At 41.4% G+C, this 57,671-nt stretch carries 53 protein-coding genes, 3 pseudogenes and 1 riboswitch (2 of these 57 running past the window's edge); of the genes and pseudogenes, 8 read left to right on the top strand and 48 right to left on the bottom strand.

From position 1 onward, the window contains the following. The 4 genes from uvrA to J7I96_RS06910 all read right to left on the bottom strand — a co-directional run. Positions 1-2,034 carry the 5' portion of an excinuclease ABC subunit UvrA gene (uvrA, locus tag J7I96_RS06925; protein ID WP_214922683.1) on the bottom strand. The gene continues 846 nt to the left of window position 1, outside the view, so only the first 2,034 of its 2,880 coding nucleotides appear in the window; it begins with the start codon at positions 2,032-2,034; its stop codon lies beyond the left edge, outside the window. Positions 2,035-2,040: 6 nt separating this feature from the next. Next, a complete protein-coding gene (gene uvrB / locus J7I96_RS06920; protein ID WP_048684098.1) occupies positions 2,041-4,026 on the bottom strand; it encodes an excinuclease ABC subunit UvrB in 1,986 nt (661 codons plus the stop codon). A 219-nt stretch (positions 4,027-4,245) separates the two neighbouring features. After that, positions 4,246-4,476 (bottom strand): CsbA family protein, encoded by a 231-nt coding sequence (locus J7I96_RS06915; protein WP_034309928.1) that lies wholly within the window; start codon positions 4,474-4,476, stop codon positions 4,246-4,248. A gap of 188 nt (positions 4,477-4,664) precedes the next feature. After that, complete coding sequence (locus J7I96_RS06910) at positions 4,665-6,242, bottom strand: catalase (RefSeq protein ID WP_251029110.1); 1,578 nt, start codon at positions 6,240-6,242, stop codon at positions 4,665-4,667. A 295-nt stretch (positions 6,243-6,537) separates the two neighbouring features. Here J7I96_RS06910 and J7I96_RS06905 point away from each other — a divergent pair, with 295 nt between their 5' ends. Further along, positions 6,538-8,727: an MMPL family transporter gene (locus J7I96_RS06905; RefSeq protein ID WP_251029125.1), complete on the top strand. Its 2,190-nt coding sequence runs from the start codon at positions 6,538-6,540 to the stop codon at positions 8,725-8,727. A gap of 464 nt (positions 8,728-9,191) precedes the next feature. Next, on the top strand, positions 9,192-9,725 hold the full coding sequence (locus J7I96_RS06900) for a YceI family protein (protein WP_214922685.1): 534 nt from the start codon (positions 9,192-9,194) through the stop codon (positions 9,723-9,725). Between the two features lie 57 nt (positions 9,726-9,782). Here the strand turns inward: J7I96_RS06900 and J7I96_RS06895 are convergent, their stop codons facing one another. Together J7I96_RS06895 and J7I96_RS06890 are read right to left on the bottom strand one after the other, a co-directional pair. Then, positions 9,783-10,838, bottom strand: coding sequence for a FecCD family ABC transporter permease (locus tag J7I96_RS06895; RefSeq protein WP_214922686.1), 1,056 nt, complete (start codon positions 10,836-10,838; stop codon positions 9,783-9,785). Beyond that, positions 10,835-11,839 (bottom strand): FecCD family ABC transporter permease, encoded by a 1,005-nt coding sequence (locus tag J7I96_RS06890; RefSeq protein WP_214772991.1) that lies wholly within the window; start codon positions 11,837-11,839, stop codon positions 10,835-10,837. The genes J7I96_RS06895 and J7I96_RS06890 overlap by 4 nt, the downstream gene beginning before the upstream one ends. Before the next feature lie 189 nt (positions 11,840-12,028). Between J7I96_RS06890 and J7I96_RS06885 the strand changes: the two genes are divergently transcribed. After that, complete coding sequence (locus J7I96_RS06885) at positions 12,029-13,018, top strand: ABC transporter substrate-binding protein (protein WP_214922687.1); 990 nt, start codon at positions 12,029-12,031, stop codon at positions 13,016-13,018. Positions 13,019-13,084: 66 nt separating this feature from the next. On the opposite strand, the gene J7I96_RS06880 is transcribed toward J7I96_RS06885, so the two are convergent. From J7I96_RS06880 to secA, 9 genes are all read right to left on the bottom strand, one after another. Further along, entirely contained in the window at positions 13,085-14,278 is a 1,194-nt protein-coding gene (locus J7I96_RS06880) for a PDZ domain-containing protein (RefSeq protein ID WP_214922688.1), read from the bottom strand. 192 nt (positions 14,279-14,470) lie between these two features. Beyond that, positions 14,471-15,895, bottom strand: a complete 1,425-nt coding sequence (locus tag J7I96_RS06875; protein WP_214922689.1) for a S41 family peptidase — start codon at positions 15,893-15,895, stop codon at positions 14,471-14,473. A gap of 133 nt (positions 15,896-16,028) precedes the next feature. After that, positions 16,029-17,420: a murein hydrolase activator EnvC family protein gene (locus tag J7I96_RS06870; RefSeq protein WP_214922690.1), complete on the bottom strand. Its 1,392-nt coding sequence runs from the start codon at positions 17,418-17,420 to the stop codon at positions 16,029-16,031. A 94-nt stretch (positions 17,421-17,514) separates the two neighbouring features. Further along, complete coding sequence (gene ftsX, locus J7I96_RS06865) at positions 17,515-18,408, bottom strand: permease-like cell division protein FtsX (RefSeq protein ID WP_214772986.1); 894 nt, start codon at positions 18,406-18,408, stop codon at positions 17,515-17,517. After that, on the bottom strand, positions 18,398-19,084 hold the full coding sequence (gene ftsE, locus J7I96_RS06860; protein ID WP_089361962.1) for a cell division ATP-binding protein FtsE: 687 nt from the start codon (positions 19,082-19,084) through the stop codon (positions 18,398-18,400). The genes ftsX and ftsE overlap by 11 nt, the downstream gene beginning before the upstream one ends. 292 nt (positions 19,085-19,376) lie before the next feature. Beyond that, positions 19,377-19,721, bottom strand: a complete 345-nt coding sequence (gene cccB / locus J7I96_RS06855; protein ID WP_214922691.1) for a cytochrome c551 — start codon at positions 19,719-19,721, stop codon at positions 19,377-19,379. Between the two features lie 49 nt (positions 19,722-19,770). Then, entirely contained in the window at positions 19,771-20,634 is an 864-nt protein-coding gene (locus tag J7I96_RS06850) for a YitT family protein (RefSeq protein ID WP_214922692.1), read from the bottom strand. Between the two features lie 155 nt (positions 20,635-20,789). Then, positions 20,790-21,888 (bottom strand): peptide chain release factor 2 gene (prfB, locus tag J7I96_RS06845; RefSeq protein ID WP_223255851.1). Its coding sequence is split into 2 segments (ribosomal slippage): positions 20,790-21,824 and positions 21,826-21,888, totalling 1,098 coding nucleotides; the frame shifts between segments, so codons are not numbered across the junction. Between the two features lie 151 nt (positions 21,889-22,039). Next, positions 22,040-24,553, bottom strand: coding sequence for a preprotein translocase subunit SecA (gene secA / locus J7I96_RS06840; RefSeq protein ID WP_214922693.1), 2,514 nt, complete (start codon positions 24,551-24,553; stop codon positions 22,040-22,042). A 419-nt stretch (positions 24,554-24,972) separates the two neighbouring features. Here secA and J7I96_RS06835 point away from each other — a divergent pair, with 419 nt between their 5' ends. Continuing rightward, positions 24,973-25,296, top strand: coding sequence for a helix-turn-helix domain-containing protein (locus J7I96_RS06835; RefSeq protein WP_048684020.1), 324 nt, complete (start codon positions 24,973-24,975; stop codon positions 25,294-25,296). 149 nt (positions 25,297-25,445) lie between these two features. On the opposite strand, the gene sinI is transcribed toward J7I96_RS06835, so the two are convergent. From sinI to flaG, 7 genes are all read right to left on the bottom strand, one after another. Beyond that, entirely contained in the window at positions 25,446-25,586 is a 141-nt protein-coding gene (gene sinI / locus J7I96_RS06830; protein WP_311315159.1) for a DNA-binding anti-repressor SinI, read from the bottom strand. Positions 25,587-25,616: 30 nt separating this feature from the next. Continuing rightward, positions 25,617-25,702, bottom strand: a riboswitch (cyclic di-GMP riboswitch). A gap of 163 nt (positions 25,703-25,865) precedes the next feature. After that, the gene (locus tag J7I96_RS06825) at positions 25,866-26,063 is read right to left on the bottom strand and encodes a hypothetical protein (RefSeq protein ID WP_215048055.1); all 198 of its coding nucleotides are present in this window, start codon (positions 26,061-26,063) and stop codon (positions 25,866-25,868) included. A 281-nt stretch (positions 26,064-26,344) separates the two neighbouring features. Continuing rightward, entirely contained in the window at positions 26,345-26,902 is a 558-nt protein-coding gene (hpf, locus tag J7I96_RS06820; RefSeq protein ID WP_048684017.1) for a ribosome hibernation-promoting factor, HPF/YfiA family, read from the bottom strand. A gap of 252 nt (positions 26,903-27,154) precedes the next feature. Further along, on the bottom strand, positions 27,155-27,499 hold the full coding sequence (fliT, locus tag J7I96_RS06815; protein WP_214922694.1) for a flagellar protein FliT: 345 nt from the start codon (positions 27,497-27,499) through the stop codon (positions 27,155-27,157). After that, complete coding sequence (fliS, locus tag J7I96_RS06810) at positions 27,499-27,900, bottom strand: flagellar export chaperone FliS (RefSeq protein ID WP_214922695.1); 402 nt, start codon at positions 27,898-27,900, stop codon at positions 27,499-27,501. Before fliS ends, fliT begins: the two co-directional genes overlap by 1 nt. Positions 27,901-27,924: 24 nt before the next feature. Continuing rightward, positions 27,925-29,436: a flagellar hook-associated protein 2 gene (locus tag J7I96_RS06805; protein ID WP_214922696.1), complete on the bottom strand. Its 1,512-nt coding sequence runs from the start codon at positions 29,434-29,436 to the stop codon at positions 27,925-27,927. 14 nt (positions 29,437-29,450) lie between these two features. After that, entirely contained in the window at positions 29,451-29,810 is a 360-nt protein-coding gene (gene flaG, locus J7I96_RS06800; protein ID WP_214922698.1) for a flagellar protein FlaG, read from the bottom strand. A 175-nt stretch (positions 29,811-29,985) separates the two neighbouring features. On the opposite strand from flaG, the gene J7I96_RS06795 reads away from it, so the two are divergent. Further along, complete coding sequence (locus tag J7I96_RS06795) at positions 29,986-30,828, top strand: DNA endonuclease (protein ID WP_214922700.1); 843 nt, start codon at positions 29,986-29,988, stop codon at positions 30,826-30,828. A gap of 492 nt (positions 30,829-31,320) precedes the next feature. Here the strand turns inward: J7I96_RS06795 and J7I96_RS06790 are convergent, their stop codons facing one another. The 14 genes and pseudogenes from J7I96_RS06790 to J7I96_RS28370 all read right to left on the bottom strand — a co-directional run. Beyond that, the gene (locus tag J7I96_RS06790) at positions 31,321-31,422 is read right to left on the bottom strand and encodes a flagellin (RefSeq protein WP_309599050.1); all 102 of its coding nucleotides are present in this window, start codon (positions 31,420-31,422) and stop codon (positions 31,321-31,323) included. 372 nt (positions 31,423-31,794) lie between these two features. Continuing rightward, positions 31,795-31,962 (bottom strand): annotated as a pseudogene (locus J7I96_RS28985) (flagellin); the annotation flags it as partial. Between the two features lie 618 nt (positions 31,963-32,580). Next, positions 32,581-32,940 (bottom strand): annotated as a pseudogene (locus tag J7I96_RS28980) (flagellin N-terminal helical domain-containing protein); the annotation flags it as partial. 139 nt (positions 32,941-33,079) lie between these two features. Next, the gene (csrA, locus tag J7I96_RS06780) at positions 33,080-33,313 is read right to left on the bottom strand and encodes a carbon storage regulator CsrA (RefSeq protein ID WP_063595761.1); all 234 of its coding nucleotides are present in this window, start codon (positions 33,311-33,313) and stop codon (positions 33,080-33,082) included. After that, a complete protein-coding gene (gene fliW / locus J7I96_RS06775) occupies positions 33,313-33,756 on the bottom strand; it encodes a flagellar assembly protein FliW (RefSeq protein ID WP_214922704.1) in 444 nt (147 codons plus the stop codon). Before fliW ends, csrA begins: the two co-directional genes overlap by 1 nt. Positions 33,757-33,764: 8 nt before the next feature. Continuing rightward, a complete protein-coding gene (locus J7I96_RS06770) occupies positions 33,765-34,343 on the bottom strand; it encodes a DUF6470 family protein (protein WP_214922706.1) in 579 nt (192 codons plus the stop codon). Between the two features lie 44 nt (positions 34,344-34,387). Then, positions 34,388-35,266, bottom strand: coding sequence for a flagellar hook-associated protein FlgL (gene flgL, locus J7I96_RS06765; RefSeq protein ID WP_214922708.1), 879 nt, complete (start codon positions 35,264-35,266; stop codon positions 34,388-34,390). Positions 35,267-35,281: 15 nt separating this feature from the next. Next, positions 35,282-36,841: a flagellar hook-associated protein FlgK gene (flgK, locus tag J7I96_RS06760; protein ID WP_214772972.1), complete on the bottom strand. Its 1,560-nt coding sequence runs from the start codon at positions 36,839-36,841 to the stop codon at positions 35,282-35,284. A 30-nt stretch (positions 36,842-36,871) separates the two neighbouring features. Continuing rightward, entirely contained in the window at positions 36,872-37,360 is a 489-nt protein-coding gene (locus tag J7I96_RS06755) for a flagellar protein FlgN (RefSeq protein WP_214922710.1), read from the bottom strand. 80 nt (positions 37,361-37,440) lie between these two features. Beyond that, positions 37,441-37,704, bottom strand: coding sequence for a flagellar biosynthesis anti-sigma factor FlgM (flgM, locus tag J7I96_RS06750; protein ID WP_063595755.1), 264 nt, complete (start codon positions 37,702-37,704; stop codon positions 37,441-37,443). Between the two features lie 226 nt (positions 37,705-37,930). After that, positions 37,931-38,344 carry a TIGR03826 family flagellar region protein gene (locus tag J7I96_RS06745; RefSeq protein WP_214922712.1) on the bottom strand — a complete coding sequence of 138 codons (414 nt, stop codon included), beginning with the start codon at positions 38,342-38,344 and terminating at the stop codon, positions 37,931-37,933. 99 nt (positions 38,345-38,443) lie between these two features. Then, positions 38,444-39,136, bottom strand: coding sequence for a ComFC family protein (locus J7I96_RS06740; protein WP_214772969.1), 693 nt, complete (start codon positions 39,134-39,136; stop codon positions 38,444-38,446). Beyond that, positions 39,129-39,629 carry a helicase-related protein gene (locus tag J7I96_RS28375; protein ID WP_285289446.1) on the bottom strand — a complete coding sequence of 167 codons (501 nt, stop codon included), beginning with the start codon at positions 39,627-39,629 and terminating at the stop codon, positions 39,129-39,131. Before J7I96_RS28375 ends, J7I96_RS06740 begins: the two co-directional genes overlap by 8 nt. A gap of 87 nt (positions 39,630-39,716) precedes the next feature. Then, a pseudogene (locus J7I96_RS28370) lies at positions 39,717-40,076 on the bottom strand (DEAD/DEAH box helicase); the annotation flags it as partial. Positions 40,077-40,308: 232 nt separating this feature from the next. Here J7I96_RS28370 and J7I96_RS06730 point away from each other — a divergent pair. Further along, positions 40,309-41,154 (top strand): helix-turn-helix domain-containing protein, encoded by an 846-nt coding sequence (locus J7I96_RS06730; protein WP_214922714.1) that lies wholly within the window; start codon positions 40,309-40,311, stop codon positions 41,152-41,154. 461 nt (positions 41,155-41,615) lie between these two features. Here J7I96_RS06730 and J7I96_RS06725 read toward each other — a convergent pair whose 3' ends face one another. Continuing rightward, a complete protein-coding gene (locus tag J7I96_RS06725) occupies positions 41,616-42,371 on the bottom strand; it encodes a hypothetical protein (protein WP_214922716.1) in 756 nt (251 codons plus the stop codon). A 313-nt stretch (positions 42,372-42,684) separates the two neighbouring features. On the opposite strand from J7I96_RS06725, the gene J7I96_RS06720 reads away from it, so the two are divergent. Both J7I96_RS06720 and J7I96_RS06715 read left to right on the top strand, forming a co-directional pair. Continuing rightward, positions 42,685-43,131 carry a hypothetical protein gene (locus J7I96_RS06720; RefSeq protein WP_214922718.1) on the top strand — a complete coding sequence of 149 codons (447 nt, stop codon included), beginning with the start codon at positions 42,685-42,687 and terminating at the stop codon, positions 43,129-43,131. 42 nt (positions 43,132-43,173) lie between these two features. Continuing rightward, positions 43,174-43,422 (top strand): hypothetical protein, encoded by a 249-nt coding sequence (locus J7I96_RS06715; RefSeq protein WP_214922720.1) that lies wholly within the window; start codon positions 43,174-43,176, stop codon positions 43,420-43,422. Positions 43,423-43,504: 82 nt separating this feature from the next. On the opposite strand, the gene J7I96_RS06710 is transcribed toward J7I96_RS06715, so the two are convergent. The 11 genes from J7I96_RS06710 to J7I96_RS06660 all read right to left on the bottom strand — a co-directional run. After that, a complete protein-coding gene (locus J7I96_RS06710) occupies positions 43,505-43,870 on the bottom strand; it encodes a type II toxin-antitoxin system RnlB family antitoxin (protein WP_214922721.1) in 366 nt (121 codons plus the stop codon). A 29-nt stretch (positions 43,871-43,899) separates the two neighbouring features. Continuing rightward, a complete protein-coding gene (locus tag J7I96_RS28590; RefSeq protein ID WP_214922723.1) occupies positions 43,900-45,345 on the bottom strand; it encodes a ribonuclease H1 domain-containing protein in 1,446 nt (481 codons plus the stop codon). Positions 45,346-45,491: 146 nt separating this feature from the next. Continuing rightward, the gene (locus J7I96_RS06700) at positions 45,492-46,637 is read right to left on the bottom strand and encodes a peptidoglycan-binding protein (protein ID WP_214922725.1); all 1,146 of its coding nucleotides are present in this window, start codon (positions 46,635-46,637) and stop codon (positions 45,492-45,494) included. Between the two features lie 91 nt (positions 46,638-46,728). Next, on the bottom strand, positions 46,729-47,190 hold the full coding sequence (locus tag J7I96_RS06695; RefSeq protein WP_214922727.1) for a CBO0543 family protein: 462 nt from the start codon (positions 47,188-47,190) through the stop codon (positions 46,729-46,731). An 89-nt stretch (positions 47,191-47,279) separates the two neighbouring features. Then, positions 47,280-47,525, bottom strand: a complete 246-nt coding sequence (locus tag J7I96_RS06690) for a phage holin (RefSeq protein WP_098175300.1) — start codon at positions 47,523-47,525, stop codon at positions 47,280-47,282. A 1-nt stretch (position 47,526) separates the two neighbouring features. Then, positions 47,527-47,832: a hypothetical protein gene (locus J7I96_RS06685; RefSeq protein ID WP_214922729.1), complete on the bottom strand. Its 306-nt coding sequence runs from the start codon at positions 47,830-47,832 to the stop codon at positions 47,527-47,529. An 83-nt stretch (positions 47,833-47,915) separates the two neighbouring features. Beyond that, positions 47,916-48,347: a hypothetical protein gene (locus J7I96_RS06680; RefSeq protein WP_214922731.1), complete on the bottom strand. Its 432-nt coding sequence runs from the start codon at positions 48,345-48,347 to the stop codon at positions 47,916-47,918. 54 nt (positions 48,348-48,401) lie between these two features. Continuing rightward, positions 48,402-52,250, bottom strand: a complete 3,849-nt coding sequence (locus J7I96_RS28360) for a collagen-like domain-containing protein (RefSeq protein WP_214922733.1) — start codon at positions 52,248-52,250, stop codon at positions 48,402-48,404. A gap of 82 nt (positions 52,251-52,332) precedes the next feature. After that, entirely contained in the window at positions 52,333-54,690 is a 2,358-nt protein-coding gene (locus J7I96_RS06670) for a phage baseplate protein (protein ID WP_214922734.1), read from the bottom strand. Between the two features lie 14 nt (positions 54,691-54,704). Continuing rightward, a complete protein-coding gene (locus J7I96_RS06665) occupies positions 54,705-56,396 on the bottom strand; it encodes a distal tail protein Dit (RefSeq protein ID WP_214922736.1) in 1,692 nt (563 codons plus the stop codon). Positions 56,397-56,439: 43 nt separating this feature from the next. Then, on the bottom strand, positions 56,440-57,671 hold the 3' portion of the coding sequence (locus J7I96_RS06660; RefSeq protein ID WP_214922738.1) for a phage tail tape measure protein. It continues 3,694 nt past the right edge of the window; only the last 1,232 of its 4,926 coding nucleotides appear in the window; the start codon falls outside the window, past its right edge; the stop codon is at positions 56,440-56,442.

Here is a 57,671-nt window from a genome sequence, read left to right as displayed (position 1 = left end):
CTCAACTCCCTTAATCTCGCGGAAATCGCCTGGTCTGGCTTTTGCCCGATTCAGCTTTTGAGCCAAAGATTTATGGAGGATTTCATTCACTAATGTACTTTTCCCTGATCCAGAAACTCCTGTAACGGCTGTGAAGACCCCAAGTGGGAATTTGACATTAACGTTTTTCAGATTATTTTCCTTGGCACCTTTTATCTCAATGACACGGCCATCGTTTTTCCGCCGTTCGGATGGCAATGGAATGAATTTCTTCCCAGCCAAATATTGACCCGTTAAGGATTTGGGATCATTCATGACCTCTTCCGGAGTACCAGCGGCCACTATTTCTCCTCCGTGCGCTCCAGCTCCTGGACCAACATCGATCAAATAATCCGCAGCAATCATCGTATCTTCATCATGCTCTACAACAATCAGGGTGTTCCCGATTTCGCGCATATTCTTCAATGTTTCGATCAATCGATCGTTATCCCTCTGATGCAGCCCTATTGAAGGTTCATCCAAAATATAGAGGACTCCCGTTAAACGGGAACCGATCTGCGTCGCCAATCTTATACGCTGCGCTTCACCGCCGGATAATGTTCCCGCTGCCCTGCTCAACGTCAAATATTCCAAACCTACATTAGCCAGGAAACCGAGCCGCTCACGAATTTCACGTAAAATCAATCTCGCAATTGCCGCTTCCTTTTCAGTCAAATCAAGCTCATTGAAAAATACTAACGCATCTTCCACTGATAAAGCTGTCGTTTCACTTATATGGACCCCTTGAATGAGCACGGAAAGACTCTCTTTCTTCAAACGGTGACCCTTACAGGTTGGACAGTGATGTTCTGACATGTATTTCTGCATTTGCTCACGAATATAGTCTGAACTCGTCTCCTTGAAGCGTCTTTCGATGTTTCTTAAAACTCCTTCAAAAGGAATATATCCTTCTTGCACTCTTCCAAAATCATTTTTATAACGGAAATATATCTTATCTTTACCTGAACCAAGCAAGACCTTATCCATCTTCTCTTCCGGTAAGTCTTTAACGGGCACATCCATATCTATTCCATAATGGTTGGCCACCGCTTCAAGGAGCTGAGGATAATATTGAGAACTCGTCGGCTCCCATGGCGCAATCGCATGTTGCCGGAGGCTTAATTCGTTATTCGGGATGACGAGATCACGGTCCACCTCAAGCCTCGCCCCCAAGCCATCACAATCCGGGCAGGCCCCGAACGGGCTATTGAAGGAAAACATCCTCGGCTCTAACTCTTCAATCGAAAATCCGCAGTATGGACAAGCATGATGTTCACTGAAAAGCAGCTCTTCCTCACCCATTACGTCAATGATGACTTTGCCTTCGCCAAGCTGCAAAGCACTTTCCAATGAATCTGCAAGCCTGGCCATGATCCCCTCTTTAATGACGATCCGGTCAATGATGACTTCAATCGAATGTTTCTTATTTTTTTCGAGAGTGATTTCCTCACTGAGATCATGCATTTCCCCGTCCACACGAATGCGGACATAACCTTGTTTCTTAACATCCTCCAAGACTTTTGCATGTGTCCCTTTTCTGCCTGAGACGAGCGGTGCCAATACTTGAAGCTTGGTTCTCTCAGGGTAATCAAGAATGCGGTCCACCATTTGTTCGATCGTTTGTGAGGTGATTTCAATATTATGGATCGGGCATGTCGGCCTGCCGACCCGTGCAAATAACAGCCTTAAATAATCATAGATCTCCGTAACAGTCCCTACGGTTGAACGAGGATTCCGACTGGTCGTTTTCTGGTCTATGGAAATGGCTGGTGACAAACCTTCGATCGCATCGACATCCGGTTTATCCACTTGGCCTAAGAATTGACGAGCATAAGCGGACAGTGATTCTACATAACGTCTTTGCCCTTCTGCATAAATCGTATCAAAAGCCAAGGAGGACTTTCCTGATCCGGATAATCCGGTCAGCACAACAAGTTTGTCCCTCGGTATCGTGATATCAATATTCTTTAAATTGTTGGCCCTGGCGCCTTTTATCACAATCTTATCCATTGCCATGTTTCGTCACCCTTCCGCTTTTAACTCTAGTAATAAATCACGCAGCTCGGCAGCTCGCTCGAAGTCCAGTGCCTTTGCCGCTTCCTTCATTTCCTTTTCCATGCTTGCCATCACTTTTAAACGCTCTTTTTTAGGGAGCTTCGCAAGGCTTGGTGCAAGATCTTCCTTATACTCTTCGCCTTCTTCGGCTACATGCGTCGCCCTTATGGAGTCACGGATATCCTTTTGAATGGTTTGAGGCATTATTCCATGCTCTTCATTATACTTCTCCTGGATTTCACGGCGCCGCCTCGTTTCATTGATGGCAAGTTCCATCGAATTCGTGATGCGGTCTGCATACATGATGACATGGCCGTTGGCATTACGGGCTGCACGGCCCATCGTTTGAATAAGCGAACGTTCCGAGCGTAGGAACCCTTCCTTATCGGCATCCAGAATGGTCACTAACGACACTTCCGGAATATCCAGGCCTTCCCTTAAAAGGTTGATTCCAACGAGTACATCATATTTGCCCATTCGGAGTTCCCGGATGATTTCTATCCTTTCCAAGGTCTTCACTTCCGAATGAAGATATTGGACCTTGATGCCGATTTCCTTTAAATAATCAGTTAAATCTTCAGACATTTTTTTCGTCAAGGTCGTTATGAGCACACGCTCGTTCTTTTTGACCCGCTCCTGTATTTCACCGATCAGGTCATCTATCTGCCCTTCAATCGGCCGCACTTCTACCGTCGGATCCAGCAATCCGGTAGGACGGATGATTTGCTGAACCATTTCTGGCGTATGTTCGAGTTCATATGGACCCGGAGTTGCCGAAACGAATATGGATTGATGGACCTTTTTTTCAAATTCTTCAAATCTTAGCGGGCGGTTATCTTTTGCAGACGGCAGACGGAAGCCATGGTCGACGAGCACTTGCTTCCGCGCCTGATCTCCATTGAACATTCCGCGGATTTGCGAAAGGGTTACATGTGATTCATCCACGACCAATAGGAAGTCCTCCGGAAAGTAGTCCATTAAAGTGTATGGTGTCGCACCTGAAGGCCGAAGGGTCAAATGGCGGGAATAGTTCTCGATCCCAGAACAAAAGCCCATTTCCCGCATCATTTCCAAATCATAGCGGGTCCGCTGCTCCAAGCGCTGTGCTTCAAGGAGCTTTTCATCTTCCCTTAATTCCTTCAATCTCTCTTCCAGTTCCGTTTCGATATTTTGAATGGCTATCCGCATTTTCTCTTCGCGGGTTACGAAGTGGGAAGCCGGGAAAATGGCGATATGTTCACGTTCACCGGTAATTTCACCGGTCAGGGCATCGACTTCACGGATACGGTCAATCTCATCCCCGAAAAACTCGACCCGTACACAATGCTCATCACGGGAGGCCGGGAAAATTTCGACGACGTCGCCGCGAACGCGGAAGGTCCCCCGTTGGAAAGCAATATCATTCCTCTCATATTGAATATCCACGAGTCTGTGAAGCAAGGCATTCCGGTCTATTTCCATGCCTGTTCGGAGGGAAACGACCATCTCCCGGTACTCTTCAGGAGAACCGAGTCCATATATGCACGAAACACTGGCAATGATGATGACATCTTTCCTTTCGAACAAAGATGATGTTGCCGAGTGGCGCAATTTATCGATTTCGTCATTGATGCTTGCATCTTTTTCAATGAATGTATCCGTGGATGGAACATAAGCCTCTGGCTGGTAGTAATCATAATAGCTAACGAAGTATTCGACGGCATTATTAGGGAAGAACTCTTTGAACTCACTGTAAAGCTGCCCTGCCAACGTTTTATTGTGGGCAATGACAAGAGTCGGTTTATTGATCTTTTGGATCACATTGGAAACGGTGAACGTTTTCCCTGTACCCGTTGCCCCCAATAGCGTCTGCATTTCCTTGCCTTCCTTAATCCCTTCGACCAGCATTTCAATTGCTGCCGGCTGATCTCCTTGAGGAGAGTATTTTGAGACTAACTCAAACTTATCCTTCACCAAGCATGGCCTCCTATTGAAATATTTTTATATGAAAACGGGACATGCCTATATCCCTTCTATTTATTCCGGTTTAATAAAGCATATATACACATTCTACCACAATAGCCTTAAAACAAACCAGCAATAAGCGAACATCCATTCGATTTTTGTTTTAATGAACTTCATGATGTGTTAAGGGGAATGACATGTTTGAGTACAAAAAAAGCACCTTTGATGTCAGGCGCTCTTGGATGTACGTTTCATCATTCTTTTTGATAACCAAAATCCCACTGTCAGGGATAAGGCATCTACGATGATCAATAAGTTTGTATGCGTATAACCTTTATATGCGGAAGCTGTAATCAAGGCAACAGTTAAAACAAGGCCTACGACATTGTTATAGGTGACTCTTGAAAATAGCATGACAAGTAGACAAGGAAGGAAAAGGGCAGAAAGAATTTTAATCATTTTTTCATCTCCTTTATAAGAGAAAAATAGAGTAGTTTCAGTTTAAATGATTATGAAGTTTTTTGCCAATCAATTTCCTGCCTGATTTTCAAGGCATCTTTGGAAGAGCATCCACACATCCATTAATTATGCCCATAAAAAAAAGAGGCAAACCCCTTTATAAGGAAGTTTGCTTCTTTTCAGTCCAATCAATATGGATCCGCTTCATGTCCTTTTCTAACGGCGTCCTCAGGGTTATCCGTCCCACCCAGTGGTTTTGAAGATTCCGTATGTTCAGAGGCTGCGGCCAGTCCCTCTTTCAACCTGCGGCCATACTCTTCATCGGCCTCTTCGGCAAGTGCTATCATTTTTTCCTGAATGCGCTTGTCGGCAGGAGCCAATGCCGCCACTAAATTGGAAATTAAATCGTCTTTTTCCCAATCCTCGAATTCCCGGAACGTTTCCCCGGCCTGTTTCGTATTGTTTTGTCGATCGATTGTCTCACGGACCAGTTTCCCTTCCACCATAGGTGTATACTCTCTGCCCGTTTGATTGGCTTCCTTCAAGCCGCCGACAGTGGATGGTTCGTAGTTGATGTGGGGGCTTTGGCTGCCTCTGCCCACTTCATATTGCATCTGTCCGCCAGTCTGATTCGTGGCAGTTCGTTTCTTAGGAGCATTGATCGGCAGTTGCAAATAATTCGCGCCAACACGGTGACGCTGGGTATCGGAATAAGAGAATGTACGTCCCTGTAACATCTTGTCATCAGAAAAATCCAGTCCATCCACTAGGACACCGGTACCGAATGCAGCCTGTTCGACTTCAGTGAAATAGTCTTCAGGGTTTTTATTCAATACCATTGTACCGACATGCAGCCACGGGAACTCATCTTTCGGCCAGATCTTCGTATCATCCAGCGGATCGAAATCCAACTCAGGATGATCATCATCACTCATGATCTGTACGTTGAGATCCCATTCCGGATAGTCCCCGCGTTCGATCGCTTCATATAGATCCTGTGTGGCATGATTGAAATTCGTAGCTTGAATTTCATTGGCCTCTTGCTGCGTCAGGTTCTTGATCCCTTGTTTCGGTTCCCAATGATACTTGACGAGCACCGCTTTCCCTTCCTCATTCACCCATTTATAAGTATTGACCCCTGATCCTTGCATCATGCGGTAGTTAGCAGGGATGCCCCATGGGGAAAACACAAAGGTAACCATATGGAATGTTTCAGGCGAACTCGAGCAAAAGTCGAATATCCTCCTGCCGTCCTGAATATTCGTGACCGGATCCGGTTTGAAGGCATGAATCAAATCCGGGAATTTCATGGCATCACGGATAAAGAAAATTTTCAGGTTATTGCCTACAAGATCCCAGTTTCCATCTTCCGTATAAAATTTAACGGCAAATCCCCTTGGGTCACGTAACGTTTCCGGGGACGTCCCTCCATGAATAACAGATGAAAATCTCACGAATACCGGGGTTTTTTTACCTTCTTCCTGAAAAACCTTCGCTCTCGTATATTTTGAAATCGGCTCGTCCCCCGCTTTACCGGTCGGAACGAAATAACCATGCGCACCTGCACCGCGGGCATGCACAACCCGTTCAGGGATACGCTCCCTATCGAAATGGCTGATCTTTTCCAGGAAATCATAGTTCTCAAGTGTACTAGGACCTCTGTTCCCTACCGTTCTTAGACTCTGGTTATTCGTTACCGGGTGCCCCTGCCTGTTCGTTAATGTTTCATTCGTTTCATCATTTGTTTTTTTGGATTTATCAGACAAAAAATATCCCTCCTTTGTTAATAAAAGCCACAATACTACTATACTTTCCCTCATTTCCTATATTTAACTCTTCAATCTTCATAATTTAATTGAAATTGGGTAAATAAGTACTTTTCCCCTATATATCGATGAGCCTATTTTCATGCCATTAACGACTTGAAGCATTTAGTAGTTGGAGTAAGCATACCCATTTTTGTATAAGTCAACATCACACCACTATAATGAAATGAGGATAAAAAATTTAAAAAGCGGGGTGCTTTCATTGGGCGAATCAATAATAGGAAGACTTGGCAGGATGATGTCCGGAAAAACCAGTCGTTGGGTTGTCATTGCCGCATGGATAATTGCAGCAATCGCATTAACCTTCACATTGCCTGCCGTTAATGATCGAACAGCAAATAATGCCTCAGACTTGCCAGAAGATTCACCTTCTGTCATGGCTGATGAACTTATTAAAGAAGAGTTTCCTAATTCCTCTGGAATACCTGCCCTGCTTACATGGCATCGGGAAGGTGGACTGACGGAGGCCGACTTGGCTGAAATTCAGTACCTTTCCAAGGAACTGGCAGATAATCCATTGACACAGCAATCTTTCTTACCGCCGCTTCATGAAATTCCGTTGGCTGCTCTTAAAGGATCGGTTTCAGAAGATGGAACGACTTTCGTACAGCCGCTTTTCTTTAAAGAAAAGACCGAGACTGAAATCCTCGAAAAAAATCTTGAAAGCATTAATGAAGCAGTAACGGAACGCATTGGAACGGATCCATTCAAGGTCCCGACCGATTCAGATGAATTATCCCTTCGAGTGACAGGCCCTGTAGGAATATCAGTCGATGCAACGGGTTTATTTTCAGGTGCTGATTTCAAATTGCTTTTAGCGACAGTAATACTTGTACTTGTCGTATTGTTACTCATTTACCGGTCCCCCCTTTTAGCCATAATTCCTTTAATCGGAGTAGGCTTCGCCTATATTGTCACAAGCCCGATCCTTGGCTTCATGGCAGATCATGGTTGGATTACAGTCGATTCACAGGCCATTTCAATCATGACCGTTTTATTATTCGGTGCCGGAACGGACTATTGTCTATTTTTAATTTCTCACTACAGAAGTGAATTAAGGAATCATGAAAGCAAACGGAAAGCCATGATCGCCGCATTTAAAGATTCATCAGGCGCCATTGCGATGAGCGGACTAACGATCGTCATCTCCCTGTTAACATTGCTTGTAGCCAAATACGGAGCCTATCACCGTTTCGCTGTACCATTCAGCTTGTCGATTTTAATCATGATGCTGGCAGCTTTAACACTTGTACCTGCATTGCTTTCTGTTTTCGGAAGGGCTTCCTTCTTCCCAATCGTCCCGCGTACACCTGAAATGGAAGAAGCACGGGCCAAGAAAAAGGGGAAATCTGTCAAAAAGCACAAAGAAGGCCGCATTGGTAACTGGATTGGTCATATCGTCACAACCAAGCCATGGACCGTCATTCTTACATGCCTGATCATCTTCAGTGTTTTAGCTGGATATTCTTCACAAATAAAATATTCATATGATATTCTCTCTTCCTTCCCTGAAGATATGAACTCCCGTGAAGGTTATTCTGTCATTTCCGACTCGTACTCACCGGGCGAACTGGCACCGGCGACAGTGGTTATCGATACGGATGGTGAAGATATTGATTTAGCACCGGCATTAAAAGGAATGGATATTGTTGAAACTGTTGCCGATCCAATTTCAAGTAAATCGAATAAAGATCTGCAATCCTATGAGGTCACATTCAACATCAATCCATATGATATCGAGGCCATAGATACCATTCCGGAAATCCGCACAATGGCGGAGCAAGAATTGAAGGACGCCAATATATCTTCCGTTGATGAAAAGGTTTGGGTTGGCGGGCAGACTGCGACTCAATTCGATAAAAGGGATACCGTCAAATCCGATGAATTCATGATCATCCCGATCATCATCGTTCTGATTTCCTTGCTCCTTTTAGCCTACTTACGATCCGTGACAGCCATGGTGTATTTAATGGGGACAGTCATTCTCTCATTCTTTGCAGCTATGGGGTTAGGTTGGATCATCCTGCATTATTTCATGGGTGTCGATGCGATAGAGGGGACAATTCCGCTTTATTCTTTCGTATTCTTGGTCGCACTTGGAGAAGATTATAACATTTTCATGGTTTCAAGCATTTGGCGTAAGAAAGAAACGATGCCAATCAAGCAGGCCATCAGAAAAGGTGTTGCCGAAACTAGCGGTGTCATCACCTCCGCCGGAATAATCTTGGCAGCCACTTTTTCCGTTCTAGCCACACTTCCGATTCAAGTATTGGTCCAATTCGGGCTCATCACCGCCCTTGGTGTGTTAATGGACACATTCATTGTGCGCCCGTTCCTTGTTCCTGCAATCACCTCCCTCCTAGGCCGCCGTGCCTTTTGGCCAGGTAAAGTGACCAATCAAGAAGAGAAAGAACAGGCCAATTAATAAAGATGTCCGCTTACTCTTCTTCATAAAAAGACCCTGTGCCCCATATATGCACAGGCTTTAAGTTTGTAGTCAAAAGGGTTTTACCTAAAATTTCAAAACAAAGTTGATTGGAACGGAAGGTGCGAGACTCCTGCGGGAAAAGCGCGTCGAGGGGAGACCCCGCAGGCGCAAGGCGCCGAGGAGGCTCCCGGACCGCCCGCGGAAAGCGAGTGCCTGGAGTGGAAATCGACGTTCGAGGTTTTATAAACCTTCATAAAAACTGAGACAAACTTGATTTTCATCGAGTTTGTCTACAGTCTGAAAACCCTGTGCCCCATAAATGCACAGGGTTTTTCATGTTTTCAAAATTAAGGAAAACTTTCAGTTGACACTATTGCTTTCACCTCTTATAATTACATTAAGTTAAGATATCTCAAATTAAAGATATATAAATTCAAGATTAATAATCAGGAGGAATAAACATGACAAAAACAAATTGGATAGTCGACCCGACTCACAGCGCTATAGAATTTTCCGTAAAACATATGATGATCGCTAAAGTAAAAGGAAGTTTTAATAAGTTCGAGGCAAGCATTCTAGCAAACCCATCGGATCTAACGACTGCAGAGATCGATTTTACCGTTGATGTGGCAAGTATCGACACACGCAATGCAGACAGGGACAATCACTTGCGTTCCGCTGACTTCTTTGATGTAGAAAAAAACCCTACATTAACATTCAAATCAACGAAAATCGTGAAAACGGATGAAGATGAATACGATGTAACTGGAAATGTGACTCTTAACGGAGTCACACAAGAAGAAACTTTCAGCATCACCTTTGAAGGCCAAGGGAAAGATCCATGGGGAAATGAAAAAGCAGGCTTCAGCGGAAAAGGGAAAGTCAAACGCAGTGATTATGGTCTAACCTATAACGCGGCATTAGAAACAGGCGGCGTACTGATTGGCGATCAAATCACGCTTACCATCGAAATCGAAGCAGCTAAAGAAGCTTAAAGAAATAAAGAAGCAGCCATCCCTAGGATGGCTGCTTCTTTTTTGCATGTACCGGAATTACGAATTCCTCGTTTTATATAGTAAATAAATGAAGTACGGTGCCCCGATGCTCGCTGTGAAGACACCAGCCGGTATTTCCAAAGGGGAAAATAAGGTCCGTCCAATCAAATCCGCCACCATAACCAAGATGCCGCCAAGTAATGCCGAAGTCGGCAGTAACACTCCAAAACTAGAACCAACCAGCCTTCTGGCCATGTGCGGTGCCATTAATCCCACAAATCCTATTCCCCCAGCAAAAGCTGTGGAACCGCCAATCAAGGCCGTACTGATCATCAATAATGTAAACCGCTGTTTTTGGATATGTCCCCCAAGCCCCGTTGCCAGGTCATCTCCTAGCTCCTGTAAATTAATATTCCTGGCATACAGGAAGGCAATTAACAGGAATAGAATCGTCCATGGTGCCAGTACAGCGATATTATTCCAAGTGGAGGTCGACACTGATCCGGTGATCCAAAGGTTTGCCTGGCTCGCTTGATAGACGGGGCCAAGAATCATCATCATCGTAGTGAGCGCCTTCATTAAAGCCATCACCCCAATCCCGATCAACACAAGCCTGATCGGGGGAACCCCATTTTTCCAGGCTAATGAATAAACGAGTAAGGCCACGACTGTCGCCCCAATGAATGCAGCTAAAGGCAGCCAATTGATGCTCACCGTTAATGAATGGTTCTTATCGCTGAAAATGGCCAAGAATCCAACGACCGCTACAGTCGCTCCTCCCGTAATCCCCAAGATATCAGGCGAAGCAAGTGGGTTTCGAATCATCCCTTGAAGGATACCCCCAGCTACAGCAAGGCCCATCCCTACTAACAGGGCAACAATTATTCTAGGCAGGCGGAACGATTGGATGATAAGCCGATCGCTCTCCGTCCCCCCTCCGATAAAGACCTGGATGACACTTAGCGGATTTATATTCATTTCACCCACTCCAGTACTGATCACAAACACTAGTGAAGTGACTAAAAATAATATGAAAATCACGATCATGGCTTTTTTATCCATCAAAAATGATATTTTTTCATTAAACAAACGAAAGCTCTTATATGACTTCATCTACCGCTGAACCCCTTTCTAGCTATATAAATAAAGAATGGGGTTCCGATTATGGCTGTCATGACTCCAACCGGAACTTCTCTAGGCATCAGGATATACCTGGATATGACATCGGCTGCAATCAAAAGCACCGCCCCGAAAAGTCCAGAGAAGGGAATCAGCCAGCGATGATCGATGCCAACTATTGAACGGGTAAGATGCGGAACGACGATTCCTATAAAGCCAATCGGACCCGCAACCGCCACTGATCCGCCAGAGAGCAGGATGATTGCCAGCCCCAGGACCAGTTTAAGGAATACTATATTCAGTCCAAGACCTTTTGCAACATCTTCACCCATGGATAACACATTCATTTTACCGGACATGATCAAGGCAAGGCCCCAGCCTACGACAAGATAAGGCAGGACGGCAACTAAATTGTCCAGGCTTCTACCGGAAACGGATCCGGCAAGCCAGAATAGGACTTGCTCTAAAAGAGCCTCATTAGAAACAAGAAGACCTTGTGTAAGCGAAGCTACCATCGCCGTCATGGCTGCACCTGCCAATGTCAGCTTCATCGGTGTCAAACCGCCGCGTCCCATGCTTCCAATCATAAATATGCTTATCGCAGCTATGGCGGCCCCTAGGAATGACAGCCATGTGAATACTTGAAGATTGCTTATCCCAAAAACGGTGACACCAGTGACCACCGCCAACCCCGCCCCGGCGTTGACCCCGAATATATCTGGGGAGGCAAGGGGGTTTTTAGTTAGCGTTTGCATCAAAACCCCCGAGATGGCCAAACTTGCACCGATTGCCGAAGCGATCAGGGCACGCGGAAGTCTGACTGATTGAATGACAATGTGCTCATTCGTTCCATTGAAATCGGTAAAAGCATCGATGGCCATTTTCCATGTTGTATCCGTATAACCGTATACAATGCTTGAGCACAGTAAAAATAGCAGCAAAAGAATGGTAATGAACAGCCCCATCCATTTCTGCCATGAATTTTTTAATAACATATCCAGTTACCTTTCCAATCACGTTTGTATATCGTATTTAATTTAATTGTACTGGCGTTAACAGGATTATGTCAACGAATTTGAGAATCATTTTCAATTATATATTGACAGAAAAGTATATTCATTTTATGATGATGCTGTTAAGTGCGAATGATTATCATTTGCTGACAAATTGGGAGGGGTACATAGATGTTTAGATTTAAGTCTTTATTAACGATTTTTACAATATTTGCAGTCTTCCTTTTAGCAGCTTGCGGGAATTCGGATGAAAAGGCCGATGGAAATAAAGCTGAAGGCAAGAAAGAGGAGAAAAGCTACAAAATCGAGCATGCCATGGGCACTGCCGAGTTGAAAGAAACACCTAAAAGGGTTGTCGTTTTAACAAATGAAGGTACTGAAGCATTGATCGCTTTAGGAATTAAACCTGTTGGTGCCGTTCAGTCATGGCTTGGTGACCCTTGGTACGACCATATTAAAGATGATATGGATGGGGTTGAAGTTGTTGGTGTAGAACATGAAGTTAACTTAGAGAAAATCGCATCACTGAAGCCTGACTTGATTATCGGAAGCAAGATACGCCAAGAAGCTATTTATGATAAATTAAATGCAATCGCCCCTACGGTTTTCTCGGAAACGCTAAGAGGAGATTGGAAAGAAAACTTTAAACTATATGCAAAAGCCTTGAACCTTGAAGAAAAAGGTAACGATGTAATTGCGGAATTCGATAAAAAAACTGAAGATCTTAAAGCTAAATTGGGTGATAAAGTCAATCAAGAAGTTTCCATTGTCCGTTTCATGGCTGGAACTACTCGTATTTATTACACAGATTCATTCTCTGGAGTGATTTTCGATCAATTAGGATTTAAACGTGCAGAACAACAGAAGGAACTTTTCACTGCAGATAATAAATTAGGAAACCTTGCCATTGAGGTTGGAAAAGAAGTCATCCCTAAAATGGATGGAGATATTCTCTTCTACTTCACTTACGCTCCTGAAGGCGACAAACAAGCCCTAAGCACAGCAAAAGAATGGACGAATGATCCACTTTGGAAAAACCTTGATGCAGTCAAAAACGGAAATGCCCATGAGGTTAGCGACGCAACATGGAATACAGCTGGCGGAGTAATTGCAGCTAATAAAATGCTGGAAGATATAGAAAAAATCATGCTTGAAAAGTAATAACACGTTTCTATTGAAAAAGGCCTTTCTCGATATAATTCGAGAAAGGCCTTTTATTTTATGTCATTAACCCACTTGTCCGCTTTCCTTTAATTGATCGTCTACGAACAAGAGGCCCAGTTCGTAATGCTCCCCGTCGAATAGAGCTCTTTGCACAAAACGAATCTGTTCATTATTATCGATGACCTCGAGCTTGCAATGTGCCCGGTTTATTTGTAGTGCCCTGTATAGCTCTTCTTCTTCCCTGACGACGACGCCATTTATTTTCGAAATGACCTCACCTTTTTGCAACCCCATCTTATCTGCCGGAGATTGAGGGATAACGCCTAAGATCTGGACACCCAGCTTACTTTTCGAAAAATAAAAAGGAAGCTTTTGATCCATTGCCTTTTGGGAATGATGCAGAAATTCACGGCCAAGGATTGCCAAAACGACCGTTATGATTGCCAATGGAGGGTACCAGTAACCAGCTGCCGCCAATACCGTAATCACAATTCCCAATGCACCTACCTTTTTGCCTTGCGCATTAATGGCCAGTTCCGGGAGCGTCCCATGAACTTTTTGCTTAAAGCCGATTAAAATGGGCAGTACGATCGGCGACAGGGACATGTCCCCGATTGTAAAAACCGGATACCATTCGAAAGGCGCTTGAAGTTGTCCTCCAGGAATCATAACGAACATGGGAATTAGCCAGACTCGCTGTGAAACATACACACCTATCGGCTGCCCCCTCTTGGATACCTCCAAGTGAGGAGAGACCTTTTTACTTCCATTAGCAACAATCAAAAACCCTTCAGCAATCAGTAATAACCCCATTAAAATAACAAGTGTCGGATAAACGGACCGATCCAGTTGATTAAGGGCATCCTGTAATAACGTCAGCTCGATATCTCTATCATATAAAAAGAACAGGATAAAGAATGTGAGTCCCATTGTATAAACGGGAGAGACAAACCTCTTTTTCATGGATAGCATCGCCAATACCGTAACCACTGCCATGATCGACATTGCCGCCAAAGGAATGGCGAGTCCGGTAGCCAGCGTGAGGAAGGAAACGATCAATCCCCCTATCAATCCTTGAGGCAGCATGGAACGAAGCTCCATGGAAAAACTGTAGATCTTCGTATTAAAATCATGGCGTTCCCGTTTAACGCGAAGATAGCCGATGAATAAGCAATAGGCAATCGAAACATAAAGCAAAGGGTGAAGGAAAAGTTTTCCCAGTCCCATAAAGCATGCAATCAGCCAATCCGTTGTCAATTTCTTTCCACCATCCTCAAAAGTAATCAAAATTTTGTCAAGTTTCGTTCTGGTCAGTTACCTTTTATTCTATCAAAAATCTAGCTTCCATGCCTATTAAGATGCAGAAAAAGTAGGTTTATCTCAAGTTAGCAGGCAAGGAACGATTAAATGCACAAGAGGCACCGCTCCAAGGGGAACGATGCCATCGAGTTACTTCACTAAATAATTCAAAGCCGTGCGTAACTGGATATCATTATCTTCATCCTGGATCTTTTCCAGAATGGCTGATTCAAGATGCGCTGCGGTTTTAGCATCCAGCTTACCGGTCACTTCCAGGCCGAATTGTTTTTGGAATGCCTTTACTGCGATTTCTGTACTCCAATCATAATATCCATCCTCACGACCCGGTTCAAATCCGAGTCCTTTCAGAATGCTTTGGGCATACTGGATTTGTTCATCATTCATATCCCGCTCCAACACCTTCTCAATCGCCAGCTGATGGGCATCAAAATACTCCGGTTGTTTGACTTTAATCGTCGGTTCGATCCCTTTTTTGTGGATCCAGTTCCCTGATGGAGTCAGCCACTTATATAACGTAAGTTTAATCTTACTGCCATCACCCATTGGTACAGCTTGCTGTACTGTGCCTTTCCCGAAAGTCTTCTCGCCAACCAATGGATAGCCTCCCGCCTCTTGCATGGCGCCAGCCAGGATTTCCGAGGCCGAGGCGCTGCCTTTATCCGTCAAGACGGCAATGGGATAACTTTTCGCTTTCTTAAGGCTTGTGAAAAACGATTGTGTTTCCCCCGTTCTTTCTGCAATTTGCAAATAGGGCTTGTCTTTGGTGATGAACTCGCCAAGAATCGTTTCCACACTGGAAAGAAGGCCGCCTGGATTGCCTCGTACATCTATGACCAAGCCCTTGATTCCCTTCTTTTCCAGCTTCTTCATCTGCTTTTTGAAATCACTTGCAGTATTTTCCGAGAATGTGGTCAACTCGATATAACCGATTTGTTCTCCGCCGACTTCCTTAATTGATGAAAATACGGTATCCAATGGAATTTCGGCACGCACCATATTGAATTCAAGTGGATTATCAATCCCTGCCCGCTTTATTTCCATTTTGACGGGTGACCCTTTTTCGCCGCGGATTTTCAGGCGTGTTTCATACAGATCCAACCCTTCTACACTTTCACCATTCACCTTGAGGATTTGATCTTTCGGCTTTAATCCAGCTTTTTCAGCAGGCGAGTCTTTGTAAGGAGAAACAATTATGACCTTACCATCTTCCATTCCGATTTCAGTCCCGATCCCTTCAAAAGAAGAGTCCAGGGTTTCATTGAATTGCTTAGCGGTCTCCTTGTCCATATATACGGAATAAGGATCTTTCAGCGCTGACAGCATGCCTTGGATGGCACCCTCCACCAGGTTGGAGCCGTCCACCTGTTCTACATACTGACTTACGATCAAGCCGTATGCTTGTTCCACTTTTGCCCATTCCTTATCCTTCAATATTTCTTGGCTTTCATCCTTTGCTTCATTCTTGGCCGGAAGGCTTGTCCAATATATGCCCCCCACTGCTCCAATGGCAAGTGACATGATGATTACTAGAGGAAGTACCCATTTTTTGACCATATTTATCCCCATTTCTGACCTGATATGTATTTCACTATATGAGCGTAATGGAAAGAATATGCTTATAGAAAACCACATAAAAAAACAGACCATGAATTTATCCTGGTCTGTTTTTCATTTGATATATTGGGTATTAATTAGGTATATAGTTTAATGGATTAACAGCATTTGACTTGCTATAATTCCATGGTCCTTTATGTAGCTCAAAGTGTAAATGCTGACCGAAGGAATGGCCTGTGTTACCCATGATGCCCACTTGTTGACCTTTGGCAACTACAGCACCTTCGCCTACTTGTCTGGAACTTAAGTGTGCATACACAGTAGTCCATTGCTGACCGCTGATCGAGTGGGTAACGAAGACGACGTTACCGTATGTACTTGAGAAGTAAGAACGGCTTACGACCCCGTCGGCTGCCGCTACAACCGGAACCGTTCCACTAGCTGCTATATCGATGCCGGCATGCTGTTTATTCCAGCGTTCACCCATTGTTGAAGATACATATCCTGCACTAGGTCTAGTGAAAGTACCCGATGATACGGCTGGCGCTTGACTTACATTAGACGAAGCGGGTGAAGATGATGATGAACTGTTGCTTTTTGCACTATATCCTGAAGAAGTGGATTGTTTTTTTGTTTCGGATGCCTGTGATGCCTGTGATGCTGCTTGTGCAGCCGCTTGTGCAGCTTCTTGCTCTGCACGTTTTTTCGCTTCGGCTGCCGCTTTTTTACGAGCTGCTTCCAATTCGGCAAGACGCTGATGTTCCAAGCTGATGGCTGATTTGATGGCTTTTTCTTGAGCAGCAAGATTCGCTTTTTCTTCCTCTAGACCCATCTTCTCATGTTCATGCTTTTCAGTTTGTTGCTTTAATTTTTTAACCAATGCATCCTTTTCTTGCTTCTGCTGTTTTTGTTGCTTTTGAATTTCCAATAGTTCAGCTTTTGCCACTTCTAAACTGGCAAGCTTCGTTTCAACGGCCTTTTGCTTTTCTTCGAGATCTTTTTTATCCAGCTCATGCTGCTTTAAAATATCGCGGTCGGCTTCAGCGATTGTCGCTACAGCTCCGACACGGTCAACTAAATCCCCAAAACTGGATGATCCGAATAATACTTCAAGGTAGTTCACGTCCCCGCCAGTCTCCTGGAAAGAAAGAGCCCTTTCCTTCAATACTTCATTACGTTTCGCGATCCGCTCTTTTAATACTTTAATCTCTTCTTTCAATGCCTCGATTTCTTTTTTCGTTTGTGTAATTTCAGCATTTTTAGCATCGATTTTTTTGGCGGACTCTGCGATTTTCGCTTCAATGGCAGCGATTTGGTCTTCTGCTGTCATTTGCTTATCCTGCAGGCTATCGATTTTCTTTTCCGTGTCGGAAATATTCGATTCAACACCTGAACGTTTTTCCTGGATGGATTCCTTCTGTTTCTCTAAATCCGAAATAGACTCAGCATAAACCGAAGGTGCCGCCAGAATGCTTCCCAACCCGATCATGATGGAGGCATTCATGGCAATGATATTCTTTTTCACGTTTCATTTCCCCTTTCAACCCGTTACGTCCTTGCCTTGTAACGTCTCTCTATTTATGTCTGGCTACTTTTGGCTTTCGAGTAAAGATACAATTTTATACTTTCAAGAACTTCCTGACGGACATCAAGCTGCCCCATATTCCGATAACCGCACCAATTACGATGAGGATGGCCGATACTTGATATATAAACGGATTTGCAGGTAAGAAATCTATGAATTTGAACGTAATCTGCGGTGCTGCATACTTATAAAGATTATAGTAGAGTACTGCAATCAGACCTATCGGAATGATGGAGCCGAGGACTCCCAACCAAAGTCCTTCCAAGAAGAATGGCCAACGGATGAATGTATTCGTCGCTCCTACCAATCTCATGATCTCAATTTCTTTTCTTCTGGCTACAATGGTAATTTTAATCGTATTCGAAATCAGGAACATTGCAGTAAATAGTAAGCCTACAATAAGAACGACCCCTATGTTTCTAGCAATATTAACAAAGCTGAATAGTTTCTCGACGTAGCCTTGTCCATATTTAACACTTTGGATATATTCCATACCTTCGATTTTTTTTGCCACCTTGATGACATCTTGCGGAGATTTCGTTTTGATAACATAAACGTCCCTTAATGGGTTATCCTGTTCAAATGGTTTAAAAGCCTCACCATTATCTCCTAAATCATCTATTAAATTAGTAAGCTCTTCATCCTTAGGAGAGAAAATCACTGATTCGATGCCGTTTATCTCCGTAATTTGCTTACCGATAGCTTTTATATCGTCATCATTCGCCGCATTATCAATATGTGCACGAACTTCGACATCTTTCTCCACATTTCCCGCGATATGATTTAAATTCATCATGAGCACTAAAAAGACGCCAACCAAAGTTAGAGTGACCGTTACTGCACTGACTGAAGCAAACGTCATCCAACCATTACGGCCAATATTTTTAAAACTTTCACGGAAGTGACGGAGCAATGTTCTAAATTTCATATCCGTAATCACCTCGATGTTCATCGCGAACTATTTTTCCACTTTCAATGGCAATGACACGTCGTTTAATATTGTTGACGATGTCCCTATTATGTGTGGCCATGACCAGTGTAGTTCCGCGTTTATTAATTTCTTCGAATATGTTCATGATTTCCCATGATGTTTCGGGATCAAGATTACCTGTAGGCTCGTCGGCTATGACTACTTTGGGATCGTTGACGATCGAACGGGCTATTGCAACCCTTTGCTGTTCCCCACCAGACAACTCGGAAGGAAGCATTCTCGCTTTATGTTTAATGCCAACCAGATCAAGGACTTCCATGACTCTCTTTTTGATTTCTTCTGGTTCCTTTTCAATAACTTCCATGGCAAAAGCAACATTTTCATATGCAGTGAATGTTTGAAGGAGTTTAAAATCTTGGAATACCATACCGATATTACGGCGGAATAGAGGAACTTTCGAATTGCGGATACTTGGCAGGCTTATGCCATTGACCAAGATATTACCGCTTGTAGGCTTTTCTTCCCTATACATCATTTTGATGAAGGTCGATTTTCCGGCACCGCTCGGACCCACTACATAAACGAATTCGCCTGGCTTTATTTTCACATTGATTCCATTAATGGCAATTACGCCATTTGGATATGTCTTCTTCACATCTATCATTTCTATCATTCTAAAACCACCTAATTTGCTTGGATTATCACTATGTATCTACAGCTTTTCGACAATTTTCACTGAAATCTGACAGGAATCTCTCTTACTTGAGCACAGAAACATTATAACATCATATTTTGTCAAATTAAGCATAAAAAATATTACAGTTTCATTTCAGTTAGACATATATCAACATCTATGTAATAATTCCAGGATTCGATTGCTTGATAAGGGGTTGATCATGAGGTGTTTCGAGGATTTTATGGAGGCTAAATGAAACGTCCCGCTAAGCAGAACGTTTCATTAAACATTATTTATGATCAGCAAGCCATTCAGCGACCATGCTCGCTTCCTTGCCCTTGATTATACCTTTTGGCATTCCGCCGCCTTGACCATTCGCAATGACTTTTTCAATGTCTTCCTTTGATAGCTTGGAGCCTACCTTCGTCAAGTTCGGTCCCACGCCGCCTTCAAGATTCACTGCATGGCAGCTTGAACATTTGTTTTCATAAATTTTTGCGGCATCACCGGCACCTGCCGTAGTCGTTTCGCCATTTTCACTTGCCGTCTCTTTATCTGATGCATCATCGTTCCCACCGCATGCAGCCAAGGCCAAAGAAGTACCCAGTACTAAGGCTAACCACTTCATTTTCATTGAACTTACCCCCTCTGATTTATACCAGCACAAGAACATTATACCAATTTCAGTCCAGTTTAAAACCCTCCCCAAGTACCTCCGATGCGTCCATTACAATTACGAACGCTTTAGGGTCAACGAGTTTCACCAATTGTTTCAATTTGGTGAATTCCGACTGGTCTATTACGCACATCAAAATTGGACGAGTATCATCCGTATAGCCGCCATACCCGGATATGCCTGTTACTCCCCTGTCCAGCTCATGTAAGATAGCATCCCTTACTTGCATTTCTTTATTCGTGATGATCAGTGACATCTTCGAACGGTTCAATCCAATCTGGACAAGGTCGATCGTCTTACTTGTCACATATAGTCCAATCAATGCATAAAGGCCTTTTTCAATATCAAAAACGATGGCAGCACTTAAAACGATGATTCCATCAATGATAGCCACACAGGTCCCCAATGACAGATGGGTATACTTATGGAAAATCTGTGCCGCCAAATCGGTCCCGCCAGTGGAACCCTTGCCGCGAAAGACGATCCCCAGCCCAAGCCCGACCATCATCCCCCCACAAATCGAACCAAGCAATGCATCATTCGTCCATGCCTCCCAATCCTTTGTCAGAAATACCACTAAAGGCAGAAACAAGGTTCCAATCAGGCTTTTGGCCCCGAAATGCCTTCCGAGGATAATAAGCCCCGCAATGAACAAAGGGATATTAAAACCCCAAAGAACATAAGCCGGCTCCCAACCGAGAGTTGAATCGAGAATCGTGCTAATCCCGCTGACCCCTCCGGATGCGACCTGGTTAGGCAGTAAAAACACATTAAAACCAATGGCAATTATGGCCGAACCGACAATCACCAATCCATACTCCGTTAACTTTTGAATGAAAGGGTGCCTCTGCTCCCTGTATCTTCTCTTCATTTTGCATAAGTCTCCTCGAACCATCATTATTATCTAGTATTGGCCGAACGAGGAAGAGCATCCCTTTTCAATCCTGTAAATGTCAGCCAGAAGATTCGTTAAAAAGGAAATCATAAAAAAAGCCGGACCGGGGAAACCGGTCCGACTGGCTGATCTTATAATTTTGAACGCAAGTACGCATCAATGAACATATCGATATCCCCATCCATGACAGCTCCCAAGTTTCCGGTCTCCGCACTAGTACGGTGATCTTTAACCATGGAATACGGATGGAAAACATAAGAACGAATTTGGCTTCCCCAGCCAATTTCCTTTTGCTCCCCGCGGATTTCATCCAATTCCGCTTGTTGCTGTTCAATTTCACGTTGATACAATTTGGCTTTCAGCATATTCATGGCCTGGGCCTTGTTTTTGATTTGAGATCTCTCGTTTTGGCACGTTACCACGGTGTTCGTAGGTAAATGGGTGATCCGAACCGCCGAGTCCGTTGTATTGATATGCTGACCACCTGCACCACTTGCCCGGTACGTATCGATTTTCAAATCTTCCGTACGTACTTCTATATTGATCGTCTCATCGAATTCCGGCATGACTTCACATGAAACGAATGAAGTGTGGCGTCGTCCTGAGGAATCGAAAGGAGAAATACGGACAAGACGGTGTACCCCTTTTTCCGCTTTCAAATAGCCATAGGCGTTATGGCCTTTGAAAATTAAAGTGACACTCTTGATCCCAGCTTCATCACCTGGAAGGTAATCAAGGGTTTCCACTTTAAAGCCTCTTTTTTCACCCCATCTTGTATACATGCGCAACAGCATGGAACCCCAATCCTGGGACTCCGTACCGCCTGCACCGGGATGCAGTTCAAGAATGGCATTTTTCGAGTCATATTCTTCACTTAATAAAAGTTGAAGTTCAAAGTCATTCATCTTTTGTGCAAGAACCGTGATTTCTTCTTCCAGCTCCGCTAAAAGTTCTTGATCATTCTCCTCTTTCACTAATTCATATGTCAAATCCAGATTTTCATATGATTCATTCAGGTCGGACAATTGATTGACTTGTTCTTTCAAAGCATTCGTTTCATTGATGACAGTTTGTGCTTTTTGCTGATCATTCCAAAAATCGGGATGTGTCATCTCATTTTCTAGCTGTGCGATTCGTGCCTCTTTTTCATCTAAGTCAAAGAGACCCCCTAAAGTCCGTTAATCGTTGCGCTGTCCGTTCAAGTTCATTTCTTATTTCTGCTAATTCCATTTCTCTTCACCTCATTAAGTATGTTAAAAAAAATCCCTGAAGAGGGATTCCCTTCATTACAATAAACCTCTTCAAACTATATGCAAACTAAACATGAAAAGAGGCGGCTAGCCTTGGACTTAACCGTCTCATCTTCATTATACACCTAACTTTAACCCAAATTGCCATGGCAATTCTTATATTTTTTACCGCTGCCGCATGGGCATAACGCGTTTCTTCCAACGTCTTCCTTTTTACGGGCAGGGGCTTTTTTCACTTTTCCCCCGTCTTCTTCCTTCGGATTGACCGCTTGTCCTTTTATGACTTCCTTGCGTTCCAAATTGTTGCGGATTTCAGCCTTCATGATGTATTTCGCGACTTCATCTTCCATTGAAGCAATCATCGCTTCAAACATGGCAAAACCTTCAGATTGATATTCACGAAGCGGATCGATTTGGCCATAAGCACGAAGGTGGATCCCTTGGCGCAGTTGCTCCATTGCATCAATATGGTCCATCCACTTACTATCGACTGCACGAAGAACGATTACTTTTTCGAATTCACGCATTTGTTCTTCAGATAGCTCTTCTTCTTTTTGGTCATAGCCTTCTTTCACTTTCGCTAAAATGAACTCAACCAATTCCGATTCGTTTTTCCCTTCCAAATCAGCTACAGTGATTGAACCTTCATTGAATAGGTTACCATTCAGGTAATCGACAAGGCCTTGTACATTCCAGCCTTCCTCATCGCCCATTGGTGCAAACGCGACAACATTTCGCTGGATGGATGCCGTGATCATCGTTTCGACGATTTCACGTAAGTTTTCACTTTCCATGACATCGAAACGCTGTTTATAGATAATTTCCCGTTGTTGACGGAGAACATCATCATACTGCAGTAATTGCTTACGTGAATCGAAGTTATTGCCTTCGACCCGTTTCTGTGCGGATTCAACGGCCCTTGTCACCATTTTACTTTGAATTGGCTGGGAATCATCCATACCTAGGCGTGCCATCATGTTTTTCATGTTATCCGAACCGAAGCGGCGCATCAATTCATCTTCCATTGATAAATAGAATTGAGTGACCCCTGGATCTCCCTGACGGCCGGACCGGCCACGCAGCTGGTTATCTATACGCCTGCTTTCATGACGTTCCGTGCCGATGACAGCAAGGCCCCCAAGCTCCTTGACACCTTCGCCAAGCTTGATATCCGTACCGCGCCCTGCCATGTTCGTAGCGATCGTAACTGAGCCTTGATTACCTGCATTCGCAATGATTTCCGCTTCACGCTCATGGTTCTTGGCATTCAAAACATCGTGAGGGATGCCTTTTTTGGATAAATAGGCAGATATGACCTCAGATGTTTCGATGGCAACCGTACCGACAAGCACAGGCTGACCCTTTGTATAACGTTCGGCGATGTCTTCCACAACAGCCTTGAATTTCCCATCAGTTGTCGCATATATAAGATCTGCCCTGTCATCCCTGATGATATTCCTGTTTGTCGGGATCGCAATGACATTCATATTATAAATATTGCGGAATTCCTCTTCTTCCGTTTTGGCTGTACCGGTCATACCTGAAAGTTTTTCATACATCCTGAAATAGTTCTGGAAAGTAATCGTCGCAAGAGTCATGCTTTCATTTTGAATTTCAAGTCCTTCTTTCGCTTCGATCGCCTGGTGGAGACCTTCACTGTAACGGCGGCCTTTCATCAAACGGCCAGTGAATTGGTCAACGATGACTATCTCGCCTTCCTGGACGACATAATCCACATCCAAATGCATGGAAACATGAGCCTTTAACGCCTGATTGATATGATGATTCAAAGTAACGTGACTAATATCGAATAAATTATCGATATTAAACGCTTTTTCAGCTCGATTCATCCCATCTTCCGTCAGCTGAACACCTTTTGTCTTTTCATCATATGTGTAGTCCGTATCTTTCTTTAAGGTTCTTACAAACGCATTGGCCTGGATATAAAGCTGTGCCGATTTCTGTGCCGAACCGGAAATGATCAATGGCGTTCTCGCCTCATCAATCAAAATCGAATCGACCTCATCGATGACAGCGAAGTGCAGCGGACGCTGTACCATTTGTTCTTTATATAACACCATATTGTCACGAAGATAATCAAAACCTAACTCATTATTCGTACTGTACGTAATGTCAGCATTATACGCTGCCTGCTTTTCTTCTTTAGAATGACTGTTCAAATTCAACCCGACGGTCAAACCGAGGAAATCATACAATACACCCATTTCGGTGGCATCACGGTGTGCCAAGTATTCATTGACGGTAACGACATGTACACCTTTACCGGTAAGCGCGTTTAAATAAACCGGCATCGTGGATGTTAAGGTTTTACCTTCCCCTGTTTTCATCTCGGAGATATTTCCATCATGAAGGGATGCCCCACCCATGATTTGAACTCGGTAAGGATATAAGCCCAGAGCGCGCTTTGCCCCTTCACGTGCAACCGCAAAAGCCTCGACAAGCAAATCATCAACGGTTTCCCCATTTTGATAACGCTCTTTAAATTCACCCGTTTTGGCACGCAACTGTTCATCCGATAACGCCGCCGTCTCATCAGCCAGCGCTTCGACCTGATCGGCGATTTTTTCTAAACGTTTGATTTCTCGCTTATTCGGATCAAAAACTTTATTTAATATATTAAGCATTCAATAACGCTCCTCTATTATGGTAATGATCGTTCAATGACAAAATTCATATAAGTAAGAAGAAACACACCTTCTATTATTACTAATGCACGCTTAATTTTACCACTTCTATCATAGAGGTACAACTTCATGTCACTTCCCTGGTATAGACCTGAATGCAATTCTTGCGAAAAACAATGGATAAATGAGGAGTAAAACTGTTAAAATAGGAGGAAGTATAAAAAATTTGTTGCAAACTCCCCACTATTCCATATGCAAATGTGAATTATCCATAACCTTCCATCACTAGATGCTGTGTCCTCTCTAGAGATAGCATGTCAAGGTAATCCAACCTTACAGTCGTCATGTTTTGAATGATTAGGTGGGCTGCCGAAACTTATTAGCGGAAGATAAATAGAACATGTTTCGAGGTGGTATTGATGATTGGTGAACGTGTAAAAAAACTGCGAGAAGAAAAGAAAATGTCGATGACTGAACTTGCCGATAAAGCAGGTGTTGCAAAGTCTTATTTAAGTTCGCTCGAGCGGAACTTACAAACGAATCCTTCTATTCAATTTCTTGAAAAAATCTCCTCCGTACTTAACATCCCTGTTGATGCCCTGCTTTACGATGCACCAAATAAGGAAACCTTGGACAATGACTGGATGAAAATCGTTGAGGAAGCCATGAATTCGGGTGTCTCAAAACAACAATTCAGGGAATTCATCGAGTTTAATAAATGGAGAAAAGATAAAGAAGAGTAGAGTGGCAGTGCACTAGTTTACCTACATATTCCTGAAGAATACTGTTTGAATAAGCTAGACTCACAAGAATCTCAAGGAATAATAAACCCTATAAACAGCTAATGAATCGAACCACTGTTTATAGGGATGTTCCCGAATTTGTTCGGAACCTATTTTCCATCGTTCTCCTCAAATGTTGCCTCAAGGCTTTCCCGTTTCAAAAAAGCGATGATTTCCTCTTTTTTGAAACCCAAGCTTCTTGCTTCAGAAATCAAATTCACCCATTCTTGATCCATTTCCACATTAGCCACCTCTTCTACCTCCTAAAATACTCTTGTATTTCAGGCAGACCAGCCATCATAGTCACAAGGACCTTAGACCTGTGCCTTTGCGCCCTCATTTTTCAATGAGTTTGCCTTTGTCGTGGTATTTATTACCAAATACATTACCTATAATCATATTATAACGGATACGCACTCCATATATTGCTATTTTATGTCGGTAATCCACATAAATGCAAAAACTTTCATCCGACAAAATGTTACAATATTAAGAAAATTTGAAATTCAGGTGATCTTTCATAGACTAATTCATTTTCGTTTTTTTGTATAATAGTAAATATTACTGTTCTTAAAATTTCTTTGGGGTGTATTGATTCTCTCGATTGTAAGTGCATCGTGGGCTTTTTGCGCAGTTAAATCCTCACCGCAGGTCGGGCAATGCCACTTTCCATATTCCGCACTGCTAAAAGAAGCCCTATGGCATGTATGGCAATTCTTTCGATACAAATAATCCCCCCTCTGCACCCTGATCAAATTGTTTTCTACAAATAACTAATTGTTCTTTTTAAAGAACTTACAATTCGAGTATAGTGCAAAAGATAGGGGTATTTAAATAGGTAAAATTAACTATTTTATCTTAATGAAGAACAAATATTGTTCTTTTAAGTGAACTTTGTGTTTTTTAGAGAACAAAAAAACAATCATTTTTACGTTTCCAACGGATTCTATCAACATGCAAAAAAGCACAACCCAGAGGCTGGGCTGTGCTTTTGATCTTAGAATAATAATTAACTAGGTTCAATCAATCCATAGCGTCCATCTTTTCGGCGGTACACTACGTTTGTTGTATTAGTATCCGCATTCGTATAAACAAAGAAACTGTGGCCAAGCATATTCATTTGTAAAATCGCTTCTTCACTGTCCATTGGCTTTAAATCAAAACGTTTATTGCGGACCACTTCAATATCATTATCGTCTTCGAATTCATCCACCACTTCGTCAGCTTCCGTATTGAAGGCGAATGCATCGGGTGTAGTCGATAGATTGTTTCGGAACTTGCGATTGACCTTCGTTTTATGTTTACGAATTTGGCGTTCAAGCTTATCATTGATCAAGTCAATGGCAGCATACATATCCGCATTTTCCTCTTCAGCGCGAAGAACCAAATTCTGCATGGGAATCGTCACTTCGACCTTTGATGTATTATTGTTCACTTTTAAATTGACTAACACATTTGCATCTGGTGTATTGTTAAAATATCGTTCTAACTTGCCAATTTTCTTTTCGACGTATTCTCGAATTGCTGGAGTTACCTCAATGTTTTCACCGCGTACGTTGTAATTCATAAAGTGAGTCCTCCTTAAATTAAGACTATACCGTTAGATTCTACAATACCCCTCCGGTTCCTTTTAGAAACACATCATGAAATATGTCGAAATAATGAAACAATTGTCGGAAGGTTTGGAAAGGGTTGATGTCTGCCCTAGCTTCATTATATCAAATGCTATGCTAGAAAGAAAAAATTAAGCCTATTTTATTTACAGAAAATTTAAAAACATTTAACATAAAAACCGTTTGGAATCCAAACGGTAAGGAAATCAATTTCTTTTATCATAGAACATGCCATCCACTGATAGACTTTCATACGGATTCGTGTACTTATTGGATGATTTTTTCTTCTTATTTATATCCTGGATATCCCGCTGTATCTCCTGCTTTTGGAGCTTCAGCAAGTGATCGACCTGTTGGTTGAGCAACAGAACTGCACGTCCCAGCTGCTGCTCTTCACCAGTAAAAGGCGGTGTGATTTGAGAAAGGAGTCCATCCCGCTGATCAATCAGCTTTGTAACCCTTTCTATTTTAACATCACGCTCTGTTATCGAGCGATCTTCCAGTACGGCAAGTAATTCAGCTGTCAATTCATGAAAGGTTCTAATCACCATTATACATGACCGCTTTGGGTGAATTGTTTTTTCCGGTTGATCTGAATTACTTCCTTCCACGTATTCCGGAATTCCGTAACAAGTCCTTCCACTTCCACTAAGGCAGAAAGATCATTTTTCATATTCGCTTCGATCAGACGCCGGTTCATGAAATCATACAGACTCATCATATCTTTGGATACATCCGCATCCATATTCAGCGTCACCATCAATTCACGGATAATGTTTTGCGCCTTGATGATGTTCGTATTCCTCGCTTCGATATTTCCTGCTTCAATGGCTTTCTTCCCAAGCATGATGAACTTCAAACAGCCATTATAAAGCATTAATGTCAGCTCTCCCGGTGATGCTGTATTGACTGAATTTTGCTGATACGATTGATATGGATTATTCATTGCCATATTTAACTTCCTTTCCGACATACCTTAACTAAAATAAGAAGCTAACGATGCACTTTGACTGTTTGCCTTTTGAATCGCTTTTTCCATCGCCGTGAACTGGTTGTAATAGCGAGATTCCAATTTCGTTAACTTGGCTTCAAATGTTGAAATCTTCTTATCCAGCCCATCAACCATTTTTCCGATTGTAAAATTGTTATTAACATATCCGGCCTTCCCGGCTTTTTCAGTAATAACCTTCATGGATGATTCTATATCATCCCTTAACCGGCGTGCGAGTCCTTTCTCGCTCTTTTCCGCCCCATTGGCCATGAACATATCATAAATCGCATTGGGATCCTCACTAATGGCTGCCCGGAGCTTGTCCTCATCAATCGTTAATTTACCGCCTTCCAAATAATTCTTGGTGGTGGTGATTCCCAAACTGCTGAGATTGTTTTTTCCAGTGATTCCATCCACCGATGTGTATAGGGAGGACCTCATCGTGGTCAGGAGACTTTTTAATGTCGAATCGCTTTTTAATGTTCCACTCTTCGCCTTCTCTTCCCACAGCTTCACTTCATCCTCTGTCATTGCCTTCTTTTGCTCCGTGGTAAGCGGGGTAAATGAGCGATATTTCGCTTCCCCCGTTTTATCTTGAACCTTTTTAATGATTTCATTGTATTTATTCACAAACTGAGTGATCGTATCCAGGATGGCATCGACATCAGCTGTTGATGAGAATGTGACGGTATCCGCCGTTTTTTGCTTCACCGTTATTTCCGCTCCATTAATCTGAAACGTATTCGAAGGCCGGGAAATGTCCAGGCCATTATAAGTAATCGATGCATTTTCCCCTATCGTGCCGCCAGCCCCTTCATTGTTACTGCTCATTTTAAGCACATTGAAGAAATCTCCGGTACCCCCTAACTCAATTTCAGGCCGATCTTTTACATCACCTGTGTTTTTAGCAGTGATGGAAAATTTCTGTGACGTTTCATCGAAAAACAGAGTCACTCCCGAGTTAGCATTAATTTTATTTATGACACTCTCTAACGTATCGTCCGCATTAAGGGTAAGCGTGTACGGTTTTTCCACTGTTGCTCCATCTTTTACTTCCGTATCAAAACCGCCATCCTTATTGATGGCCAGGATCGTAATATCCTGCGGTGTCGTGATTCCTAATTCCGCTAATTTCTTTTTGGGGTCGGTAACAGCTGTTTTTTCCGTACTTGTCATGGTTGCTGCCTTGGCAAGTCCATTCACTTTTATATTCCCGGAAAAATCACTGGTCGAATTCACATTTTTCACCGAGACAGCATCTGGATTCGATAGCGTCACCTTCTTTTTAATGAAGGAAGACTGCTTTCCGATTCCATCACGAATGAGCGTGTCCAATTCTGATAAAGCTGTATTCATCGAACGGTAATCATCACGCTGCCACTCGGAATACTGCTTTTTCTGTGTCAGTTTATCCAACGGCACCCGTTCCGCCTGCATCATGCTCTTAACTAATTCATCAATGTCCATCCCGCTTGCTAAACCACTGATTCGTACCAAAATTGATCACCCGCTTATATTTTTTCATCCACCATTATGCCGACAAATTCCGTCATTGCCGCATAGAAGTCCAATAACTTCTTCGGGGGAATTTCCCTGATCGTCTCATCCGTTACATCATCCACTACCTTGACATAGTACTCATTCAGCTTCTCATGATATTCAAAACGTACGGCCGTATGTGTCGGATTCAGGAAGGTGTTCAAACTATCAACCGCTTCCCGCACCTTTTCTTTTGAAGGCTGATTGGATTCCACACTTTGTTCAGAATAGGCAACTGTATTGATTTCTCTTTGATAGTAAGAACTAATTCCCTCTGAGATGGCTGTTCTAAGTTGTGAGGAAAGAATATTCGTGGACAAACTCTCCAGCATTTAAAAAGCCCCCAATATGATCTCTTTACTTTTTATATCGGTTCTGAAATGGAACTTTACAGTGTATTGCAAAGGATTTATCATATATAGAGAACAAACATTCGCTATTGTAGGGGATAACATTATAAAATGGGATTAAGAAGATACGCTTACACTCTTATATAAGGAGGTTTTCATGATCGATCTTACTGATATCCAGAAAAATATATTATATGCCAGCATTATAAGTGACGGTGAAATAACGAAAATTTATAAAAATAGCAGGAGAAAGAACAATAGCTATCGGGAACACTACGGCACATCTCAGGAAGCTTATCGAAAATGGAAAATTTCATTTTTTGATGGATTATTATATATCACTCCCGCAAGTCAATGTGTCCGTTCCGCTTCTTTAGAATTATTTACGGATTTATTCCCACACTTTTACAGTAATGATGGCACTAAACATCTCCCTTTCACATTACTGAAAAATTGCACTTTACCACATTTCCTAACTATTCTATACATGGATGATGGCTCTTTAAGCATCTCATATAGGGTAAATCATAATAAAAAAATTATATACCTCACACCGCATATATACCTTTACCTTCAATGCTATCCTAAAGACGAATTAGAGAAACTAAAGGAACATAGATTTACCACATATCATTTATCCTTAAAGCTTAGTGCTCGTAAGGATGGATATGGATATATTCTAAAAACTACTTCTGTTAAAGAAACTTTTCGTTTCCTCGAACTAATCGAACCTGTAGCAAAAACTTGTTCATCTATGTTATATAAAACCTCTTGGGAATTCCGAAATCAAAAAGAAATACTCAGATGGAAATCTAAGTATCCTGATTACACGATTCTTACCAGCAGTTCAGATCGCTCTAAACCCTATTCTCCAGATGAAATTAAATTACTAAGACAACTTAAAGAAAATGGTTATACCACAAATGAAATTGCAAAAATGCTAAAAAGAAGTTATTGGTCCGTTACTCACAAATGGCAAGAAATTAAAAAACTAACCTAACGCTATCTCGTGATAGTATTTCGGAGCTAGATAATAATGTTTATCTGATAGAGTCCTTATATTTTTCTATAAAAAAGAGACCCTAGCAAAACTAGAGTCTCTTTCAAGTAATCTAAAATTAACGAAGAAGTTGTAAAACACCTTGTGGTTGTTGGTTCGCTTGCTTTGCGACTATGTCTTTCGAGCATAGAACAGACTATATCTTCACCCTTATCTTATAAGGGGCTGGGCACTTCGAATGGCTACCGCCACCCTACGGATTTCATTGCCATAGCTTTCGCCTTAGACTGTATATCCTAGTCGTTGAACCTTCTCCAGAGTTTCCTCAAAGGAGCTTGGCTGCTGATTATCCATTATGTCATCTCCATCATTTTCAGACCATCACGCTTACCGTTTCCAGTTACGTTGTGGTTGATGCAGCTTTAGGAAGTTCCAGCAATTCACCCAGTTATACTCTAGTTCGTTACCAAACTAGACGCCCTTCTAAATCCATTATCTCAAGAGTTGTAAAACTCCCTGAGGCATTTGATTCGATTGAGCCAACATTGCTTGTGCTGCTTGAGAAAGAATAGAGTTCTTAGTTTGGTTCATCATTTCTTTCGCCATCGTGCGAACATTTACTTTCATAAATGACTAGACTATATCTTCACCCTCAACATGATTTGTTAGGGGTCGGGCACTTCGGATACACAATGCTGATGACCATTGTTTCACCTATGGATTTCATCATCATAGCTCTCGCCTTAGATGGTCTATCCTAGTCGTTGAACCTTCTCCATTCTTTCGAAACAGGAGCTTGGCTGCTGATTGCCCAATCTTTTCTTTTTTCAAACCATCACGCTTGTCGTTTCCAACTACGTTGTGGCAAGAAAAGCTATAAGGAGTTTCCAGCAATTCACCCGATTATGATCTCTAGCCGTTACCAGCTAGGACGACTGTGCATGTTGCTGTTTTTTAAGCAGCTAAAGCATAATCTACGTCACGGATACGAGATTCCGCAGCAGTTAGGTTTTCTGAAGATGTACCCAAGTTATTGATTGTGTGCTCTAGACGATTTTGATGCGCACCTAGTTTAGCACGTTCAGCTGATACTGATTCTAAAGCATCATTTATCTTTGTAATAGCATTGTTGGCAGATTTTTGCGAAGACACATCAATGCCACCAATATTTATTGTTAAATCCTTCGTTGTAGCTGCATCTAGGTCTAAAACAGTATTACCCTTAGCATCCTTAAATGTTTTGTTATCGGTCGAAGAAGCAACAATATTTCCATCTCTATCTTTTAAGGTTTTAGCAGCGTTATCCACTGTGTAATCACCAGCTTGAAGGGTTGTACTAATTGATGCCTCACCATCTGCTTTCGTTCCTCCTGCGGAAATAGTCACTCTACCACTATCTACAACTTGCTCAAAAACGATAGTATCATTTTTTTCTCCTGTATTTGCTGTAAATGTCTTTCCGTCAGTACCTTTTGCAACTACATTTCCATCAACGTCCAATAATTCATAATTTGCACCATTTTTGGATACCTCATATGTACCATCTGTGAAATCAACCGTTCCATTCTTAGTTACAGTTGCAGATTGGGAGACCCTAGCATCCCCAACTACTCCAAGTTGAGACCCTCTCATATCATTAATACCTAAGTCAATATTTTGATTTGAATTCGCACCAATTTGGAATTTACCGTTAAATGAGCCATCTAATAAATTCTTTGTATTAAATTCAGTTGTTTCACCAATGCGCGTAATTTCCTTAGCTAATTGGTCTACCTCTTTTTGAATCTCACCACGGTCGCTTACAGTATTTGTATCGTTTCCAGCTTGAACAGCAAGTTCACGCATACGTTGAAGAATGTCATGAGTTTCATTAAGAGCACCCTCAGCCGTTTGAATTAAAGAAATACCATCTTGAGCGTTACGAGAAGCTTGATCTAGTCCACGAATCTGTCCACGCATTTTTTCAGAAATTGCAAGACCTGCTGCGTCATCCCCAGCACGGTTGATGCGCATGCCTGAAGCTAATTTCTCCATTGACTTCCCTTGAGCATTTGTAGCACTACCTAACTGACGGTGCGTGTTAAGAGCTGTGATATTGTGATTGATGATCATTTTTTGTTTCCTCCTTGAGTTTTAAGTTCCCACGTCCATGTGGTTGTTTACGATGGGCAGTGAATAAGTCGGCCGCCTACTTCACTGCCCTTCGTTGTATACTTAATATCGACCTGCATGGAAACATATTTAGCGGATTTTACGATTTTTTCTTGAAATACTCATTTATGCCTTCCAGAAAATTGGTTTCTGTTTTGGAGGCTTTTCTATTTTCCTGCTGAATGGACAGATAGATTTCCTTCCTATGGATGTCGACGTTTTTCGGGGCATTGATGCCGAGTTTGATCTGATCCCCTTCAATGGACAGGATCGTAATTTCGATATCATCGCCAATCATGATCGCTTCATTCGGTTTTCTTGTCAATACGAGCATCATTCCCCCCCCTGTTCTGCTGGAGGTTCAAACAGTCTGTGCTTTGTACGGTATTCACTAGCGTTCATGATAAATTGCTTTCCTACTTTTTTTGGCCCATTTATGATGATGGGAGCCTGGAGATTCGCCGTCGTTTCATTGAAAGGTTCCTGAATCGTCAAGATGACGAAAGTAATGACTTCCCGTTCCGTTTCTATTTGTAACGAAGATAACACCTCATCCGTAAGCTTCACTTCGTAATCATGAAACACTTCAAAAGGATCTGTCACGATGAAGGCAAGTTCTTTTGTTTCTATCGATTGCAGAACGAAAAAGGGTGTGTCATCCAAAGCTAACAAGCAAAACTTTTTTTCTTCTAAAAATCCCGGTATCCCGCTTTCAAATACATAAATCTCTTTCTCTGCCAATTCGATTTCGCCATGAAATTTTGTTTGTAGAATCATCTATGTTTTCACTTCCCTATCTCATCCGGATATAAATTGATGAAATCTATATCCAGCGCATTTTTTTGTAGAATTTCGACATCCGCACTGCCTGGTGTGTATGTATGGGTCGGCCTATTGATTTGAGCATCAATGATCGGTTTTTGGGCGGTTGCTTCAATCTTCACTTGGGCCGGCTGGTAGTCAAGCTTCACACTGAAATGAGAGGGAATCCAGCCGAGATTGAATCGCTTCTCCGGCCCTTTGCTGTTTGTCTTGGCCTGATCAGCGAGTGGGTTACCGCCTTTTTCAATATGCCTCAACTCCGTCCCCTGCTGGGCACGTCTTGCCATACCAGCCAGCCAATCCTGATATCCCTGCTGCGCAAATTCATCGACTCTTACTGAGAGGCTTTTCAAATCCATGTCTTCCCTTGCTTGTGACTGATCGATCGTCAGCTTGCCCGGAGTTGTTTGAATCTCCATGATTGCATGCGGCTGTTCGATTGATTGGACCGCTGCCTTCTGTTCGATTTGCTGTACAGGCTGCTCTATATTCAATCCAATTTTCATTGGGGTGGTTTGCAATCTAATTTGTGGAATTTGCATCATCAACACTCCTTATAGAAAAAAGCTATCCATTTAAGAATAGCTTAACGAAGAAAATCCAATAAACTCGGCTGCATGATTTTTGCGCCGATACTTAATGCCGCACTATGGACACTTTCCTGGGTCGTCAAATCCATGATCGCCTTTTCGATATCGACATCCTCATTTTTCGAAAGGATTTCAGTGGCAAAAACCTCCTGCTGCTTGAGACGGTCCGTCATCAGCTCAATCCGATTTTGCCTTGCGCCAACCTGTGCCTGCATGCCTAAAAACGTATTTATCGTTGCGTCAAGTCCTTCCAGTGTGCCGCTCACGTCACCGCCGTTTTCCAGTGCTTCGATTGTTTTGTCGATGCTTCCGCCGGCAGCAAGTGCATCCCCAAAAATCTTGGAACCGTCCGTATTGATTTTAAGGGAAATCCCGGAAAACACTTCAAGGCTTATGTCGCCTGTGCCATACACCGTATTTCCATTCCCATCTTTAACGGAAGATGGCCTCACATTCGTATCCTGACCGTTGAAAATATATTTCCCGCCTATTTGTGTGTCACCAAGAGTTATGAGATGTTCTTTTAATTGCTTGATTTCTTCTGTAATGGTTTTCAGTTGTTCCCCTTCATACGTGCCATTGCTGCCTTGAATGGTTAATTCCCGAATCCGCTGCATGGCGGAAACACTTTCCGAAATGGCATCATCCGTGCTGTCAATCCAATTGGTCGCCTCGGCAATGTTACTTTGATACTGCCCTATTTGATTGAGGTTTGTCCTGTACCCCATGCCCATCATGGCCGCAACTGGGTTATCGGATGGCTTGGAGAACTTCTTTTGAGAGGAAACCTGTTCTTGCAGCTTGGACATCTTTTCGTAACTGCTGCTTAAATTGCTCAGCATATTATTGGTTAGCATCGATTGCGTTACCCGCATATTCGTCTCCTCCTATCATCGGCCTACTGTACCCATTCCGTTTATGATTTTGTCGAGCATTTCATCCATCATCGTCATCATTCTTGCAGATGCGTTGTATGCCTGCTGGAATTTGATCATGTCGGTCATTTCTTCATCAAGGGATACGGAACTGACCGACTCCCTATTTTGATTGACTGAAGCAGCAAGGACGACAGAGTTGGAAAGGTTCTTTTGGGCGCTTTGGGAATCCACACCAAGCTTTCCGATGATACCCGAATAATAGGTGTCGAAGCTTCCCGTCAATTCATCGGAGTTTTGGTCTTTAGTCGAGTACTCACTGAACGCTTTCTTTTTAAGGTCAGCCAGGAGTTTGGCATTTTCATTATCCCCGGATGCCCCTCCGCTTTTACCGCCTGCGGCAATTTTTGTGGGATCCTTCACGATTTCACCATTCACCTTGATGCTTTGGGCGGCACTCTTACCAGTTTCAAGTTCAAAGAAGTTCAAAGTTGAAGTGTTGCCATCACCTAAGGAATACCCTTGTTTATGGATCGCATTGAACTCATTCACGAAAGCCGCCGTCATATTATCGAGCTTTTTCAGCATATCAGGATAAGCGCCGCCGGTCGTGCCATCAGCCTTCTTATAGCCGAAGCTTTTGATCAAGCCGGACAGTTCCCCCGAGAAATTGTAATCCGTCAGTGTTTTCGAACCGAACTTCAATCCGTCCACCATACCTGTCGTTTTATCATGGCTAACTTCAACTTTCGAAGTTCCCACCATCCCGGTTTGGTTAACACTGACTAGATTGATGGGCGGCACAAAAGACGAACCGTCCTCTTGCATCAACTCGATATTGTATAGACCTGTGGCCACATCGCTGGCTCTGCCGTAATCCGTCGGAATGACGTTATTCACTTTAATGCTGACAAGCTGTGAAAGATTGTCCACGAGCACATCACGTTTATCATAAAGGTCATTGGGGATATAGCCATGCGGCTCCACTTTGCTGATCTGTTGGTTAAGCTGATCAATACTGCTGATGAGCGTATTGATTTCGTTCGCTTTGACGTTTATCTGATTGCCGATATCCGTTTGAACGTTCGTTAGCGAGTTATAGTAGTAGTTTAGGGTATCCGCGACCATGACGCCCGTCGAGGCAACGACTTCACGCGCCCCGGAGTTTTCCGTATTCGCCGTCAGCCCCTGCAGCGAATTCCAGAACTTCTCCATCGTGGCGGCCAATCCGCTGTCGGTCGGTTCGTTCATGACGCCTTCCATTTTCGTAAGGGATTCGCTCATGGCCCCGTAATAACCGATTTTATTACTTTGTGTCCTGTATTGTGCGTCCAGGAAACTGTCGCGGATCCGTTGAACCGTTTCAGCTGCCACCCCTGTCCCGATTTGGCCGGCAACGCGCGGGCTATTCAAACCGACAGTAGGAAAGCCCGACGTCTGGATCAGATTGACCCGCTGCCTTGAATATCCTAATGTATTGGCATTGGCCACATTATTTCCTGTTGTATACAAGGCCCCTTGAGAGGTGGATAACCCGCGTTTGGCGGTCTCAAGACCCATAAAGGTTGAAATCATTTGCTCGCACCTCCATCTTTTTTCTGCTTTTTATGCTTTGGAATCAAACATTCCCATGCCGATTTTCGTCGTTTTCCCAACCGAATCCCCATAATTCAGGTTCTGGTGCTGAGGTCTCAGCATATCCAAAGAGACATTGATGAATTGAAGGGACTGATAGATCAATTGTTGATTTAAACCGTTCCGCTCCTTCAGCTTTGCCACTTCATCGATCAATGCCGCCTTTAGCATTTGAAGGACTTCCGTTTCTTCTGGTCCTGTCAGTTCCGTCACGGTATGGATGGAGGCAGGCTGTCCCGCCGTTCCATTGGCTCCAAGAAATTCCTCGACTGCCCTTTCTCTTTCCTTATCCGCCTGACTGATCGCTTTAATATGCTTTTGTTCCGAAATCAGCAGGGCACTAATCGCCTCGGTATCATTCGCTTTCAAAATGGCCGTTTTTCTTATCGCCAATTGATTGAAGCTTTTATGAAGCTTGATCAATTTTTCAAGCGATCCGATGATGTTCCGTGCAGTCATTTCGCTGCCTCCTCCGCTCATAAATGAAGGACGGAAACTGGCTCCGTCCACTTCATTCAAGCTTCTTTTTCATGGAATATTCATTTCCGGTAAAAATCGATGAGACCCTTAGCCGTTGCTTGTGCATTCAATTTATAATTTCCTTTTTCAACCTGGATTTTCAGTTCATCCACTTTTGCTTGTCTTGCAGCAAGAATCGGAGATGATTGCTGCATTTCTTTTGCCGCTGAAGAAATTTCAACTTTATCCGAGGATTTCACCTTGGATTCTTTGATATTCCCCGTTTTATTGGCTTGAAGATTATAAGGGTTAACACCTGTCATACCGACGTTATTGATTTTCATATTCCAGATCCTCTCCTTCGGTCGATTTTATAAATCCCATTATGTTTCGATTCCTTAACACATGAAAATGGCTCTGGACTGTGTTATTCTCCCTATCGTTATTATCGACAAGGAACGGATTTCTTTAATTGTTTGCTGTAATCTTTCCTTCGACACCCATTGTCGAATATTGTTCTCAATATCGAATATTTTAACAAAAACGACATCATGTTACCATGATTTATCTTTATTGATCATCCTTCATGTAGTACGTATTTTTTTTATCATTTCCTTGAATTTCAGTCAGGCGCTTTTCCTCATTTTCAAACGCCTGCAAATCCGTACGCAGTGAATCGCTGCATTTGCCGCATAGCCGTCCGCTATTGATGTTGGCGCCACACTTTTCACATGGAATTCCGAGATTGGGAAACTGCGAAATTCTCAGCTTTCCTGTTCTCACAAATTTAATAATTAACGTTTCTTCAACGCCGGTTTCCTTAACCACCTGCATCATGGACGCCGTTCTATTTATTTTCTTGCGAATATAAGCATACACTTTATCATATTGGGCTTCTTCTTCTTTATAACAGGCATCACACACATCACGGAATTTCGTCATAACGAATAACGAATTACAGCTTGGACAGTTGAATACTTCCATTGAGGCCCCTCCTTCACCATCACAGCGATTATTCTTCAGTACTGTATATATCGAATAATCCCGGCGATACTTTAGGAAGTTTTATTAAAATAAGCTTTTTCACCTAGCCAGGGTGATCGATGATACTTCTTTGGCCCCAGCCATTATCAATGCCTTTGCTGCATGCCTGAGAGTTGTGCCTGTCGTGTAAATGTCATCGATGATCAAAATGGATTTATGCTCCAGCAAATCTGATTGCATGACCTGAAAAACCTGCGGTAATGACATTCTCTCTTGACGTGATTTTTTTGATTGTTTTTCGGTATGGATTCTTGTCAAGATCTCAACCGTCTGAAGTCCAACTAGATCTGCCAAAGCCTGTCCCTGGTTGAATCCCCGCTCCTTAAGCCGTTCATGACTAAGCGGGATGACCGTTACCAGGTCAAATTCCATGTCCTTTAACCTTTCTTTCAAAAAAGGGACGAAAACCTCAGCTAATGCATAATCACCCCGGTACTTATATTTAGCAATCATGTCTTTTAAGTATTCATTATAGTGAAATAGCGATATGTTCTTCGTCAAATAGCCGCTCCATTCGCTATTTCTTTCCCATCTTGAACAATCGAGACAGAGGTCACCGGTCATATGATCCCTTCCCAGCTCCCTTGAGCACATTGAACATGTTTCTCCTGTTATCTTATTAAGTTTCCCCTCACATCCTTCACAGATTACCCTTGCCTCGGCCTGCTTAAGCAGGCTCCTCCATGTCAAAGCTTGCTTCATTCCTTCATCACAAACTAGACATCTATTCATCCAGCAGCCCCCTTTTCATGGCATTTTTATTCATCATTTGTATATGGTGGACCGCCTTGGCCATCGATTCACTTTTACCGTAATGAAAAAAGGTGACTGTCCCGGAAGGGTTCGCAAAGCTTCTCCCTACCCTGCCGGCTATCTGAACGAGAGCACTATCAGAAAACACTTCATGTTCAGCACCGATCACGGCCACTTCCAGCCGCTCGATTGTAACGCCCCGTTCAAGGATGGTCGTGGTCAGTAATCCCGGAACGAGTCCATTCCTTAAGGCCATTACTTTTTCCTTTCGATCAGGGTGCCTGGAGTGGACAATCGATAATTCAGGAGACAGCCTTTGAAACAGCGGAAGGACTTGCTCCATCACTCTGATGCTTGGAAAAAACAATAGGAAGGGGATATTCTGGTTAAGTCGTTCACTTACCCATGCGTTGATTTTGGAGGGAATCCTTTGTTGAAGAAATAGTTTTTGCCAATTGCCGCTCCACTTCATTTCAGGGACGGGGATAGGCTGGCGATGATAACGGGCCGGGATTATGAAGGCTTTCAATTTGCCGCTTCGGTATAGCCGCTGCATGCTCTTCGAAGGTGTGGCGCTCAAGTAGATGGTTGCCGCGGATACCTTTTTCGATTTATTAACCGCATAATGCAGCGAATCATCCATTGAGTAGGGAAACGCATCGACTTCATCAACGATGATGACATCGAAAGCTTCAATAAAACGGAAAAGCTGATGGGTCGTGGAAACGGTCAGTGGCGAAAAACCATGCCGATCTTCACTGCCGGCATGGAGGGTCGTGACTTCAATGGCAGGAAAAGCTTTTTTTAACCTTGGGGAGAGTTCGAGAACGACATCGGTACGCGGTGTTGCCAAACAAATCCTTTTCCCGGCAAGCAAGGCTGCCTCAATTGCTGGAAATAACACTTCCGTCTTCCCTGCCCCGCAGGTAGCCCGTTCTGAATACTAAAAAAATGCAAACCAAAAAAAAAGAAGAGCACAACGTGTTCAGAAAGTGCTGGTAACACTTTCTAAACCATTCGCCTAACTAGACTAGGCAAACTCCTGCTGTACCCTTCATTTGCATTTTATTACAGATGCAGAAGGTTAGCAATGGTTTGTCTTGATTCAAGCGAACCGTTGCTTTTCCTATTTAAAAGGGAGCAGATTTAGTATGAAGAAACGTATTGATGTAATAGCTAATGAAGAAGCATATAACAATTTATCATCGTTCACGGATATTGAAGAATTAAATAAAACGGTACGAGTATTCAGAGACATTATTCGTGTGGATATTAAGCGTTCTGATGTACAAACCAGACTTATTGCATTGTTGGAGCTTTTGAAGCGTCACAGCTGCAAGCAAATCGGTGTGAGCTATATGTGTAAGAATACAATTGCAAATAAGCTTGAAGTATCTTATAAAACTGTTCAACGTTTAATGAAGAAACTTGAAGACCTTGGCATGATCCGCCAGGTGCCTATGAAGAGAAAAAAGGATATGATGCAAACAGCCAATGCCATCATTATTCAACCTGTGAAAGATGAAATGACCGGCAAGCCCCCTGTGAATAAGACCAAGAAGTGTCCTGCCATTAAAACAACTACTGTTTTCTTAAAACAAAATATTAAAAACAATAAACGTAAAGCCGTGGCTCAATTCTCTCATGTGGATAATTCTCTAGAAAACTCTTTAAAACAAGCAAATTTTGTTGCTCATTGGGTTCCTGATGTATTCAGTAACCTAGTAGGTTCATTCTACGAAAATGCTGAAACTATACAGGAATTCTGGAAGGTTATTAAACAATGTAATAGAGTGGTTGATTATTCTACTAACAAAAGAGCATTCACTAGGGGACAAGAAATAGCGATCGGTACCAAAGCGTTCAAGGAATTTGCTATGAAGGTTAAGAGTGGAGTTAACATGCATAAAGGACAGTTTGCTTACTTTAATGGAATTGTGAACAAGCTTATGACTAACCTTTACTTTGATCCTGGATTTATTGACAACCTTAACTGATTTCAGAAAAGTTTTTTACTTGCCATGGATATTCTTTAGCTATAAATCAACTTTCTTTTTCTCCCTAGATTAGTTGTAAAGATACAGAGCATAAGTATTGTATTTTTTTAGGTCTAGCAAAATGTGTGAATAAGTATCAATCTTAAATCACGCTCTTTTGTATTGTCTTTTTTATTGGTAAAAATCCCATGAGCTAGACACTAAATGTAAGCAAAGCTTTTTTTAAAAATTTTCTTGTTGTATTATTATAAATTAATATTTTATTCGAAGACGATGTAACAGTTGTGACGAATAAATAAAAAAGGCGAACTTTTCAGTTCACCTTTTCAATCTATTTTTTCTTCTTTAATTTTCTACTAACTGTTTTTACGATCTTCACAATAATAAATACCACTACAATAAGAATAATGATATCAATTATACCATTTACTATATTAATACTGTGCAATATCTTCCACTCCTTAAAATGCGTATTTATTAAATGTACCAGTTTTAGTAGCAACTTGTACATACGCATCAGTATGTGTGTAAACGACTGCTACTCCAGTATATTTAACTGTTTTATCCATATTCCATGTAGTTTGTGTTTTTGTAGTACTAGTAGTTCCACCATTGTAGACCAAACCGAAACGGGTTCCGCCTCCTCCTATGGCCCCATAAGCAGAATTAGTAACTCCAAGTTTGATGCTATTAACTTTTGACCCGCCCGAAGTAATTACTGCTTTAGTTTTCCCTCTGTAACTATTATTCACTAATCCTATTTTAACATAAACTGTTCCTGTGAATTTAACTGTAACACCATATGCTGTTTTAGTTTTACTAAAAGACTCACTATTTGAATTACCAAATCTCAGAGACATAGCTTGGATACCATTGTTTGTTTCAGTATCATCAACTGACGCGGTACTTGGAGCATATACCCTTACAAATTCAGTATCCTCTTCAGAAAACGGTTCTTGTATCTCATATGTAGAATTAATTTGTGCAAATCTCTCTCTAATTTGTTCCTCTGATAAATTTTTGTTAACTTCATGTTGAATTTCAGATTGTTCAATTGGTTCAAATGATGTACCTTCTTCGACTTTAGTATCATCAGATCCATCGATAATCTCAGCTTTTTCTTCAGCAAAAACTTTAGAAGTTAATTGTGAGGATACTCCAATTACTAAGAGCAGAGACAAAAGTAAAGCACCAAATCTTTTAATATTTTTATACATATAAATCCCCCTATAGTTAAATTATTACACAATAGGAAATATTACCATTATATTTACTGAATTGAAAGGTTTTTTTACCAAAATATTTTCTTGAAAAAACAATTCAAAAATACAATATTATCTTTAAAGACTTACAAGAGTTCTTGTCTGATATCCTCCATAAAAGCATTAATAATTTAACAACACCTAAAGCAACATCACAACAAATTTCCAACTGGATAAATATGAGAAACTACCCTACAATTTATAAGTGTTTTAATTAGCTAAATTATTAGGTGTGAAGGTCGATGATTTATATGAGGAGGATGACGAATTGAGAAAAATTATATTTCCTATTGTCCTAGCTATATCTTTATTGGGTGGATGCAGTCATGGAAAAGTCACCAGTATTGGGAAAGACAGTAGGTACGATAAACTGGAAGTGATAATTGCAGAAATTAAAAAAGAAGAAGAAGAGACTAAAAGAAAAGAAATCATTAAAGCACAGAAATTAAAAGAAGAAGAACAAGAACGAATAATTGCGGAAAGGAAAGCAAAAGAAGAGGCTGAAAGAAAAGAACGTGAGAGAATTGCAGAAAAGAACCGACAGGCCCAATTAGCAGCAGCTCAACAAAAACAAACTAAATCAAATGATTTGAATGGTGATGGTTTTATTGATCAATATGAATGGTCGAAAATGAGCAGTGGAGAACAAAAACAGTGGACCAAAGATCTTACAGAATGCGTAGACTCAGGTAAGGATGATTGTGAAAGGGAATAATATTACTTGATTTAACTAAATAAACTGAAAAGAGCAAAATGAATGAACATAAATATCAAGGTTTACTTACATTCAAAAGGAACGAGGTTCTTACAAAGTGGCAGCATCTCTGTTCCTAATTTAGATTTTAAAAAGGATCCAGATTGGACAGCTGCTATTGCGGCATACAAGTGGATTGAGGAAATTAAAATTAACTTCGCTGCTAGTGAGGATTTCCGGATAGATCAGGTGATTTATAACGAAGATATTGATATTACGGATTTAGTTAAGAAGGTTAAGCCTATAATTTAATCGCTCCTTCATCTTGAAGGAACAAATAAAAAAAGCCCCTCTTAATTATCCAGAAGGGCTTTATTATAGTTAATCTTTAATTTTATATCCCTACGCCTCTACTTATGAGTTTTTTCTGTATACTCGTAAGAATTGAATTATTTATTATCTCAGGAAAATCTCCAAGCGATTTGGCAACAATTTCCCTAATCTCATCTTGTTTACCTATACAAGCGGTATGAGCAGATGACCAATCAAGATCTCCATTCATCGCTAACACTTCTATAAATCGATCACTAACATTACCTGCATGAAATAATGTATCAATAAGAACTTTACCATGCATATTAATATTATTTACTTTTTGGTTTAATTCTTTTTTTATCTCATGGAGGGATTCGTGAGTTTGAATTATAATGCAAGCATCGTACTTATGCTGGTTTAGCTCAATTACATTAAATTTGCTCATGATATCCTCCTCCCTTACTAAATTATATCCTAATTTGTTATAAAATAACCATCAATTAATTTTAAAGTATCTGTAATCATAAGCTTCCAATGGTTTTTATCTAATATTCTGGTGGTATCATTATTAGGGTTTTCATAATAATCCCAATGGAATAGTGTATTTCTGTGTTTATTGTAATAATCATAAACACTGTTAATATATCTGATCTTATTTGGAGAACCTATATTTACATTATATTTTTCATCTAACTTATATGTTCGTGAAGTTTTATCTTTTTTGACAAATACATTAAAAGATCTATCGCAAACGATATTATGTTTCCTTAATATTAATTTCAGGAAACCTTCTAAAGCTCTTAAGGCAGGAAAAGATAAATGAGTGTGATCGTACATATCTCCTTCTAAATGGAGATTATAAATTGACTGTTTAAGCGAATTGTTAAGTTTAGGAGAGAATTCCATTCGTTTATTTGGCAAATAGGTAATAAACTCAGTCTCAACAAATTCTTTATTAACTTCTATATTATAAAATGGATTAAAAACATCGAAAATTTGATCACTTTCTACTAACTCTAATACATACGCTGAAAGTACATTAAATAATCTCTCTTGTTTTCCTTGGATCATTAGTTTTCGTTTACTTGTGTAGTATACTACTACTAATCTCTCTTTTTCAAATACTATTTGCCAGTTAACAGTGTCGGCTATTTCTGTCTTTTTAATAGCTATATTCTCAAAATCTTCTTTTAACAAATCTAAAATAATCTCTAAATTATCCATTTTTATTGGTTCAACAACTATATAATTATCACCAACACGTGGTTTCTCACCTATACCTAGTGCTTGTTTAGCCAATTTATCTACTGTCTCATTATTTGGGTCCCCCGAATGACCTTTAACCCACTGAAAACTTATTTTTATTTCATCTTTATACTTTGACATGAATTCAAGATAATTAATCGCAACATATGACTTGGCTTTCCAATCTCCAATATACCACTTTGCAATACCTTCATAATCATGAAAAATTTCAATATCCCTATAGCCTAACTCTTTTACTTTTTTTACTGCCATCATTGTGCCTAGCAATTCACCCGCAACATTACGTGAAACCAACGCCTGCTGATCGTCCCTATACCCGAAATCTTCAATTTTTTCTCCATTTGGCAATATTAACAGCATTCCATAGGAATATCTTTTCAGGTCATCACTATAACTACCGTCCACATAAGCTAAAACTTTATCATTTTCATTTTCGCTAATTCTTATAGGTTTTTTTGTATTACTTTCCTCATATGTTTTTTCTGCTTTTTCTGCCTTTTCTACTTCTAAAAATCTCTGTGCCTCTTCTAGAGACTGAAACGATTTATAAACTGCACCGCTATAACCATCTACTGCTTCTTTACAAGCATTCCATGTATCAAAAATACCTGTCACTTTACCTTTACGAACCGCATAAACTTTCTTCTTTGCCACAAAATCACACACCTTTCAACTAAAAACAATATACCATTTTATCTATTTATTGTTAATTACTTTTAAATCAGGAGAAATAGCTTATTGTGTTGACTATTTACTATTTGGTATAATTCTCATCTTGATTATGAAAAAGAATCCTGATTTTACCTAAACAATGCTTCAAAAGTAGACTTGCCTGACATGCCATCCACAATCAAGCCATTCGCTTTTTGAAATGCTCTAATTTTTTTTTCGGTCCCCTTACCAAAAATGCCATTCACGTCAACAGTGTCATAACCATGTATGTACATCATGGCTTGAAAAATATATGTGATATTTCCTTTTGCCCCTTTATTGAGAGCTACGATTGCCCCCTTTGTCTTTGGCCCCCATTTACCATCCACAACAAGCTTTTTATTGAACTGTTTATTAAGTTCTGTTTGTAGGGCTTTGATAAGCGCTGTTTTAGTTTTAGGACCTTTAATCCCATCCACATCAAGACCGGCTTTATACCGGCTATTTAATGTTTTTTGAATGGATCTGATTGTTTCATCTCCACTGTTCAAAGTTTCGTCATCCTCTTCTATATCTGGTTGAACAATAACATCTTTAGCATTTCCAAAATTGATTTTCTGACCAATTTTTAATTTAGTTGGATCTATACCAGGATTCGCTTTAATTAAATCTTTAACTTGAACACCGCCTGTTCCATCCTTATGTGCAATGCTCCATAAAGTATCGCCTTCTTGGATTGTATAAACATTAGGAGCCGGTGCTGGTTTGGCTGGAGTTTTTGAACCTTTCCAATCAAAAGCATCTCTGTAGTTATATTGACAACATGCTTTCCAACTATAACCTGGCATTTCATTATGGGCCTTATCATATTTCCCAATCCCATCTTTAACAAGTGCAGCGTGAAGTTCTGCGATACTTGCAAGAGTAGCTTCATCCATAGTGTCATACCGATAATCACCAGCAACACAGATTCCAAGCGAGAACTGATTGCTATTCCCCACATGGTAGGTCCACCGGTTAATGTCATTTGCATATACAATCCTTGCCCTCTTACCATTCGGTGTATTAATTAGATTCTTAGGCTCTATAACAAACGCATAGCCACATCCAGGCCAACCGAGTGTATTTACATGGTAAGCTGCAAAGCTTGCAGCATCAGATCCACCCAAATCTTTCTTTGTTAAGGAATGGTGCCAAACTCGGTGGGTAATTGCTTTTGTGCGTTTTGAATAAGTGCCTTTGGATATTAATTTACCCCTTTTATCAACCAATTGAGGAAGTTTAGTAAAATTCATTTTCCATCGTCTCCTTTAAATTTTAAATGGTATTCTTATTTTCGGATCAACAAAAAAACGCCCCTATAAGGCGTTTTGTGTTCCATTTTCATTAATGCATCTGTTTGTTAAATGAAAAATATTTCAAAACTAATTTGTAATAACCATAAATCGTTAAATAGGATATCCCATAACTTACTGCTGTCCAATATATATTCCAACCATTTAGGTAATCTAATTTACCTAGTATTACTAATAATAGTTCAATGAAACTTGTACCTAAGGTAAAGACTAAAAAAGTAATTAGGAAAGGCATTTTTTTATAATAGATTACACATATATATAAACAGCTCAGTATTGGAAAGAGCCCTATATCATAAGGAAGCGAGGGGAACGATAATTCTACAAAATCCTCATTCATCTTCCAAAAATAATTAAATCCAATTTTGTTTATTAAAAAAGCTATGGCAGCGCCAACCGGGTAAATAATAATGAAAATCCTTGTCTGATTTCTAACTAAATAAACTCCTAGGATCCATGGGAAAATAAAACCAACGATTGTATGAAAAAACATATCCCACCCCTCCCTTATTAAATCTAATACAATATCTTTCCCCAAAAATCACAATAAACATACCTAAAAATAACCACCCGATGGGCAGCTTATTTTAATCCATTTTTTTTCAAGACTTCTTCTTGTTTTTGAGCTTTCTTAGTCACTAAATATTGATTCTTATATACTCCATATAAAGCAAACCCAAGAGGGACAGCAGCAGTAAGGAAGTTAATAAATGAGTTGATTGTATTTTCATTGAACCATTCAACCTGATAACCTAGCGATTGAAAAAATAAAAGCAGTGCCCCGAGAGCACCGCCAATCATTGCTACATATTGTTTTGTTTTATCCATTTCAAAATTCCCCTTTGTTTTCGATTTTATCAATTCGTTTATGAGCTTGTTTCACACTCTCTTCATTTCGAATTACTCTTTCTGATAATGCAGTCCAACGTTGATCACTTGCTTTAAAATCAATCCTAATTGAATCTACTGATAGACCAATGTTATCTAACTTTGTTTTGATGATTGCTGATTCTGTAGCATCAGTTTTAACGTCCTTATCTCTATTTCTGTTAAATGTGAAAAATCCTATAATTAGCCCACCGACAGTGCAAATGAGGCCAATTACTGAGATTAAAACCCCGATTCCTATTTCCAAGGATATCTCTCCTTGCCGATTTTATTTTTTGTATAAAAAAAGACCCTTTATTGGTCCTTTGCATAACTTACTTATCCTTCTATTTACTGTTCTTCTAGATCTTCCTCATCTACCCTAAAGGCTTCACATAGGTAATCAAAAGCATCAGCTTCTTTGCCACCAATTTCCTCGTCATAATTAGATAAGATTTCCTTAACCGTTTTAATCATTTCCCTGTTTCCTTCACCTTCAATAAATATTTCTTCCTCCAATAATTCTTGCTGTTCTTTTCTAAATTTAAATACATCATTAACATCAAAATTACCTTGTTCATTCCTTTTAGGGTTTCCTTCTTCATCTACACCAGTATATTCTTTAAGTAATTCAACCTCATTTTCACCTAACTCTTTAACCTTCTCGTTTAAAATCCTTACCAATTTAGATCTATGACGAGATTGTTTACCTCTTAAATTCATTCCATATAATAATTCCACACTTGATTGAAGATACATATTCTTGATTAATACTTGTTTCATTTGTTGTTTCCTCCTAGGAAATATTTAATTTTAATTGGCCTAAAAACTTCTTGTTCAAGCTGATGATTTCAATTGTGCAATTTCATTTTTCAATAAAGCGATCTCTTCCTTATGTTCACGAACAATAGGGATAAGCAAAGTCCAAAGACGGTCATACATAAGACCCTCTACTTCACGGGTTCCGTCTTCCTTGAATTCGCCGTATGAAGCATATTCCGGAAGCCCTACCGCTATTACATCTTCGGCAATAAGCCCCGGAACCCTCGATAGTGCAGGAATATCAACCTCGTCCCAATCCACTACTTCCCCTGCCTGTTCGGATGTCAGTGTATCTGCATAGGCTTCTGTAGCTGATTTGTCATACCACGTTTTAGGGTTAAGGTTCAATATCTTGTACGGATCTACCGCCGATTCCTCAATTTCAAGCTTATACTTGGTGGCAGAAGTTGCGCGTCCCAGCACTCCGTTACTTGTTACGTACATATTAGCAGCATAGGAATAAGTACGGTTATACACGTCCACCGACTGAATGAATGGGCTTGTAGCATCCGAACTTACATGTAATTCCGAACCCCCGACGGTGTTTTTTAAAGACAACCTACCTTCAGCTTCATAGCTTCCGCCACTCCCTTGAATCCTGAATAGGGTACCAGTGGCGTATATGTTACCTGTCGTACCGATTGTAGCCCGTCGAACTCCGTTATTAACGAATTGTATCGGTCCTGTAGCGTTCGAAAGGTCGTCAGGCGAACTTACTATTTTCCAGTTGTTAGTAGCGTCTACCCATTCTATACCTTCGCCACCGCCTGAGTCTGCTATCGTAAGATGGCTTACGTTTGATATGTTATGGTTATTCATATCTAAACCATCGTTAACGTGCATAGTGATTGAGCCTTGGCCTTTTCCGTCATACCAAGACGTATACATAGGGTCTATATAGGTATTGTACATAGTGGTGCCGTCTAGCTTTTGTCTTTCTAGGTTTACCCATCCACCGAAGAAAGAGTAGCCCTTCCATGCTTGCTTAGTGTGCGTTGAGTTAACCGTTAAAAACCCGTTCTCTAGCTTTGCTGTAACAGGTATGTTTGATTCTGATTCGTCGAACGTAGTCCCATTACTTGTTATAGAGCCGGAAAACGTACCTGTAGCGCCGTCTAGCGCCCCTTTTAACGTTACGTTTCCGCGGGAGTCTACTATGAATTTCCCCCCTGCTAAGTTCATAGTTACCCCTGTAATATCCCCAGCTGTAACAGTGCCGATATTGGCAGATAAGGCAGAAAGTGAACCAATATTAGCTTTAACTGTTTGTACAACATCAGCAGTTATTTTCCCACCGTCAATCAGTGTTGTTCCTGTCTTAACCCAGCCATTAACTAGCAATCCATTTTCAAAACCGTATTTCTCACCGTCTGTAGCTGGCCGTACTTTAACGGAATCGAATTGAATTGTCTTAGCAGCAACCGTTCTAAATCCGGCCCAGCCACCCATAGGAAAGATCGTATACCCGGTATAACCAGCAGGGGAAGATCCATACGGGAGTTTAACAATTTCGGTAATTGTGTACCATTTATTAAGCACAGGTGAAGCAACGTAATTCTTGAAATCTATTTTCGTATCACTATCGGCAGTAGCTTCCATTCTCAAAAGAACACCCGCACCGTCAATAGTTCCTGAAGTTAACTTAAAGGTAGTTTCTACATATACGTACTGACTGTAAGCTACATTTGTTACCAGCTTATTCATGTAGACTTCAGCCCCAGCACCGACAACCCACTGGACAGCATTTCCAGAGGAATTATCAGAAGCTACCTTTGTAGGTGCTACCCCAGCTTGTCCCGAATAGCCCGTAGGTAAAGTTCCGGTCCAATCTAGGAAGTTACTATTTTTACCGAATAAAATAGCTTCATCAGCTTCCGGACCTCTAGCACCTGTATCCCCTTTAGGCCCCTGGCTTCCAGTTTGTCCAGCTGGTCCCTGTGGTCCTGTAGGTCCCGCACTTCCTTGTGGTCCTGTAGGTCCAGTAGCCCCAGTAGCCCCAGTATTTCCGGTAGGTCCCTGTGGCCCCGTAGAACCAGTAGGCCCCTGCGGTCCTTGAATCAATGCCCATGTATAATCTGCTACATTTGTGGACTCTGTTTGTGTTGTCTTGTTGTACGCTATACCTATATACGTTTTTCCGGTAGGGCTATCTGAAATCGTACCGCCCGTACTTGAAGTACCGTACTTTATCCAGGTATACGTAGGCTGTCCATTAGGTCCGATTGGTCCGGGGATACCTTGATTTCCTTGTGGGCCTTGTGGTCCAGTGCTTCCTGTTTCACCCTTTGTATCCAAGATATGCGGGGAATATTCGGAAGCCAGTAGTCCAGGTTCTATCTTAACCTTTGATGCCCACATTTTACCGTTACGAGAAAGCCATACTCTAGCATGACACTTAACTGTATTAGCTGGTGCAACAATGCCTTCAAGTGTAAGTCTTTGCCATTTGTCTAAAATGGAAAGGGATGACGGTTTCCCGAAGGAACCAGTTCTGCTATTGTTAGAATCAAAGAATAGGATTTCAAGTGTCGGTGGACTAGAATCAATTCCGTGACCAGTGGGAATATACACTTCAGCACTTGCAGAGTAAGGCTTTCCTACTTCTGCGGGTGGGGTAATGGTTGGGGTAGCCGAACGCCATCCGTCACCTGTTAGCCCTGTGATATCATGCTTGATAGTTACGATTCCATCATTTAGAAAGGTGGTGTCCCGTGTAACACCTGCGGATAGGGTAAAGTAGTCTGAATTATTCACAAAGCCCGTATTCCGCAGCATATTCCAAGTGAAAGAATTACCCTCTATCAAACTCCAAGAATAATCCGCGTAATTGCTGGACTCTGTGGCTGTAGTTTTGTTGTAAGCTATACCCATCCACTTCTTACCTGTAGGTGAATCACTCATACCGGATGTGCTTGAATCTGCATATTTAATCCAGGTATATAACTGAACCCCGTCCGCACCTTTAGGGCCTTGGACTCCTTGGCTTCCTTGCGGTCCAGTAGCACCTGTATCACCTTTATCCCCTTTAATGAGAACCCATGTGTACTTAGCCGGGTCTGTAGAATCAGCAGCCGTATTGTCTGTGTACGTACCAATGTAGGTTTTTCCTGTAGCTACCGTAGTAGAAAACCCTGCTGTTCCCGTAGAGTTGGTAGCATAAGCAGTATGGAAATAAGGCGTTAATCCATCAGCACCTTTAGGGCCTTGAATGCCCTGGCTGCCATCAGCCCCTTTTATTAACGTCCATTTATACTTAGTTGGGTCTGTAGAATCTGTAGCGATCGTATCTACATAAATACCAATATAAGTTTTCCCTGCAGAATCACTTACTGAAAAGCCAGTACTTCCTGTAGGACTCGTAGAATAGGCAATATGAGTATAAGAAGAAACACCATTAGCACCAGTAGCCCCTTTAATTCCCTGGTCTCCTTTTTCACCTTGGATTCCCTGTAAACCAGTAGGCCCCTGCTCGCCTTTTACTTTTATCCATGTATATTTATTAAAATCGGTGCTATCAGTCTGTAAAAAGTCCACATACGTTCCCATATAGTCTTTCCCATTTGGGTCTTGCGAAAATCCCGTTCCGTTTGCATCGTCCGCATACGCAATGTGTAAATAGGTGGTAGATCCGTCTTGCCCTGGCTGTCCGGGGGTTCCTTGGTCTCCTTTTAATCCTTGCACTTCCACCCATACGCCATTTACGTATTGTTGAACAGGTGGATAAGCGCCATCTATACCGCTATAAATCCAAAAATCTCCTTCTGTCGCGCCGGTCGGTACGGTTGACTCACGAAAAATTGTATTTTTTAAAGAAACGTCAAGTGCATTTCTAGTAAATGAAGCGTCTACCGTTCCTACTATCATAAAAAACATCCTTTCTATAAATTAAAAAAGTCCTAAGCTCCAAAAGGGCTTAAGACTTTTCTTAGTAATATACCTGGTTTAACTATTCCGCTCTGATCGTTTCTTTTGCTCTATATAAAACATTGTTTCTCCGACTCCAGTCTTCTACTTCGTGGGAAAAGGCAAAACCTTGTAAAATCCACTTCGTACCGTCTTGATCATAATAATAATTAACCGTTTCGGCTTCGTGGTGGTCGTCTTCTGCCGTTATTGTGCCTTCTGTAAAGCTATAGTTTATTTTATAAACTAATGAACGACTGCGGACATCTACACAATATAAAGTAGGCATATCCCCGTTAGAAATATTTCCGTTTGACCCTCCATAGGTCACATACAAATAAGGAAAATCTAAAGCAGCACTTTGATAAACTTGGTTAGCAGAAACGCCGAAGTCGGCAGCCGTTAAAGAATATAAGATTTTATAGATTCCCGCGTCCATATCGGCTTTTCTTGCAATTTTAAAACTCACTTTTTCACTAAAGCCTTTCGCTAATAAGTAATAACCGTTTTTATTGTCTAAATTAAACCGGGTATCTACAGCGTAAATGATTTTAATTGAGCTATCACCCCATTTAAGCAGCTTTCCCGCTGTATAAGGGAACTTGACTAAGCACCCCTTATTTTCGGCCACATTTTTAAATTGAGAATATATATATACTTTTCCGCTTTCGACTTTTAGGCCGAAATGTGAGCCATGCCCGCCATTTTTACATACCATTCTATCTAAAATGGTTCCGCTTAAATCAGTACGAGTTATAGAGAAGCTTTCCCCGGCTGCAATGTCCGCGTCTGTTACTAAAGATCCTCTATAACCTTGCGTCCAATAGATATGATTGTTTATTGTGTCTATGGCTGCATATTGTGCCACACTGTAATTAAAATCTGTGTCACCTGGGTTCGGTTCATTTTGAAGACGACAAAAGAAAGCAAAGTCTTTTTCTTCGGCAAAAATGACCGGCTTTTTTGTTTCGTCGTTCACACTACAACGGATTGTATAAGTTGCTACTTCGTTGCCTACCTCTATTATGTTCCCTACTCCTGCGTGTGCTTCTTCCCATTCCTCTACATGGGCGCCTTCATTGTCTAGCATTTCCCATACAAAACCTTCTTTTGGTATTTGGGCCGTTATATTGTCCAGGCCTTCAAATACGCGAATGATAAGGCGTTTCTTTTCGCTGTTGCTGCTAAAGTCCAAACCATCAGGCGTAAACATTTCAATTTTCCAACTTGTCTTTGCTTGTGCAGCCTGTAGGGCCTGAGAAGCCAGGGCTTGAAGTTTCCATATCTCGTTAGGGGTTACAGTGTTTATGGTGACGAATTCACCAAATACGACGTTATCTGCTGAGCTGTCGGCCTGGCTAAAATTCGTTTCTAATACGCGGGCCGTAACGGTTAAAGGTGGATTCATTTCATTATCTATAACCGCAATTTGATCGCCTAAACCTGGCAGGAAATCCAATAAAGCTACGTCTACGCTATACGTATATTTAGGGTGGTTATATGTTTTCATTTGCTCTTTACCCCATGTTAAAAGGCCTTCGGGTCTTATAATATCCTCATTTACTATAAATCCTTCTAAATAGGCGTTTCCGTTGTTATATTTGTCGTTTGCTTCTTCATCTACAATAAAAGGCAGATATTCATAATTATTAGATCCTGGGACTTTAACTGCATTTACACTGGTAATAGTAGCGCGTTCACCCTTTGCATTTTGACCGCCAAATACATACAATTTTGTATAAAATTCTAAATTCGATTTGGTTCGGGTTGCTCCTTTTAGATTTTGCCGAAACTCAAAACGCTGGCCTGTTACTTCTCCTAGTCGATCAGTAAAAAAGACGCGCTTTTCTATAATGTTCCCTTTTGAAATTAAAGCGTATGCTTCTAATTCGATAGAAAAGTCTTTTGTTGCATTATCTAAAGCAGCCTGGGCTTTCCCTTCGCTTACTGTATAAGATTTTTTCCCACCATTAAAGAAGTCGTTAAACTCGTCTAATATCCAGCCGCTACGCTGAAAAATATAGCTGATAACATCTTTAGAGCTTGCGGCCGTCCAGGTCTTCCCGTCTATAAAAGTATGGTTTAATTTCCAAGCTAAAGAATTAATAGCTTCCACCTTTTTTAAATGGCCCAGGCCGTTTATAACGTCGCTTTTATCATAAATAGTAAATAGTTTAAAACGTTCGTTACTGTCTGCAATAAGTAGCTGCGTTCCTGTGTCTAATAGATCCGTTTCCTCATAACCATAGGGAACATCAAGCGTTAAAGTCTCGGCCCATATCTTGCCACTTTCGTCTGCTATTTTAGTGCTATGCACATCGTTATAAAAAGGGCAGGCCCCGGCACTGTTATTATCTAAATATCCTATAATTTTATCTTCGCTATCTAAAATATAAATCATCTGTTTTCCACCCCTTAATTATAACGCGGGCTATAATCCAGCCACCAACTAGCGCCGCTACCTGGTTCGGGGCTTACTGTAAAGCTTCTAGGGATACCGCCGTCCATGGTAAAAAATTCGCTTCCAATGTATAGATTCTCTAAAAATAAAGATCCATTTCGATAGACTTTATTTTCTTCGCAATTAATGACAATTTCATCCCCGGCCCTTGCTACTATTTCTACCGTATTTCCTAAAATCTCATAGACTTTTAAATCCGTTAAAGCTGCGGGGTTCGATTTGTATTTCACACCTTTAGAATCTTCGGTTATATCATATTTACCTATATAAACAGCTACGGCCGCTATCTCGTCGCCAAATTTATTTGAGCTATCCGTATACGTTCCACTCCATTTCTTTCCTGTCGGTTTGCCGTTACTTGAGCATTTTTGGAAGGTAGCCGAGTATTTATTTCCTACCTTTTGAAACGTACATACTCCATAAAAACCGGTAAACGTGTTTTCGTCTAAATCCTGGGGCAAAGCCATAGTTTTAGTGACAACTTTTGTTACCGCCTTTTTATTTTTGCCTTTCCCTGTCGTGGTTTTAATCGTCCCTTTGTATTTGATCATTTTCTTTTTATTAGATCCGTTCTTCGTTCTTTTTACGCTGCCGTCGTTGTTGCTGTTGTAAACAGACTTTTGGACGCCGTTAGAATCGTATCCTATTTGAGCGCTTGCCAAGACCTCATAACTATTTTCGGCATCTTTTAACATGATCTTGCCTACCCGCCGGCCTTCACTATCCAATAAATACAGCTCTATTTTATTCATAGCGCGGGCATAACCTTTTTTAAGGTATAGACGGGCTTCGACTTTCCAATCTTTGAGCGCTTTAGAAAACCATTGCTGCCGAGCTGGCCCATGCCATTTTTTAGACACGTTAGCCCCAAAATAATCCGCGTTATCTTTTAAGGCCACTCTTAAGGCTTGGCCCGTTGTCCTCATATCGCTATCGCTAGCGATCACGCCGTTTTCAATATTAAATGTAAGGTTAGCAGCCGTTAATTTTGTCCAGCTCGCCAGGGTGTTACATGCATCGTTTAAAATTCTGGGCTTATTATTGATTGGCTTGTCCTGGTTTTCCTGGTCAAAGCCAGCGCCTAAATATATATAACTGTCATCGTCTGAAGCTATAGCAATAGAATCTGTTTCGGCTGTAGGAACAACCGTAAAAATAGGGTAGGTTGTTGTATTTCCACCGGGCGTAATAACATGGGTTTGTTTGGTTAAAATTTCTTCTACCTTTTCGCCCAGGGCCACCCCTTCTGAAGATGAAAACTTAATAGAGAATAAAACGCTGTTATCTGTCTGGCTTACTCGCTGCGGTTCGCTCACTTCTACCGGGTGAACATACCAAACTACCTCGCTTTCATCTGAAAAGATTAAGGGGTATTCGTCGCCGTCTCCTGTTTGTGTAAAAAGGTTGGCTAACTCCCGCATTTTTAAAACTCTATCGCGTTCGCTACTGGCTTCTAAAAGAACGTCAATCGTAAATAGTTTGGATCCGAAGGAAAGACCCTCGTATATAGTGCCGAACATGCCAGGAATTGTTGTGGTTTGCTCGGTTGTTTCTGCTAGGATATTCCTTTTTATGTCCACTACCATTAAACCTAAGTCGCTGCGGCTGTCGAAGCCACAATAATTAAATTTGGTTTCAATACTCATTTGTTAATTTCTCCTTTTGGAAAAAGAAAAAGCTAAAAGCGTGTTATACGCCTTTAGCAAGTTTAAATAAGGTATCTTCTTTGTTTTGCTGTTTTTTTACTGCATTATAAATTTCTTTTCCATCTATATACATATTATCGTCTTTTAATAAAATCTTCGATAAGAGGCCAATTTGCTGTTGTAATAAATCGATTTGAGTATCCTGTTTTCTCAGCAAAGAAAATATAAGACTACTATCATTGTTGCTAGTCGGATCCCCAAATATTTTACTAGAAACCGCAGCTAGTAAATCTAACGCTCTACTTCGCTTGTCTGGACTTAGAGGAATAATGGCCTCTGGTTTATTACCTTCACCCACCATGGCCAAATGTTCTTTGGTGATGATACCGCCATTTTCATAGCCATGACCATGACCAATGTATTTAAGCATATTGGATCCATAACGCGATTTAGCATAGTTCATGCCTGCAAGCAAGCTATCCAAACCGTTCTTCCAATTCTTATGGCCTGGGAATGAAAATGCGGAAAACGTTGGCGGGATCACCTGGACGAGGCCACGAGCTAAATTTCCAGAGTAATAGTTGACATCTTTTACTCCTGATGATTGGATTGCATGTGGATTACCACCTGATTCAGACTTAATTTGACGTAACCATGCATCTTGAAATGCCTTAGATGTAGGTAAAGCATTCATTGACAAAGCTTTAATGACAGTACTCCTCCAACGCTCTACGCCACTACCTACAGGAGCCGCACTGCCTCCGCCGAAGCCATCGAACAATGAACCGAAATAATCCACTGCTTTATTTTTTGCCCATGACACAACACCCTTCCCGCCAGCCCATTGGTTCGCGAATGTAGGGAACGTATCTTTAAAATTCAGTGACTTTTTAAGCTGGTTCCATAACTTAGAAGGGCCTTTTGTCATGATATCGAATGCATCTACAGCTTTCCCACCCAATGTTCCAATGCCGTCTATAACTTTGTTAGATCCATTAATGATGTAATCCATAAATGAATCATCATCGCCTGTACCTTTTGCAAAGCCAGGAATCGAATTTGTAGGGAAATTATAGCTGCTTAATACTGCTTTTGTTTTGTTATGAGGAAGAATAGCTGAACCCCTTGGCAAATTCATAAGTTCAGTGCCTGTTGTACCAACCAATCCAAGACCTTTACCCGGTAAGTATCCAAGCTCTGGGCCTTCTTCACCAACAAAAGATAGGCCGCCTTTAAAGGGACCTTGAAACGTGCCTTTAGCGTTTTGGGCAATAG

The sequence above is a fragment of the Bacillus sp. ISL-78 genome (genome assembly GCF_018613455.1).
Taxonomy (GTDB): domain Bacteria; phylum Bacillota; class Bacilli; order Bacillales; family DSM-1321; genus Peribacillus; species Peribacillus frigoritolerans.
This window is presented reverse-complemented; position numbering and strand designations above follow the sequence as displayed.

Excerpts from the sequence above, each read along its gene's own strand:
- J7I96_RS28375 (WP_285289446.1), bottom strand. The coding sequence starts at position 39,629 with ATGAAGTGGAGCGGCAATTGGCAAAAACTATTTCTTCAACAAAGGATT.
- secA (WP_214922693.1), bottom strand. The coding sequence starts at position 24,553 with ATGCTTAATATATTAAATAAAGTTTTTGATCCGAATAAGCGAGAAATC.
- J7I96_RS06915 (WP_034309928.1), bottom strand. The coding sequence starts at position 4,476 with ATGATTAAAATTCTTTCTGCCCTTTTCCTTCCTTGTCTACTTGTCATG.
- flgK (WP_214772972.1), bottom strand. The coding sequence starts at position 36,841 with ATGATTTCAACCTTTATGGGTCTTGAGACCGCCAAACGCGGGTTATCC.
- ftsE (WP_089361962.1), bottom strand. The coding sequence starts at position 19,084 with ATGATAGAAATGATAGATGTGAAGAAGACATATCCAAATGGCGTAATT.
- hpf (WP_048684017.1), bottom strand. The coding sequence starts at position 26,902 with ATGAATTACAACGTACGCGGTGAAAACATTGAGGTAACTCCAGCAATT.
- J7I96_RS06875 (WP_214922689.1), bottom strand. The coding sequence starts at position 15,895 with ATGGTCAAAAAATGGGTACTTCCTCTAGTAATCATCATGTCACTTGCC.
- fliS (WP_214922695.1), bottom strand. The coding sequence starts at position 27,900 with ATGGCAATGAATAATCCATATCAATCGTATCAGCAAAATTCAGTCAAT.
- J7I96_RS06725 (WP_214922716.1), bottom strand. The coding sequence starts at position 42,371 with ATGTATAAAAATATTAAAAGATTTGGTGCTTTACTTTTGTCTCTGCTC.
- csrA (WP_063595761.1), bottom strand. The coding sequence starts at position 33,313 with ATGCTCGTATTGACAAGAAAACCGAATGAAGCGATCATGATTGGCGAT.
- fliW (WP_214922704.1), bottom strand. The coding sequence starts at position 33,756 with ATGATTCTACAAACAAAATTTCATGGCGAAATCGAATTGGCAGAGAAA.
- J7I96_RS06850 (WP_214922692.1), bottom strand. The coding sequence starts at position 20,634 with ATGAAGAGAAGATACAGGGAGCAGAGGCACCCTTTCATTCAAAAGTTA.
- J7I96_RS06730 (WP_214922714.1), top strand. The coding sequence starts at position 40,309 with ATGAAGAAACGTATTGATGTAATAGCTAATGAAGAAGCATATAACAAT.
- cccB (WP_214922691.1), bottom strand. The coding sequence starts at position 19,721 with ATGAAAATGAAGTGGTTAGCCTTAGTACTGGGTACTTCTTTGGCCTTG.
- J7I96_RS06905 (WP_251029125.1), top strand. The coding sequence starts at position 6,538 with ATGATGTCCGGAAAAACCAGTCGTTGGGTTGTCATTGCCGCATGGATA.
- J7I96_RS06895 (WP_214922686.1), bottom strand. The coding sequence starts at position 10,838 with ATGAAGTCATATAAGAGCTTTCGTTTGTTTAATGAAAAAATATCATTT.
- J7I96_RS06670 (WP_214922734.1), bottom strand. The coding sequence starts at position 54,690 with ATGATTTATATTTTAGATAGCGAAGATAAAATTATAGGATATTTAGAT.
- J7I96_RS06890 (WP_214772991.1), bottom strand. The coding sequence starts at position 11,839 with ATGTTATTAAAAAATTCATGGCAGAAATGGATGGGGCTGTTCATTACC.
- J7I96_RS06790 (WP_309599050.1), bottom strand. The coding sequence starts at position 31,422 with ATGATGAACCAAACTAAGAACTCTATTCTTTCTCAAGCAGCACAAGCA.
- J7I96_RS28360 (WP_214922733.1), bottom strand. The coding sequence starts at position 52,250 with ATGATAGTAGGAACGGTAGACGCTTCATTTACTAGAAATGCACTTGAC.
- J7I96_RS06900 (WP_214922685.1), top strand. The coding sequence starts at position 9,192 with ATGACAAAAACAAATTGGATAGTCGACCCGACTCACAGCGCTATAGAA.
- J7I96_RS06835 (WP_048684020.1), top strand. The coding sequence starts at position 24,973 with ATGATTGGTGAACGTGTAAAAAAACTGCGAGAAGAAAAGAAAATGTCG.
- ftsX (WP_214772986.1), bottom strand. The coding sequence starts at position 18,408 with ATGAAATTTAGAACATTGCTCCGTCACTTCCGTGAAAGTTTTAAAAAT.
- J7I96_RS06885 (WP_214922687.1), top strand. The coding sequence starts at position 12,029 with ATGTTTAGATTTAAGTCTTTATTAACGATTTTTACAATATTTGCAGTC.
- J7I96_RS06755 (WP_214922710.1), bottom strand. The coding sequence starts at position 37,360 with ATGACTGCACGGAACATCATCGGATCGCTTGAAAAATTGATCAAGCTT.
- J7I96_RS06740 (WP_214772969.1), bottom strand. The coding sequence starts at position 39,136 with ATGAATAGATGTCTAGTTTGTGATGAAGGAATGAAGCAAGCTTTGACA.
- J7I96_RS06715 (WP_214922720.1), top strand. The coding sequence starts at position 43,174 with ATGAACATAAATATCAAGGTTTACTTACATTCAAAAGGAACGAGGTTC.
- J7I96_RS06710 (WP_214922721.1), bottom strand. The coding sequence starts at position 43,870 with ATGAGCAAATTTAATGTAATTGAGCTAAACCAGCATAAGTACGATGCT.
- J7I96_RS06700 (WP_214922725.1), bottom strand. The coding sequence starts at position 46,637 with ATGAATTTTACTAAACTTCCTCAATTGGTTGATAAAAGGGGTAAATTA.
- J7I96_RS06665 (WP_214922736.1), bottom strand. The coding sequence starts at position 56,396 with ATGAGTATTGAAACCAAATTTAATTATTGTGGCTTCGACAGCCGCAGC.
- flgM (WP_063595755.1), bottom strand. The coding sequence starts at position 37,704 with ATGAAAATCAATAACGTCGGTATGACAGGTGTTAACCCTTATAATCTT.
- J7I96_RS06770 (WP_214922706.1), bottom strand. The coding sequence starts at position 34,343 with ATGCAAATTCCACAAATTAGATTGCAAACCACCCCAATGAAAATTGGA.
- J7I96_RS06795 (WP_214922700.1), top strand. The coding sequence starts at position 29,986 with ATGATCGATCTTACTGATATCCAGAAAAATATATTATATGCCAGCATT.
- J7I96_RS06745 (WP_214922712.1), bottom strand. The coding sequence starts at position 38,344 with ATGGAAGTATTCAACTGTCCAAGCTGTAATTCGTTATTCGTTATGACG.
- fliT (WP_214922694.1), bottom strand. The coding sequence starts at position 27,499 with ATGGTGATTAGAACCTTTCATGAATTGACAGCTGAATTACTTGCCGTA.
- J7I96_RS06680 (WP_214922731.1), bottom strand. The coding sequence starts at position 48,347 with ATGAAACAAGTATTAATCAAGAATATGTATCTTCAATCAAGTGTGGAA.
- flgL (WP_214922708.1), bottom strand. The coding sequence starts at position 35,266 with ATGCGGGTAACGCAATCGATGCTAACCAATAATATGCTGAGCAATTTA.
- J7I96_RS06695 (WP_214922727.1), bottom strand. The coding sequence starts at position 47,190 with ATGTTTTTTCATACAATCGTTGGTTTTATTTTCCCATGGATCCTAGGA.
- flaG (WP_214922698.1), bottom strand. The coding sequence starts at position 29,810 with ATGCTGGAGAGTTTGTCCACGAATATTCTTTCCTCACAACTTAGAACA.
- J7I96_RS06690 (WP_098175300.1), bottom strand. The coding sequence starts at position 47,525 with ATGGATAAAACAAAACAATATGTAGCAATGATTGGCGGTGCTCTCGGG.